The organism is Actinomadura madurae (assembly GCF_900115095.1).
GTDB classification, from domain to species: Bacteria; Actinomycetota; Actinomycetes; order Streptosporangiales; family Streptosporangiaceae; genus Spirillospora; species Spirillospora madurae.
In genome coordinates this window covers 280,694-329,337 of the sequence record NZ_FOVH01000012.1, presented here as the reverse complement: position 1 = coordinate 329,337, position 48,644 = coordinate 280,694, and the positions used below count along the sequence as shown (strand labels likewise).

Sequence of the window (48,644 nt, the reverse complement as noted above, 5' to 3'; positions counted from 1 at the left end):
CGCGACCAGTCCAGCTCACCGCGCGCACCCAGCTCGTCCAGCACCAACCGGTGCAGCTTGGCCCACACCCGTGCCGCCGTCCACTCGGTGAAGCGCCGGTGCGCGGTAGGACCCGACGGCCCGAACACCGGCGGCAACTGCTGCCACGTACAACCTGTGGTGGCCACGAAGATGATCGCCGCCAGCACCTCACGATCCCCGTACCGGCGCCGGCCACCGCCCTGCGGCCGCGTCGGAGCGGGCGGCACCACCCGCTGGAACAGCTCCCACAACTCCTCTGGCACCAGCCGCTCGACCATTTCCACGACCGCAGGCTACCGCCACCAAACCAAATGAGATGATGTCTTAGGGCAGGTCGATCGCGCCGCCGTGTCCTCCTGGCCGTGAGCAACTCGGGAACGTCCGCGTCTGTGAGAAGTGGCCTCAGTAGGAAGCATCCGGCGGACGCAGTCGCGGGGCGACCGGGAGGGTGCTTGTCAGTTGTTCAGGAGGTGCCAGGCGGTCAGGGCGAGACGGGCGCGTGTCAGGCCGGTCGGGGCGGTCAGGTCGGCGGCCAGGGTTCTGCCGATCTGGTCGAGGCGGCGGGCGACGCTGCTGTGGTGCCGGTGCAGGACGTCGGCGGCGCGGCGCAGCGAACCGGTGGTGCAGTAGGCGTCCAGGGTCTCCAAGTCTTCGGCGGACAGGCGGGCGATGGCGGCGACGTCGCAGTTGTCGCGCAAGGCGTCCGGAGGGATCTCGGCGAGCAGCGCCATCGCGCCCAGCTCATCGTGGTGGACGACGGGGCGCAGGGGCGCCGTGAAGCGGAGCGCGGTACGGGCCTGTTGCCAGGAGCGGTCGGGGCTCTCGCCGGCGCCGATGCCCGCTCGCACGTCCGGCGGGAACCGGGACGGGTCGATGGTGGCGGCCATGATGACGCCCACGCCGTCGAGCGGCGCCGACTTGACCGGACAGGACGGGCACACCAGGCCGGCGACCTGGTCGAGGGGCAGCGCCGACCGCACGGCGGCGACATGGAGCGGCGAGGGGGCGGCGAATCCCAGCAGGCGCAGCGCGCGAGCCCTGGCCGCCTGGTCGCCGCCGCTGATCGCCAGTTCGACGAGTGCGGGGTCGGCCATGGTGGTGTGGGCGGGCCCGTACCGTTCGAGGACGGCCGCGGCGGCGATGGCGAGCCGGTCCAGCAGGACCTCGTCCAGCGGGACGGGCGGGCCGGGACGCTCCAGCCACACCGTGCCGATCTCCTCCTCATCGAGGACGATGGGCGCCGAGCTGGACGCGTGCGGCGGCGGGCCGGGCACCGGCGTGCCGTCGGACGCGGCACGGACGACCTGTCCCGTCCCGTGGATCCGGATGCCGGCCGCGCACTCGGCCAGGCCCGCCGAGGCCCGCGCGAGCGCCGGGAGATCCACCCGCCGCCGCATCAAGGTGTCGTAGAAGGCGACGACGCGGATCGCGCCCTCGGCGTGCGAGTCCAGTCCCGACAGCCGGACGGCCAGAGCCTCCATGCCCGAAGGATAAGGCCACGGTCGTCGCGCGATCCGGGCCGAACGCGCGACGGACGGCGGATGCTCACGACGCCCGCCGTCATGAGGATGGACGTCATGGATCCCGAACTCGACGCGTTCCTTCCGTTCATCCCGAAGGCCGACCTGACCGATCCGGTCGCCGCGCGCAAGCGGCTCGCCGAACTTGCCGCCGCGGCGCCGAGCGAGGTCACCGCGGCGGCGGCCCCGGGCACCGAGGGCATGGAGGTCGAGGACCTCACGGTGCCCGCCGACCCGGACGTCCCTGTGCGCATCTACCGCCCGAGCCGCGCTCACGGCGCCATCGTCTGGCTGCGCGGCGGCGGCTGGATCGTCGGCGACCTGGACACCGAGCACCCGACCGCCGCCCGGCTCGCCGGAGCGTCCGGGGCGATGGTGATCTCGGTGGACTACCGCCAGGCCCCCGAACACCGGTTCCCGGCCGCGCTGGACGACGCCTACGCGGTGCTGGAGTGGACCGCCGAGAACGCGTCCGGCCTCGGCACCGCCCCGGACCGCATCGCGGTCGGCGGGCACAGCGCCGGCGCGGGCCTCGCGGCCGGAGCGGCGTTGAGGGCGCGCGACGAGCAGGGGCCGTCGATCCGCTTCCAACTGCTCAACCAGCCCGCGCTGGACGACCGGCAGGAGACGTGGTCGCAGCGCAACTTCACGGACACCCCCTGGCAGGACCGCGACAGCCTCACCACGGTGTGGCGGCACTACCTGGGCGACGCTCCCGCGCCCCCGTACGCCGCCCCCGCCCGCGCCGGCGACCTGTCAGGCCTGCCACCGGCGTACGTGTCCGCCGCGGAGTTCGACCCGCTCCGCGACGAGGACATCGGCTACGCGCTGCGCCTGCTCCAGGCGGGCGTCACGGTCGAACTGCACCAGTGGCCCGGGACGTTCCACGGCTCGCACGCGATCCTGTCCGCCGACGTGTCGCAGCGGCAGATCGCCGAACTCGGCGCCGTCCTGCGCCGCGCCCTGGCCGAGTGAGGACGGCGCGCCCGCACCCCCTCGGCGCCGAGGCCGCGTGACCTGGCACCGGTCCCGTCGGGCGTGACAGGTGAGCGGGCGGCGTCTGCCGGGACCGTGGTCCAGGGAGGCGGTGGCCGGTGCTGATGGTCTACCGTGAGCGCCTGGCTTCGGGTGATCACCAGCCTCGCCAGAGCATGCGGACCGCAGGAAGAAGGGCCATGAAACACACCCTGCTGTGGGCTGCGCCCTTGGGGGTTCTGCTGTTCGCGCTCGCAGAGTGGGCTCTGCTGGCCAACCCTGGAGGACGGCTCGTCGGGCTGGTCTTGCTCTCCATACTGCTGGGGTTCATCGGCGTGTTCGCGCTGGCGCCGGTCACCCTCGCGGCCGGCGCCGTGGCCGACCGGTGGGGCATCACGGCGGCGGTGGTCCTGGTCGGGGCGTGCCTGTCGGTGGGAGTTCTGGCGATCATCGGCTCGATCGAGCGCGCCAAGCCCGGATACGTCTGGAAGTACGGCGAGCCGACCAGCGTCGCCATCCCCTACGAGAGGACCTGCACGCTGTCCGGCTATACATGTGGGGGCCATTGGACGTCGAACGGAAAGACGGTTCACGGCGGGGTCACCATGTCCCGTGCCGAGTACCGCTCCCTCCGCCAGTCGTCGGGGACGGCCCCGGACAACGCGCACCACTTCGACGCGCGCGTCCTGGGGAACCGCGCCAGCACCGCCGGGCTGCATGTGCGACCCGCCAGTTCCGTGACGCTGGGCAGGGTCCCCGAATGGACGGGCTGGACGGCGGGCGCAGTCGGGCTCGGCACCGTCCTGTTCTCGATCGTCCTCCCCCGACGCACGTCCAGAACGCCTCCCGAAGCACAATAGGCGGCCGACAGGGGCAGGTTCGCCTTTTAGTGTGCGGGGTAAGGGGAATTCTTAGCGTCAGAGGGAATACAGCCTGGGAAGCACGAAGATGTCCCAATAGGGCGGGACTACGCCCTGCAAGGGCCCTTTGCGTCCCACGTCGCGCCAGCCGAGATGGCGGTAGAAGCCCTGTGTGGCGAGGGCTGTCGGCTGCACCGACAGGATGGCCCGCTCCTCTTCCCGACCCGCCAGCAGATGCCGGACGACGCGTTCACCGAGCCCTCGGCCGCGCCAGCGAGGTAGCAGCGCAAGGCTGATGAGTGCGAAGGTGCGTCCTTGCCATTCGGCGGTGAGATCTTCGGGTAGTGGCTCGGTGAAGTCAGTCCACCAGCCGTGGTCAATGGGCAGCCGGTGACCGAAGGCGTAGCCGACCAGGCCGCCACCATGCTCGGCCAGGACAAGGCCAAAGGTCGGATCGGCCATCAGCCGCCGCAGATAGTCGGCATTCTCGTCGGACATCCGCGGCACCCAGGCGAAGGGAGGCTGCGAGAAGACCGCATCGTGGATTTCGCAGATCGAGGAGAAGTACTTCTCCGCGAGCTTCGCGGCGCCGCCGCGGATGTCCACGTCAGCGGTCATCGGCCTGCCTCGTCTCAAGTTCCGCGGCCCGTAAGCGCAGTTCCGCCGCCTGGTCGTCGCCGAGTTGCTCGTAGATCACCGCCGCCGTGCGCCAGCGGGCGGCGGCGCCGGTGGTGTCGTCCAGCGCGAGCAGCGCCTCCCCATGCGAGACCGCTGCCATCGCCATACTGCGCCGGTCGCCGAACCGCTCGAAAGTCTCGACCGCTCGCCGCACGCGCGGTTCCGCGTCCAGCGCGCGTCCCAGTGGGAGCATGGCCGAGACCAGCGATAACGTCCCCCACGCCTCGCTCCACTCGTCGCCCAGCTCGGCGAAGACGGACAGGGCGTGCTCGCAGAGTGCGACGGCCTCGTGCCGGTCACCGGTCTCGGCGGCGCGGCGGCCGAGGCTGAGCAGCGCCATTCCTTCGCCGCGCCGCACTCCGTTCTCCTGGAACACGCGCAACGCCTGTCGGAAGTGGTCGACCGCCGCCTCGACCTCCTGGCGTTCCTCGTGGATCAGGCCGACGCCTCGGGATGCGAAGCCTTCGAGCCAGGCGTCGCCGAGTTCGCGGCTCAGCTCGACGGTTCGCCGGTAGTCGGCCAGCGCATCGTCATACCGGCCGCCTCGCCAGCCCGCGTCCCCCAGGCAGAAGAGATTGCTGGCCTCGCCGAGAGCGTCGCCCAATTCCTGGGCCGCCCGCAACCCCAGCCTGTGGACGTCCTCCCAGTCGGACCAGTACGAGCCGAGCTCGAAGAAACCGTCGGTGACGACGGGCAGTTTCCAGGCGATGTCGTACTGCCCGAGGTCGACGGCGAGGCGCAGGGCGGCGAGCACATTAGGCCGCTCCTGCTCGAACCATTGCGCTGCCTTTTGCGCTTCGCCGAAGTCGGGAACTTCGATGCCCTCGGCGGGGACGAGTGGCACCGAGTGGGAGTAGGGCAGGATGAGCACCCGTCCGGCATCGGCCGCCAGCAGATACCAGGAGAGCATCCGCCGGACCGCCCGCGTCCGGTCCCGCTGAGAATCTTCGGCGGCGGCTCGTTCACGGGCGTAGGCGCGCAGCAGGTCATGGAGATGGAAGCGGTCGTTGGACGTCTCCCGCAGCAGGTGGGCGGCGGTGAGGCCACGCAGCAGGCGGCCGGTCACGGCTCGCTCGCCGCCCATGAGGGCCGCCGCGGCGCCCATGCCGATGTCGGGTCCGGTGTGCAGGCCGAGGTGCCGGAACGCCCGGCGCTGGGGCTCGTCCAGGGCGTTGTAAGACCAGGAGAACGCCGCGCGGACGTCGCTCAGTTCATCCTCGGCGGCCGCCAGAGCGTCGAGGCGGAGGCGTTCGTCCTCCAACTCGCCGACCAGCCCGGCCATGGACAGCTCCGGCCGCCCGGCCGCGTGCTCGGCGACCACGCGCAGCGCCAGGGGAAGGTACCCGCTGAGCTCGGCGACGCGCAGCGCCGCCTGCGGGTCGGCCGCGACGCGGTCAGCCCCGATCACGGTCGCGAGCAGGGCGACGGACTCCTCGGGCGACAGGACGTCCAAGGTCACGCGCGCGGCTCCCTCCCTGGCCACCAGCCCCGCGAGTGTACTTCGACTGGTGATCAACGCGAAGCATCCGCGCGACGCGGGAAGCAGCGGCCTGATGTCGGAGGACGAGGCGGCATTGTCGACGACCACGAGCACGCGCCTGCCGTCAAGGAGTGTCCTGTAGACGGACGCCCGCTGATCGGTCCCGTCAGGGATCGCCTCCGGCGGCGCGCCGAGCGCCCGCAGGAACCCGTCGAGGGCCTCGCCCGCCGACAGCGGACGGCCGGGACCGTACCCGCGCATGTCGACGTAGAGATCGCCGTCAGGGAACCGTGACCTGGACCGGTGGGCCCAGTGCAGGGCGAGCGCGGTCTTTCCGACGCCCGGTGCGCCGGACACGGCCGACACCACGGCGGCGGGTGCGCCATCGCCCGCCGTGGTGCCCGCGACCAGGCCGTCCAATGCCTGGAGGCTCGGCTCCCTGTTGATGAAACCGGACACGTCGAGGGGCAGCTGTCGTGGCGGGGGCAGATCGCGGCCTCCGCCGACACGGATGTCACCCTGCACCGAGTGCGCCTGGATGACGGTGCCGGCGTCCCCGTCGAACTCGTTCGACGGGGACCGGTTCCCTTCGGGCATCAGCCGGACAACGGCAGGAACCGTCCGTCGTATCGGGCGGCGAACTCCCGGTACGGAACGGCTCTGCTCACCGCGAGGTCCCGCCAGTAGTTCGCCTGGACGATCTTCGCGGGATCATCGACGATCTCCGCCGCCGCGAACGCCCCGTCCTCCTCATAGTGCATGGTGACGAGGCGGCAGGAGTCGAAGAGCCAGTAGTCGTAGTGGGGCAGCCCTTCCGGCCACTCGCCCTGGCGGACCGGAATGATCCGCACATCCTCCCCGGCCGGGACGGTGTGCTCGTACGACCAGGCGCACTCGAACCGGACGTAGTCGGAAAGCGGTTCCTCGACGACGTGGACCCGGTGCATGCGTTTCCCGGCTTTGTCCGCCGGTCGTACGCTGCCCTCGATCCAGTCGGCGATACCCGGGAATTCCCCACGCTCCTGCCCTGCGAGAAAGAGACCGAACTCCTCCTTCTCATAGGAGACGTCATAACTCTGCAGGGACTCCAGCCGATAAGCCGTGTACTCGAAGTCACTGAAGAGGCTGTTGAATTCCTTGTCGGCGAGTGAGTGGAAGACTCGTCCCACCTACCGCTCCTCCCTCGCCGCGTGCAGCCGCTCGATGGCACCCTCAATGACGTCCGGCGAGATCCGGACAGCGCTCTCACCTGGCAGGACGTTGGCCAGCTCGGCGAAGGTGCCGTCGTCCACTGCGTGCCCCTGGACGACGTGCTCCCCGTTCTCCGCCAGGTAGACCGACGGACATCCGTTTCCGCCGGAGCCTTGATCCTTGTAAAGCATGACCAGTTTCATGGTCCGCCTTCCTCAATAGGGCCCTCTCCACAGGGCGACATTGCCAGGCTACTAAACCTTCCGAGTCTTGACCGAGAATCCGGATAACGGCAGACCCCAACGCAATTTCCTGGTGCCAGAAAAGCCACTAAGACATACTTATTCGACAAAGTACACACATAGAATGATCCAGGATCATCGCCCCGAAAGATCCGTCTGTGTCGCCGGCTACTTTCACCCATCGGCGCCTGATGGACGGCGATGAGGTGAGTGGTGTGGCGCCGCTACGGACGACCTTGATGCAGCCGTGCGCCGGCCAGCCACCACCGCCGGGGAGCCAGCTGAGCCACTTGACGATCACCTTGCCCGGTGCCGCGCGCTCATAGCGGCGCTCACTCTTGCGGGACGCACGGAACTGCCCGGAAGCGCCCACCGCACCGAGCGTGACTGGAACGAGCCGGTCAGCGCTCCGAGAGCCTCTTGACCTGCTCGATCAGGCCGGCGAACTGCGCAACCGACAAGGTGAGGTGTCCCCCATCCGGATCCTTGCTGTCCCGCACCCCGATCCCGACCCCTGGCGCAAGTCGTCCCAGCTCAACGCAGTGCTCATCGTCCGCTCCGCCACTGTGGGTGCTCTTGCGCCACTGCATGATCATTCGTAGCTCTCCAAGTACCGCTTGATGATCTCGTGCGAGTCCTCCAGGGAGGCCGCCTTCGCGCCGATGCGATCGAACTTAACCGACAATTCGCGAACCTCGCCAGGCGTTTCGATCAAGCGGCCACCGTTCTGGGCGCCCGAATAGGCGATGTCGCGGCTCTCCAGGCTGAGAATCTGGAGCGAGCCGTCAACACCAAGGTGAGCACCCGACTTGAACGGGACGATACGTAGGCTGACCTGCGGAAGGGCAGCCATGGCTAGCAAGTGGTTCAACTGCGCCTTGTGCACCTCCGGGCTTCCGACCTCACGCGCCAACACGCTCTCATCGATCGTCGCCCACAACTCGACCTCAGTCCCCCGCTCGAAGAAGGACCTCTTTCGAGCAACGCGCCTCTCCATCGCGGCCTCGAAGTCCTTCGGTGTACCGGACTGGACGTAGGCCCAGGTGTATTCGTCGGTCTGGAGGGCAAGCGGGATGACCTGGCCGTGGTAGGCCTTGATCAGGGTCGCCTCCTGCTCATATTTGACGAGCTGCTTTCCCCAGTTAGGATCGTGGGCCATTCGGGCAAACCAGAGCAGAAGCTGAAATAGCAATCCTGTCCCGAAGTGTCGGTCCAGCGCTCGAACGTGGTCGTCTTGCAGGCGCCGCCGCCCCGCCTCGAAGTTGGATACAGTGCCCCGCGTTACTCCCATGATCTCCCCGCACTGGGTCAGCGATAGTCCCGTCTTCTCTCGCCAAAACCGCAGGTAGAAGGCCAGGAAGTACCACATCGAAACCTTCGGATCGAGGGGTTCGCGAACGATCGGCATTGCGTCCTCCCTGTATTCATCTTCGATGGCTACAGGCGAAACGTAGAACAGTTCGGTGATCCTTGTCACAGGAATTCGGAATCTTGGGCAGGGACGGGACGATGGCGATGACGGCGACCGCAGAGCCGATCATGCCCCTTATGGGCACACCTTCCGCAGTGGGGCTAGCGCGCAGTTTCGCGGACACACAAATCCGCAAATGGGACTACTCGCACATTCTCGACGGCGCGCTTCTCATCGTCTCGGAACTCGTCACCAACGCGGCCCGCCAGACGCCGGACAAGGAGATCCGTCTCCAGCTCAGCCGGGACGCCCACGGGGTCATCATCGCCGTCTGGGACGCCGACCACGAGTTGCCCAAAGCCAAGCCGATGACCGAACTCACCCTCGAAGACCTCGACCTGTCCGAAGAGGCGTTCGACGAGAACGGCGGCTGGGGCCTGCACATCGTCCAGGCCCTGTCCGCCGAATGCGGTGTCACCTCCGACCCGGCCGGCGGCAAGTGGGTGTGGTCGCGCATGCACCCGTAGCGGTGCCCCTCGCCGGGAGGTAGTACGAGCATGACCATTGACGATCAAAGGGCCACGGCGGGGCGGCGTCCGTTCCTGGCCGCTCTCGATGAGGCAGTGCGCAGGCGCGGCGGGATGTCGTGCGGCATCGTCCAGCGCAGCGGCACGCCCGTCCTGTACGTGATCAACACCGAGTCGCCCAGCAGATTCACGGAGGTCGGCGCCGACTACATCAGCGGCGCCTGGGTGTTCACCTGGGCCGACACCGGCGCCACGATCAGCACGGCCGAGACCCCGACCACCGCGGCCGACACGATCGCCCGAGCGGTCGGAGCTCATCCGTGACCACGACCGCCGAGGTCCACACCTACGGCGACCCCGGCACCTAGACCCCTCCGGGCGGACGGCGTTCCAAGCGTGGCACATGGCCGTCCGTCCAGAGGTTCCACTGCGGTTCACCAGCCGCAACGTCACAACGAAGGAGAAGATGATGGGCGACCGCGACAAGGGAAACAGCGACGAGAAGACCACCACCGACGGGAGCAAGCCGCAGGGCGGATCCCGTGGGAACGGAGACAAGACCAACGGCAACCCCAGCGACGGGAAGCGTCAGTGACCGACTGGCACGAGATCATCGGCTCGGTGCCCCGGCGTTCGTTCTCACCCGACGTGGTGTGGGCGGACCTGGAGCCCGGCCCCTGGGTGCGCATCGACCGCACGACCGAGCCCGCCAAGTGGGACGAGGTCGTAGCGCTCGACCAGCCCCTTGTGACCCAATTCGAGGACGGCCGGACCGAGGGTGAAGGGCTGGCCAGCTCGTCGCTGTCCATGCCGACGATGGTGGTCGAGTTCCTGGACCAGCTCGACCCCTTCGACGACCATCGCGTCCTGGACATCGGCACGGGCGCGGGGTGGACGGCCGCCCTCCTGTCCGCTCGCGTCGGTACGCACAACGTCACCACAGTGGAGGTCGACCCGGGGCTCTCGGCCAAGGCCGCCGAACGGCTCAAGGCGGCAGGCTACGAACCTCGCATCATCGTCGGCGACGGCGCGGACGGATGGCCCGAAGGCGCCCCCTACGACCGAATCCACGCGACATGCGCGGTGCCATGTGTGCCCCATGTCTGGGTGAAGCAGACGCGCCCCGGCGGCGTGATCGTGACCCCGTTCTCAGCGGGGTACGGCTGCGGCGCCGTCCTACGCCTCGATGTGCTCGGCGACGGCACGGCCGTGGGCAGATTCAGCGGATCAGCCGATTACATGATGATGCGCGCCCAACGCCCTGCCTACGGATCGGCCCGAACATGGACGCAAGCCGTCCAAAGGGACGTCCGGGTGAGCCGTACCCAACTGGACCCCCGCTCGCTCCCCTACGGCCCGGTGAGCATCGACCTCACCATCGCGGCCCTGGTCCCGGGCGTGATCTCGAAGTTCTACACCGATGCCAACGGCGCAACGCTCTGGATCCTGGACCGAGAAACTTACGAGGGCGCCTGGGCCTCGGTCGACTACGAACCAGGCCTACCCGACTACGAGGTCCAACAGGCAGGCGACCGCTCCCTTTGGGACGAGACCGAAGCCGCCTACCTGCAATGGCTCAAGTGGGGCCGCCCGGACATCACCCGCTTCGGCATAACCGTCACACCCGACAAGCAAACAATCTGGCTGGACACCCCAGCCACCCGGCCCCCGCGTTGACTTGCGGCGTGTTGCCCTTACGCGCGCCCTCAAAAGGGCAACACGCCGCAACTGAACGGTTCGCGATCAACGATTTGGATACGAGTTGGACGCCGTTTGCGTATGGAGGGAGTTGTGGATCTCCGAGGGGCGTAGGAACTCAGCGTGAGATCCCCCCGAGAGGTGCCCGAAAACCTGAAGAAACGGCCGTTCCGGACCGCGGAAGCTCAGAGTATCGGAGTGACCGCCAAAGAACTTCGTTCCTCGCAATATCGGCGCATATTCTACGATGTGTACGTAGAGTCTGATCTTCCGGACAGCCCCGGGCTCCGCTGTGAAGCGGCGAGGTTACTTCTTCCGTCCGCTGCGGTGTTCTGCGGTGTGACGGCCGCACGGCTCTACGGCGTCCCTGTGCCTGACCGAGACACGCGCATCCACGCCGCCGTACCGTCCGCCAGCCCAACTGTCCCTCGAATCAAGGACCTGCGGGTGCACAGCTACACCATTCTGCCAAAGCATCTTCGCCTGTGGGACGGCTGGCAGGTGGTCGGTCCGGAACGGCTCTTCCTCGAACTCGCGGCGACAATGCCGCGGATGGATTTGATCGTCGCCGGCGACCATATGCTGCGGCACGGGCTTACCACGCGAACACGGCTCAACAGCTTCCTCAACAAGGACTGCTACAGGCGTCGCGGGGTCAGACGGGCCAAGTCCGCAATGCCGCACCTTGACGAGAAGAGCGACTCGCCACCAGAGACGAGGCTGCGGATGCTCATAGTGGACGCGGGCCTCCCTCGTCCCATCGCCAACCGGGACGTCGTCACCGAGCGCGGCGTTTGGCTCGCCCGGCCGGACCTCTCGTACCCGGCTCTACAGATAGCCATTCAGTACGAGGGCGCTCACCACCAGCAGGACTACAAGCAGTACAGCTACGACATCGAACGTGACGGCCGTCTGATCGAGCATGGCTGGATCGTCATCCGCGTCAACAAGGACGGCCTGTTCGGTAATCCGAGGACCGTCCTCAATCGCATCCGAAAGGCCATCGCCGACCGCTCCCCCGCCTGACCCCGTTGACTTGCGGCGTGTTGCCCTTATGGGGACGCACATAAGGGCAACACGCCGCAAGTCAACGAATCAGAAGAGGCCGTCCTGCTCACCGGCTTTTGGGCGCTTCTTCCCCTTCTTGTCATGCAGGCCGGCGGCCACCTCGGCCGCATACCGCTCGTGGTTCAGCTCAAGCAGCCGATCCATCAACTCCCGCTGCACGGCCGGCCCCACGGTGTACCGGGTCTCCCGTCCGACCGGGTGATGCCCATGATCGAGTTGCGGGACCAGGTCATCCCACCCATACGCCCGGCACACCGCCTCATCGATCGCCTTGTGGATCTCCCGCAGCTCAAGGATGTCCCCGTCGCTGCACTCCGGGTCATGGACGACGTTGTACGTCTGCGTCAGCCCGGCCTGCCGCGCCAACATGACATCCCGCCGGAACCTATCAAGCCGGTCCCCCAACCTCCGCATCTCCTGCGTCATCTCTGGCAGGGGCAGCGTCTCGAACACATCGGAGGGAGAGTAATTGATGTCCGTCTTCATCGTCGAACTGCGACTCACTGTCCACCAATAGTGCGGGGAGCTGCTCAGCAAAGCCAACATTGCAGTATCGTCCGTCGCAAATACTCCGAGTTTATGAGCAAAGACTTGGCCAGTTGGCACCATAACTGGCATGACGGTCTTGCTAACCAGCGTAATTACGATGGTGTGCCGCAACATTCTGAGAGCATTAACCATGGCAGGGCGCTTGTCGGCATATTGCCAATAACGCTGCGGCAGAGGCTTCCGAAGGGCGTACCTTCCATCCTCTCCAAGGCGCTGACGCCCCGGTCGAACCAAACTGTCCACGATTGCAAATGGGGCAGGATACCTTTTGGCCTGCTCTTCCGGCCAGTCGCGAAAATTAATCACCCACCGGGACGCAGAAAGATCGGGCCTACTATTCAGATTCTCTCCGTTGAGGTACGGAAATAGAACTTCCTTATTCCTCGGATCTCTAACAATCAACTCCTGCGCCTCTTCTGGACTCAACATAAATCCCGTACCCAGCACATAAGATCCGATGAACGCGATGCTCCGACTGCCAACTAGTCGATGGGCAGGACCACTGACACGGGATTGCGGCTCAAGGGAGGATGTAATACCCGAGACTCTGACACCATCCGAGAGTCGATCGACTTCGGATGCAAGAAATGCTTTACTCGTCCAGATTGCACAATACTCAAGAACGGCACTCTTGGAGGGCCAAGGACTCGACCGGACCGCCTGTCGTATTGTCACGCCAATTCTCAGCAAGTGATCGAGCGAAACTTCTCTTGTGTCCCCCTGCGCGAGGGTGTTCGTCGCGATAAGGCCAGTCTGGCCACTTGAAGTCAACAACTCGTGAGAACGCAGAACAAAGTAGGCCACCAGATCGGCACTGCCTCGAACTCCATGGCCGATAATATTGACGAGGTTCTCCCGATAGGCTGAGCCTAGCGAACCACTGACCTTCTTTCCGCCTAGGAATGGAGGATTGCCGATGATGGCGTCGAAGCCGCCCTTCTCAAAGACCTCCGGGATCACCAGGGGCCAGTGGATGGGCTCGCGGTCGAAGCCTCCGGCCGGTTGGTCCGTGCGCAGCCACATGTTTAGCTGGTCACGGGAGGCAAGCTCTGCTGCCTCGTCGCCGGACATGACCTTGAGCGCCTGGGTGACAGCCAGCTTGGAGGCGGTGTCCAGGCCAGCCGCTCCCCTGCTGGCGTTCGCCAACGCCGCGCCGGTGGTGAGGTCGGCGAGGAGGCGGGCGCGTTCGGTGTCCTTCTCGACCTCGGCGAGCATGGCGCGCTTGGTGGCGAGCTTGTCCAGGTCGGTGCCTTCGATCTCGACCAGTTGACGGCGCTTGTCGGCGACGCGGCCGACCAGTTCTCGGATGCCCGTGGTCAGGTTGAAGAGGGCGCCGTCGTCCTCGTGTAGCTTCCGGCCGGCCTTGGCGTCCATGTGCATGACTTCGAGCTGGTCGAGTGACGTGATCCCGAGCAGCGAGTCGCCGACGATGAGGCGGTCGTCCAGGAACGTGAAGGGCTTGTGCGGGTCCATGGAGACGAGCCACAGGGAGAGCTTGGCCATTTCGACGGCCATCTCGTTGATGTCCGCGCCGTAAAGGCAGTGCTCGATGATCTGACGGCTGGCGTCGATGATGACGGGGTCCGCTTCGGCGTCGGCGGCCGTGGTGGTCGACTTGCCCTTGTAGTCGCGGACGCGCTCATCGCCCTCGCGGACCCATGCCTCCACGAGCTTGTCAGCGAGGTAACGGCAGGCGGCCACCAGGAACGCGGCCGAGCCCATGGCAATGTCGGCGACCTTGAGCGACAGGATCTCGTCCGAGGTCTTGAGCTTCCACTCGTTCTTGTCCGCCGTCTGAAGGGGGCCGGGCGAGTAGACGAGCGGCTCCAAAGCACCTTCCACTACCTGCCTCGCGAGGAAGCTGGGCGTGTAGTGGGTGCCGGTGTTCTTCCGTAGCGCTGACTCCGTGACGTACAGGGCGTCCGTCAGGATGACCACGGGCAGGTCGCGGAGGTCTGTGCGGATGAGGTTGTAGAACGGCAGAAGGCGTTCGGTCAGCGGGTAGTCGCCTCCCGTGACGGCCAGCAGCTTGCGCTGGGCGTCCTGCTTCTCGGCGTCCGAGAGGGGCGCGAATCGCTTTTCCAGGGCCTTGGCGGAGCCGATCCGGGAGTCCTTGTACTCGGTGGCGAGCTTGGCGGCAAGCGACGGGACGTCCGGGCTGTCGGCGGCGAAATCCTCCAGGGTGCGGAGGGCGACCTCTTCTTCGAGCCCGGCCTTTCCGATGAGACCAACGTAGGTTTCGTCCGCGTAGAAGCCCTCGAAGGACAGCAGGCCCTCGTAGACGTATCCGATCTGCTCCACGTCCAGGGCGGCGAAGGAAAGCCTCCGGCGTTCACGGCTCTTCCCGGTGCCGATCTGGACGTACTGCACCGCTCGGAGCATGTGCAGGACGGTCCGGTCGTCGATGGTGTGGGGCAGCCACGCGTACGTCTCCGGGTTGAAGATGGAGCCGTCGTGGGCGTGCATCTTCATCTCGGGGTGGTCGACGCCGTAGTACACCGCGTTGAACAGGGCGAGGAGGCGGTGCCAGCCGGTGTAGGTGTGTTCGAGGTCCTCTTCGCTGCCGTCCAGGGCACGTTGTTCAAGTTCCGAGCAGAGGCGGCCGGCGGAGTAGGCCGTCAGGTACAGCTCCTTGTCGGCGGGGAGGAGCCCTCTTTCTTCGGCGAAGAGGAGGAACACGACGCGCATCATGACGGCGACGGCGCCCCGATAGACCTCGTGGGCGGTGACGTCCCCGATGCCGCGTCCGCCCTGGGCGACGTCGGCGGTGTGGGCGCGTCCGATGGCGGCGACCAGCAGTTCCACGGCCTGGCGGACCTGGACGCCGAGGGCCTCGGTGATGTCCTCCTGGTTGTCCTTGCTGACGTCGAGGAGGTGGACGAGCGTCTCGTCGTCCGGGACGGAGAAGAAGCGGGCCCGGTTCAGGATCGACAGGAAGGCGCGGACGACGTCGCGTTCGGCGGCCTCGTGCCAGTTGACCGCGTCGAAGACGGCGGTGGTGGTGACGCCGCCGCGCGGGGCCCAGACGAGGGCCCACCAGCGTCCGTCGGTGGCGAGCCCGAGCTGGACGTCGTGGTGGCGGCAGAGCTGGGCGAGGCGGTCGACGGGGGTCGCGGCCCAGTCCGAGTCCTTGATCCGCTGGGTGGGGCGGTCGTCGCTGATGAGGCCGAGGAGCCGGACGTTCTTCGCGTCCGTCCCGGGGGTCGTGCCCGGTTCGAGGAGGGCGAACGACGGGGTGACCTCGGTGTCGTGCTCGGGGACGTCCATGGACAGGGCGTCCAGGCCGGTGAAGTGCACCGCGTCGTCCCAGCCGAGGAGTCCGGTCAGGACGTAGTCGATCCACGGGCGGCCGGGGAGGGCGGCGTGCTCCTGGCGGAGGCGTTCGCGGGTGCCCTTGTCGAGCGCGTCGAGGGTGGGCCAGACGCGGCGGAGGACGGGGACGCTGAGGAACGGCCCGGACACGTCGATCAGGCTGAGCCAGTCGGCGTGGTTGAAGTCGTCCCTGTGCTTGGGGAACCGTGCCATTGTCAGATCGCCTCTCGCTTCGGGACGACGAACACCACCGCGACGGGGAAGGAGTGCGGTTCGGGACTCGCGTAGCGGGCCTCGATCTGCTGGAGTTCGAGGGCCTTCTCGTCCTCTAGGCGTTGCAGGCGGTCCTCCCAGGATTTGCGGTCGTTCTGGTACTGGCGGATCTCGTCGCGGCTGCGCGTCTCGATCACCGAGAACAGGGTGTCCTCCTCGTCGCCCTTGGCGAGCTGGCCGCGGAGCGTGGCGGCGAACTGGTCGATGTTCGCGGTGATGCGGCGAGACTCGGCCTCGCGGCGCTGGTCGAGGCGCCGTTTCAAGGACTCCTGGCGGGTGTTCTTCCGCCACTCGATGGCGGATTCGAGGCCGGGCCGCAGCGACTCGAACCGTTCGGCGAGCCGGTTCTGGATGCGCGGGGTCGCGGCCGTGCCGGCGGTGAGGGCGCGGTCGAGGACGCCGCCGAGGCGGGTCAGGTTCTCCAGGCGGCGGAACCGCCCCCCATCGGGGGCCCAGCCGCCCGCGTACAGGACCTCTTCGTGCAGGCGGACGCCGTCCGCGCCGACGAGGACGAAGCGGGAGAACGCGGCGACGAGCGTCGCCTCCAGCTCCGGGTCGTCGCTGGTGACGGCGGTGACCCGGTTCAGGTCGATGCGGTCGTTGGACACGGCGGCGCGCAGCAGCCGGGTCGACATCGCGACGAGCGGGTGCCCGAGGTGGGCGAGGACGACGTCGTCGCGGTCCTTCGCGATCCGCTGGTCGAACGTGACGGGGAGCTGGCGGGGCGGCTGGCCGTCCTTCGGCAGCTTCTCCAGCAGGCCGGCGGACGCGCGCTCCCACGAGCCGGTGAGAACGGGAACGTCGTAGACGCCGTCGTCGGGGTCGACGGCCTTCTGGAGCGGCTGCTGCCGGGCGAGTTCGAGGGCGGTGTCGACGACGCGCTTGATGCCGGGCGGGGTGATGCGCAGCTCGCGGACCGTCTCGTCCAGGTTCTCGCGGAGCTTGCGGACCTGGCCGCCGACGTCGGACTCGGACGGGACGTTGTCCTTCTTCGTGGCCCTCGCCGTCTCGGCGTCCACGTCGACTCGCTCTCCGAGGAGGCGGCGCTGGACGGCGTCGGCGAGGACGGCGTTGACGGAGCCGAGGTCCTCCTGCATCTGCGCGACCTTCACGGCGACGCGGGACAGGAACTCCAGGTCGGCCTCGTAGGAGTCGACGGCCTTGTCCCATCCGGTGCCGACGAAATGGCGGATCTCGGGTACCTCGGTCTGGCCGTACCGGTCGATGCGGCCGATGCGCTGTTCCAGCTTGTTCGGATTGAACGGGATGTCGTAGTTGACGAGCCGGTGGCAGTGGTTCTGCAGGTCGATGCCCTCGCTGGCGGCGTCGGTGGCGAGCAGGATGCGGACGGGATGCTCGTCCGGCGCCTTCTGGAAGGCGAGCCGTAGCCTCTCCCGCTCGTGGGCGTTCATGGAGCCGTCGAGTTCGGCCACGCGGTCACCGCCGAAGCCCTGGGCGCGGAGCAGGTCGCGGAGCCAGTCCTTGGTGTCGCGGTACTCGGTGAAGACGATGACGCGCTCGTTCGTCCAGTCGCGGTCGGGGCGGCAGACGGACGTCAGGTAGTCGATGAGTTTGAGGGCCTTCGCGTCAGGCTGCGCCTCATGCGCCGCCGCCCAGTCGTACATGCGCTGGAGGAGGGCCAGCTCCTCGTCGCGGGACTCCACGAGCGGTGTGGTGAGGGTCAGGGCGTCGGACTCGGCCTCGTCCAGGGACTCGTCGTCGAGTGTGGCGACGTCGTCGAAGAAGCCCTCCAGCCATTCGTCCTCGGGCGGGAGGATGTGGCGTCCCTTCGACTTCAGCGTCTCCATGTAGGCGGCGACGGTGTGCGCGAACGCGGCGGGGCTGGAGAACAGGCGCTTCTTCAGCAGCAGGGTCACCAGGTCGGCGGCGCGGCGCCCGCGGGTCTTGTTGAGGCGCCGGCGGCGGATCTGCGCGAACTCCCGCAGCAGCTTGTGGATCTCGCGCTCGTCGTCCGGGTAGACGACGGGGATCTCGCGGGCGTCGCGCGCCTTGAACCGCGGGTTGCCGTTGTCGATGATCTGGCGCTTGAGGCGGCGGACGACCGTGTCCTTGACGGCGGAGTCCTCGGCCGGGACGCCGCGGGCGAAGCGCTGGTCGTCCAGGATCTCCAGGAGCGCGGTGAAGCTCGCCTGGTAGCCGTTGTGCGGGGTCGCGGACAGGAACAGGCGGTGGGTGAAGTGCTGCGCCAGCCTCCGGATGAGCTTCGTCTGTTGGGAGTCGACCGCGTAGATCTGTTTGGGCGCGGCCGGGGCGACGTGGTGCGCCTCGTCCAGGATGAGGAGGTCGAACGTGCGCGGGTAGGTCGGGCCGTCGGCGGGGAGGACCTCGTCGAGGAGGCGCTGCGCCTTGGCGCCGCGCAGCCACGGGAGCGACACGATCGCATGCGGGTACACCTCGAACGGGTTCGCGGCGCTGCCGTGCGTCCGGCGGACCCTGGCACATTCCTCGGAGTCGATGACGGTGAAGTCGAGGCCGAACTTCTCGGCCATCTCGTCCCGCCACTTCACCGTCAGGCCGGCCGGGCAGACAATGAGGATCTTGCGTCCGCGCTGGCGGAGGAGGAGTTCCTGCGCGACCAGGCCCGCCTCGATCGTCTTGCCGAGGCCGACGTCGTCGGCGAGGAGAAGGTTGACGCGGGGGGCGTCGAGGGCGCGGGCGACGGGTTCGAGCTGGTAGTCCTCGATGGCGACGCCGGAGCGGAACGGCGCCTGGAGCGTCTTGACGTCGGCGGACGCGACGGCGCCCCATCGGACCGCGTCGAGGAAGGCCGCGAGACGGTCGGGTGAGTCGAACTTGCCCTGGCCCACCTCGGGAAGGGAACCGGACGGGAGGGTGCGGCGGCCCGGCTCGACCTCCCAGATGACGGAGAGCGTGTCGCCGTAGCGGCCGTCTTCGACGGACTGCAGGGTGACGAGCGTGCTCTCCTGCTGCTCGTCCACGGTGCTCACGACCCAGCGCTGGCCACGCACCTGCACAAGGGCACCGGGAACGGGACGCTCATCGGTCACTGTCGCCGCCAACAGTTCTCCTCATCGAGATTGTCCGCCGGTTTGAGCTGCGCACACTTCGTAGCACAGAGTTCGCGGGGAACGCCGCCCGGCGACCCGATCCGGCCGGGAGGGTCAACCGACCCTACGATATCCCTCGATATCCCATCAACGGATAGGTTGTCCGTGTACTTCATACACGATTGACCGGAGTCGGTCAGAGTCACGTCCACTACGACGGGCAGTCCTTCGATCTGCGGCCCTCCACCGGAGAGATGTTCTGCTCGGCGCACGGTGGGGACGCGATCCACCACGACAGGGACTGCAGGCACATCACCGACAGTCCAGTCAATGTCCTGGCGGCGCTGTCTCCCGGGCGGGGCGGGATGCGGTGTTCAGCGGGTTGAGGGAGGTGGTGGGGTCTTCGTGTTTGGTGGGTAGAGGTGGACGGTCACGTGCAGGGGGGCGAGTGTCGTTGTGATTAGGGGGCGGACGGTCGTCCAGGCGAGGCCGCCGTGGCCGCAGCCCAGGGGTGGGATGGCCACGCTGGTGATGTGTCGCTCGTCCAGGAGGCAGGCCAGGGCCTCCAGGCCGGTTCCTATGTCTTCGAGGCGCGATTTGCTTCGCCAGTGTCGTTTGGTGGGGAAGTTGAGGATCCAGCGGTCGTCCACTGGGACGCAGAGGATCTCTCCCGGGTGCAGGCGGCCTTCGGCGCACGCTTTGGCGTAGGCGGTGAAGTTGTCGGGGTAGGCGCGTTTGAACTGGAGCGCGAGGCCCTTTCCCATGACGCCCGCCGTGTTGACGGGGTTGACGAGCGCCTGCGCGTCGTCCCGCAGGAGGTCTCCCGTCCTCTCGACGATCAACGGATCCCCCGATCGAGTGGTGTCCACGCTGACGGAGCGTAGCGATGGCCTCCGACATCGCATGATCGGGTCAAGATCGGTAACGTGCCGGGATGGTTGAAGTGAGTCCTCGACATGTGCTGTGCGTGCTCGGGTCCGGGCTGGACCTTTCGGAGGTCGAGCGGGTCGCGTCCGGGTTCGGCGGGTTCGTGCTCGACCGCGAGTACTCCGAGTCCGAACCCGATCCTCGGATGCCGGAGGCGTTCGAGGCGTGCATGGCCGCGGCCTCGTTCGACGACGCGGACTGGGCGGCCGTGGAGTCCCACGACACCGTCGCGTACTTGCTGTCCATGCCGATGATGCGAGAAATGGCGGCCGACACCTCGCGGCGGCTGCTGGCGGCAACGGCCGCGCTGCTGGAGTCGGGTGCCACCGCCGTGAAGAACGAGAGCAGCGGCATCGCGCACGGCCGGGAGCGCTGGCTCGCGCTGGCCGAACGAGCGTCCGGCGCCGAGGCGGAGGATCTGGCCGACGCGCTCATCACCGCCTGGGTGAAGCGGCCGATCTCCGATGGGAAGGTGCTCTACAGCTGTGGCATGCACCTTCTGGGCGCGCCGGACGTGGAGATCGAGGCCGAGGCGTCGCAGCTGACCAGGGATGAGCTGGCCGATCTGGTCGTGCATCTGGACACGCTGGCGATCTACCTGCTCACCGACCCGCGCGCGGAGGAGATCGAGGACGGCGCCGGTTTCCGGCTGACCGAGGACTCTCCGCGCTGGGTCCTCCGCACCGGCGCGTGCGACCGCTATGACGAGGACGACTTCTTCTACAACCCCTACGGCTACGTCCGGCTGACCCGGCACGGCTAGACATGGGCTACTGGATGTGGCTGAGCAGGTACGACGGTGCCGAGGTCGCGGCCGTGCTCGACCATCCGCATGGTTTGGACGCGGGGCTGAAGCGGCTGCGGGACGTCTGGGAAGACCTGCCGAACGATGCCGGATACGACCCGTCCGGTTCCCTGTGCAAGATTGAGGAGGTGGACACGCACCGGACGTGGGAGGCCCTCCACGTCCTGCTTACCGGCCTCTCTGACGAGCGCCTGGAGCACGACCTTGGAGACCCTCCCGCCGCCGACGTAGTACTGGGCGGGCTCGTCATGGGTGAAGGGACGATCTATAGGGTGCCGCGCCTCCTGCGCCCCGACCAGGTGCGCGCCGTTGACGGCTTCCTGCGCGAACTCGATCGCGACGCCTTGATTCGTGAGCGTTACGCGTTCCTGAAAGAAGTGCGGCCCTATTCATTCGAGGGCTGGGGATGGCCGCCGAGCGAGGACATGGTGGAACATGGCGTCCTCGCGACGGTCTTCTCCACCGTCCGCGATTTCTACGCCCGCGCGGCCGCCGATGGCAATGCCGTCATCAAAGAGATCGGTTGATGCCTAGCTTCGCGGCGATGGCGTAGTCGACTTCGACGTTGCGATACGTGACGTTCTTCTCCACCCTGTCGGGGAGGTTGGTGCGGCGGCTTCCGGACGCGGCGTCGGCCTCTTCGGTGAACTCGACCGAGTTCTCGGGGGCGGTCTCGAAGCGGAGTTCGTCGGCTTTCACCTTGGCTGTGAAGAGGATGTCCGCCGTGCGGCGGAGCTCGTCGTCGGGGAACTCGTCACGGGCCATGATCACCCCTTGCTCGAACGGGACCGCTCGGAGATCACTCGGAGCAATGCCCGTCCCAGGTCGCGCACGGAATCCTCGGTCTCGTGGAAGGCGTTGCGAACAGCCGTTTCCTCCTGCTCGCTGACTGGGTTCGCCTCTGTGTCCCTCTTGCCTTCTGATTCGTCCTCCTGGTCAGGGCCGTCACCGGTGACGTCCTCGACCGCCTCGCCCGCCTTGCCGCTGACGTTCTCGACCGCCTCGCCCGCCTTGCCGCTGACGTCCTCAGCCGCCTCGCCTGCCTTGTCGGTGACGTCCTTGCCGGTGGCCTCCGCCGCCCGGCCCGCTCCCTCGGCGGCCTCACCCGCACCCTTGCCGACGTCGCTGACACCCTCGCCCGCGCCCTTGCCAACCTCCTCGGCCGCACGCCCGGCGCCTTGGCCGACGTCGCTGACGCCCTCCCCTACTCCCTCAGCGGCACGTCCGGTGCCTTTGCCGACGTCCTCGACCGCGCCGCCCGCACCCTTGCCGACCTCGCCGACGCCCTCACCAGCGCCCTTGCCCACCTCCTCGGCCGCGCGCCCGGTGCCCTTGCCGACGTCCTGGACGGCGCCACCGGCGCCCTCGCCGACGCTCTCGACCGCGCCGCCCGCACCCTTGCCGACGTCCCGGACCGCACCTCCGGCACCCTCACCGACGCTCTCCACCGCACCCCCAGCGCCTTCGCCGACGCTCTCGACGGCTTCGCCGGCGCCGCGACCGACGTCCTCGACCGCTCCCTTGGCACCCTTGCCGACCTCGCCCACCGCGGTCCCGGTGCCGGCGCCGATGTTGCGGGCGGCCGACTCCACGCCGCGTCCGATGTGCTGGAGGATCTCCGGGTTTCGGTCGAGGGTGGTCAGGACGCGGTCGACGATGAGGGCCACGTTGTCGAGCCGCACTTCGAGCTGGGCCTGCGCCTCGACGCCCTTGATCTCCAGCTTGACCCTGCCGAGGAACACGTCCGCACCCACGTTCAGCTTGAGCAGATCGAGCACTTCGGCGACGAGCGAGACGTGCGCGTCCAGGTTCTCGACTTCGAGGGAGATCTCGTCCACCTTGACGAGCGGTACGTCCAGGTAGACGTCCGGCCCTTCACTCGGATGCGGCCGTTTGCCCGGCGTCAAGGTCCTGCCGGTCAGGCCGTTCGACTCGGCGCCGGATCCGTTCCGGTCGCGGTCACGCTCCGGCCTGTCGGACGTGCGGTCGTCGCCCATCGTTCCCCCCGATGCTCCGTCTGCCCCGCCCCATGACTTCCCGGATCCGCGGGTGAACATGCGGCGCCACCAGCGGAGACGTCAGACCTTGGCGCTCTCGGCCTTCTCCTTCTCCGCCTCCTCGGCCTTCGCGGAGCGGTCCTCGCCGTCCTCGCGAGCCTCGCCGCCCTTGTCTTCTTCCTGGTCCTCGCCGGCCTGACCGCGCTCGCCCTCCTCGGGCTCCTGGCCTTCCTCGCGCTCCTGGCCTTCCTCGCGCGCCTTGGCCTCCTCTTCCTCCTTGAGGGCATCCTCGTGGGTCTTGACCACCTCGCCGTCGCGGATCTCGCCGCGCCAGCCCTCGACCTCCTCCTGCTTCAGCAGCGTCTGCGTCATCATGTGGCGCTTGATGTGCTTGAAATCGAGGCGGAGCCGGCGGCCCTGGGCGCGCCAGAGGTTCGCGGTCTTCTCGAAGAAGCCGTCCGGGTGGTACTCGGCCACCAGCAGGATCCGCGTCATGGTGGGCGCGAGCTCGTGGAACGTCACGGCACCGTCGACATAGCCCTTGGGGCCCTTGGACCTCCAGACGATCCGCTCGTCGGGCACCTGTTCCATGATCGTCGATTCCCAGGTGCGGTGGGACAGGAAGATCTGCGCCCGCCAGTTGAGCTTCTCGTCGGACTCCTGCTCGACGCTCTCCACCTTCTTGGTGAAGCTCGGATAGTCGGCGAACTGCGTCCACTGGTCGTAGGCGACGCGCCGCGGCAGCCCCACATCGAACTGCTCGATGATGTTGGTGACCTTCAGCTTGCCGCCGCCACCGCCCTTGCCTCCGCCGCCCTTGCCACTCACGGCCTCCTTCACCTTCTCCTTCGCGCCGGCCGCGCCCGCGCTGAGGCCCGCCTTGACCGGTGACTCGCCTTCGGCGAGTTTCTTCACACCGGCGGCCGCCGCCTTCTTCCCGGCTCCCCCGCCTTCCGCGGCGTCGTTCAACCGCTCGGTCAGACCCGCGATCCTGCCGCCGGCCTGCTCCAGCGTCCGCACCATGAGCGCCTGGACGAACTCCCGGCCGACCTTCTTGAGCTCCTCGACCGGAAGGTCCTGGGCCGCCTTGCCGCCGTTGCCTCCGTTGCCCGTTTCCGTCATGATCAGCACTTCGCTCTCTAGGCCGTTGTCCCCGACTCCCGGGACATAGCCCGACAGACTGCAACAAAACGACGGAAACGTCACTGACCAGCAAAAACGAAAGATCTACCGGCCGTATACCCGGCCCGTTCAGATCTCGAGGGCGCCCCGGGGGTGTCCGCGCTCCCGGCCGCACGGGGTCAGGGCCACGACGCCATGTCCCTGGACGTCCGTCTCCGGCCCCAGTGCGGACGGGTCGACCGAGGCGCGGGCGGCGACGGTCGTCGCGTGAGCGTCGTCGGGAATGCCAAGGTCCTTCTTGACCTGGAGATAGCGGGCCAGGAAGGCGTCACTGTCGTTGATGTCGACGCCGTCGAAGGCATCGTCGGGGAAGGCGTCGATGTGCGGGAGGACATAACCGTCCTCGGCGGGGTGGGAACCGATCTGGTCTTCCGGCTCCTCGATGTCGTAGTAGCGGACGATCTCGCCCTTCTCTGCGACACACCAGGCGGTCCAGCTGTCTCCGCAGCTCGCGCCGTACCAGTGAGCCGTACCGAAACGGAGGCTCAGCTCACGGCAGTGGCTCTGAACGGCGGCGGCATCGACTTCCTCGTCGTGATAGTCGAAGGGGTCCCCGAACAAAAGCGTCCAGCCATCCACCCGCGGGGTCACGTACACCCGGCGGCACGAGCGGTGCTCACCGGAGAAGGCGTGGTGGTCGTGGTTCCACGCGGAAGCGCCCAGCCGCATCGTGACGGGCTCGGGATCGGAGAGGCCGAACGCGTCCAGGACGGCAGGCTGATCAACGGTGGGGACGGCGTACCAGGTGCCGCACAAATGCATCGGCTCAGGCGTCTCGGTCGCGAGCTTCACCCGGATCAGACGCCGGATGAGCGCCCGGTCGCGGTCGCCCAGGGCGGCAGGACCACCGACCGCGACAAGGGCCTCCAACGCACGCCGCCGAAGCCGCCCAGACGAGCGCCGCGCGTCACGCAAGGACGAAAGCGCCCCAGGCCCGATCTCCTGAAGCGCCCAAACGACCCGCCGCCGCACATCCTCATCGGGGTCGTCCAGAAGAGCGATCAGGTCAGGCACGTACGGCAGGGCGGCCGCCCCCTTGAGCTGGAGCACATAGGCCGTGTTATCCCGCACTTTCGGGCTCGGATGCCCCAAACCCGGGACGAACACAGAAAGATCGTCGATCTCAAGCCCGGAATGCGCCCACCCACAACGCCGCGCCACCTCGGCGGAGGAGGCCGTGGCCATGGCCTCGATCAGCGGATCGAGCGCGGGAAGACCGATGCGGCGCAGTACCACCGCACTGGTCACCCAGTCGACCGGCGACCCCTCGTCGCACAGAACGTCCAACACAGGCCGCACAGCCACCTCACCGAGGGCAACGAGAGCATCCCCCGCGGGCTTCTTCTCGCCTCCGGCCAACTGCTCAACCAGCTCCGCAATCTTCACGCCCAAGAGGATTGCACACCCCGCCGACACACCGCCCGCTACCGATGAGGCCCGCCGCCGTACCAGTCGGGGTCTCTGGTCGACTGTTTCCTGGAAGCCGACCAAAGACCCCTGCTGTCAGGCGGTCAACTGTCGAAGCATCTCGGCCGAATCGTGCAGGTTCGTCATCTGCACGAATCGACCGTTACCGACCTTGTAAATGGCGTACTCGACGATCTCGAACGAGGCGCCGGAAGGAGGAACACCGAGCCACTCCTTCGCTGGAGTGCCGGTGTTGATCGCGCGTACGGCGATCCCGTCACGGTCGAACAGCAGCTCCTTGATCTCCCAGTGAATGTCCGGAACGGCTTCGACGATCCCCTTCAGGACCGCGACGACGTCGTCCCGGGTGCCAGGCTCGCCATTCAGCATGACCTGGTCATCGATGAACTCGTCCATGCCGTCGAACTCATGGGCGTTGAGCGCCGCCGCATAGCGCATGTACCAGCTGCGCAGATCCTTCTCGGTCATCGGATCGCCCCTTCTTCTGTACCGCTCTGTCACGGAGCGTCTCCGACCTCCGCAGATTTCGGCACCGATCAGTGCCGAATGGGACTGTAGCACTTCTGCACCGATCGGTGCAGAAGGTAGGGTGGTGCGATGCAGAAGGCACAGCTGGGGCGTCCGCGAGCGTTCGATGCCGAGGCGGCGCTCGAGAAGGCGATGGTGGTCTTCTGGGGGCAGGGCTACGAGGGTGCCAGCCTCGCCGACCTGACCGAGGCCATGGGTATCTCCCGCAAGAGCATGTACGCGGCCTTCGGCAACAAGGAGCAGCTCTTCCGAAAGGTGTTGCAGCGCTACACGGAAGGTCCCGGCGCCTACGTCGTCCAGGCGTTGCGAGCACCCACCGCCCGCGAGGTGGCCGCGGTGTTCCTCGCCGGCTCGGTCCGGGCCAACACCCGGCCCGGATGCCCCACTGGGTGCCTGGGTGTGCAGGGCGCGCTGGCCGTCGGCGAGACCGGGCAGGTCGCGCGCGACATCCTGACCGAGTGGCGCGCCCAGGGCCAGGTGCACCTGCGCGACCGATTCCAGCGGGCCGTCGCGGAGGGCGACCTGCCCGCCGACGCCGACCCGGAACAGATCGCTCGCTACGTCATGACGATCGCGAACGGCATAGCCGTACAGGCGGCGGGTGGCGCGGCATGCGAGGATCTCCAGCGCGTGGCCGACGCCGCTCTGCGGAACTGGCCGCCGGCCTGACGACCGATGCTCGGGCAGGGCATCGAACCGGTAGCCGCCCGCTACCGATGCGGCCCGCTGAACAGCCCCGCCCACCCGCGGGGGCCGGGGCCTATGAGTCGTCAGTCGAGGAGGTCTTCGGCCTTGTCGATGACGGCGGCGCGCTTCACCCAGCGTTCGAGCTGGTCAGTGTCGGTGCAGCCGGTGACACGCTCGCGGAGATCGTCCGAAACCACCAGGCCCCGCGCTTCCAGCATGAGCAGGAGCGCCTTGGCCTCGCCCTTCGCTTCACCCTGTGCCACGCCCTCGGCACGGCCCTCGGCACGGCCCTCGGCACGGTGGGACTTGCCCCAGTCGGCGTTCTCCCTCTTTCCTCCGGTTTTGCTGCCGACTTTGTCGAGTGCGGCGAGCGCACCGCACACGACCGCTTCGACGTCCGGTCCGTTGGCATGGCCCGGTGAGCTCAGGACCGCCAGTTCAGGAAGCGCGCCCGCCATTATGAGCGTTTCGGAATGAGATGTCATGCGGTTTCGAAGACAGAACCGACAATGTTCGAAGCGAGATGCGACTATTTGCTGACATGTAGGGTGCCGTGGGCGCCGGTTTCGGCGTGGCGCATGTCGTGGTCTACGAAGGGGTAGTGGCCGGGGGCGGGGATGACGGCTTCTGCGAAGCCGCCTTGGCCGGGGGCCAGGTCGAGGATTTGGGCACCGCCCGGGTCTCCCTTGCGCAGAAGGTAGGCGCCTTCCTTGTAGACGGTGTCGAACTGGGCTCCGACGATGTGGAATGCCGTGTTCGAGGACGGGCCCGCGTCCACTACCCAGACGCGGACGCGGTCGCCTGCTCGGGCGGTGAGGGGGGCGTGGTCGTAGCCGGCGGCGGTGCCGTTGAACATCCAGGCATCGGGGCGGCCGTCGCGCATCTTGGCGACTTGGGCGGAAGAGCCGGGAGCGCCCAGGTAGAGCTCGCCCTGGACGAGGACGTACTCGCGGTCGGCGCGGGGCAGGTCGGGTGGGTCGATGATGACCGCGCCGTACATGCCGTTGCCCATGTGCTGGAGCATCGGCATCGTCGAGCAGTGGTAGAGCCAGGCGCCCGCGTGTTCGGCGCGGAAGCGGTAGGTGAGGCGCTCTCCTGGCTGGATGGTCCGCATAGGGACGTCCGGGGCGAGGGATCCGGCGTGGAAGTCGATGCCGTGTCCCATGGTCCCGTCGTTGACGAACGTGATGGTGAAAACGTCGCCTACCTTGCCGTGCAGTACCGGGCCTGGGACGGTTCCGCCGAACGTCCACATGCGCTGGCGCACGCCTGGGGCGACCTCCAGTTCCTGTTCTGTGGCGTGCAGGTCGAGGCGGTGTTCCTTGGCGCCTGGGGCGGGCTTGAGCGTGGCGTCGTGGGGGCGCCAGGTCGGGGACATCGGGGTCGTCAGGTCCAAGGGGCCCGACGACATCTGGTGGTTTGCATGCGTCGTCCGGATCTGCATGGTCATGCCTGCGGCACGGTGGCCGGCCACTGTGCACCAGCCGTCGATCGTCCCCTTCACCGAAGGGACCGTCAGCGTCGCTGACCGTCCTTGATCGAGCATCGGGGTCGCCTGGCCGGACGCTAGCCGCAGGTCGTGCTGCATCGTGTCCTTGTTGGTGACGCGCAGGACGAGACGGGTGCCTGGGGCGGCCTCGATCGTCCCGGGGCGGATGCGCATGTCGGCGAGTGTGACGTCCACGACTCGTGTGCCCGATGCCGTGACGGTCTGGGCGGGGCGTTCGCCGCCGGCCGTGACCCCCACCGCCAGCGCGGTAAGGAGGATTCCGGCGGTGATGGCCGCGACGGTCGGTGAGGGACGGTGAGAGCGCAGGATCGTCGCGGCTGCCAGTAGGACGAAGGCGGCCAGCGCGGCGAGGACGATCGTCCAAGCCGCGCGGTTCAGCCACCAGGGCACGGGGGCCGCCAGCAGCGGCACGGCGAGATTGATCGCTGCCGTTCGGAGCTTCCAAGCGCGTTCGATCAGGGATGCGTTGGCCTTCAGCGCCGCCGGGCCGCCGCCCAGGACGACCGGGAGCAGGAAGGTCAGGGCGCCCAGGAGCGTCTGCCCGATGAAGCCGACGAGAACGAGCGGGAGCAGGTCGGACAGGCTCTGCCGGGACGCGTCCACGACCAGCGTGACCGCGAACCAAGCGGTCCCGGCGGCGAGCACCCACGAGGCGGGGGTGTGGGGATGGCGCCGGCGAACCGTCTGGACGAAGGGGACGAGCGCCAGCGCGGCGGCGCCCGCGTAGAGGAAGAGCCCGGCGGCGGCGAGCCATCGGAGTTCGGCGAGCAGGCCGCCGGCGGCGCATCCGAGTCCGGGTACGGCGAGGCGCAGGGACCAGCGTGCGATCCGGCCCGTCCCGTCCGCCACGCGGGTTCGCAGGACGGTCGGCCACAGCGTGAACAGCGTGCCGAGGACCGCCAGCCCGACCCAGCCGAGGATGTTGACCTGCGCGTGCGCGGCGCGCATCGGCTCATGCCATCCGGACGGGGCGCGGCCGGACGCCATCAGCCCGCCCAGCGTCCCGCCGGTGACCAGCGCGGCGCCGGCCCACAGGTACCAGGTGACGACGTGCGCGAACCGTCCGCCGAGGGCGTTCCGGCCGCGCAGCGCCACCACGACGGTGTGTGCGGCGATCACGGCCACGACCGCCCCAGCGCCGCCGACAGCCACCCACGGGAACCCTTCGGAGACGCCGCAGAGAACCGCGATGATGCCCGCGTTCAGCACCGCCAGCCGCGTCATGGGCCACCAGTCCGGGGGCGGCGGTAGGCGCAGGAGCGCGGCGGCGAAGTGTTCCGTCCAGGTCACGATGGCGTTGGTGACCGCGCCCAGCAGGAACAGGTGAAGGAGCAGCCACTGCGGCGCGGGCAGTTCGCGATGGACGAGGGCGGCGGCCACGGTCAGCGCCAGCCAGGCCAGCACCACCCCGTTGGCCACGGCGTGCCACACCGACCGCGAACGGCGCGGGGCCGGGGGCGGGCCCACTGCCGGGCGCACTCCGATGGACGTCATGACGGTTCCCCTCGCGGCAGGTGGGACGCGGCCACGGCGCAGCCGCCGAAGAGCAGGAGCGACACCTCTCCCAGGACGCCGCCGAGGGTCCGCAGGCCGGTGACGGCGGAGACGTCTCCGGCGACGCGGACCAGCAGGGACGCGTGCAGCAGCACGAGAGGCGCGTACAGGACGGGGTGGTACGGCAGCCGCACCCGCAGGACCGCGGGCAGGATCACGGGCGCGTGCCCGAAGACCATCGACATCACGAAGCCGAGGAAGACGGCGTGCAGGGCGGCGTCGTACAGGCCGCCCGACGGCCGTCCGGCGGCGAGCCAGATCGTCCCGGCGACGGCGAGCCACAGGTATCCGGCGAGCAGGCAGGCGGCGGCGTAGCGGGGCAGGCCCGTCGAGCGGACGGTCCGGCGCGCGATGTCGTGCACGGCGAGCCAGCCCGCCAGCACGGCCATCCCCAGGCCGGTGAGCCGCCAGCCCGCGTCCGGCCACAGGGCGGAGGCGGCGGCGCCCGCGCCGATGAGCGCGGCGGCTCCGAGAAGGCCGTCGGACGCGCGGCGCCCGAGGAAGGCGACGCGGGCGAGTTCGAGGCGCTCCCCCGCGATCGTGAGGACGAGGAAGGCGGCGAGCCACGGGACGATCTCCGCGACCGTCCGGCCGCCGATCCACAGCAGACCGCCGGTGTACCAGGCGACGGCGCCGGACGCCTGGACCGCCAGGTCGCGTCCTGTCCGGCGGCCGAGGACGGCGATGTAGACCGCGACGAGCCAGCCGCCCGCTGCGGTGAGGAGCAGCCGCCCGGGGACGGTGAGACCGGCGGCGGTGGTCAGGGCCCCGACGCCCGCGAGCGCCGGGGAGATGTAGGCCCACGGACGTCCGAGGGCGACGGCCCGTTCGAGCGAGATCAGCGTGCCGAGGAAGCCGAGCGCCATCAGCGGGCCGTGCTGCTGCGCGAAGGACGTGCGCGGGATCGGGACGCCGGCGTCCAGCAGGCCCAGCGCCCCCCACAGCCCGGCGATGAGGGAGAGCAGCGCGCCGGCGAGCAGCGGGAACCGGCGCGCCGCCGGGCGGGGTGCGGCCCGGGGGCGGCCGGCTACCCCGACGATCCGATCCTCCATGCCATCGATTATAAATACAAGTACTGTTGTAAAAAATGCCCGGCACCGAGGAGTGCTAATGACCACATCGACCGCGAGCCCGCAGCAGGAGACCGTGCGGGCGATCCTCGACCACCACGAGCGCCTCGGCCGGACGATGGCCGACCACGCGCTCACCGTCTCCCGCGCCGTCGACCAGCTCGCCGCCCCCTACGAGCGGCGTGACCAGCTCGTCGCGTTCTGCCTGGAGGAGGTCCTCCCCCATGCCGAGGCCGAGGAGGGGACCCTCTACGAGGCGGCGGAGGATCTGCCCGGCGCCCGGCTACTGCTTCGTTCGATGCTCCGCGAGCACACCGTCCTGCGCGAGAGGGTCGCCGAACTGGGGGCGGCGCGGACGCCCGGAGAGGCGGTCAGCGTGGCGGCCGCGGTGAACGCCCTGTTCCAGTCCCACCTGGAGAAGGAGAACGATCTGCTCCTGCCCGCCCTGGTGGACGCGGGCGTCGATCTCGGCGCGCTCCTCGCCGGAATGCACGAGATCCTCGGCGGCGGCCAGGAGCCCGCCGGCGGCCATCACTGCACCTGCGGGGGCCATGACGACCCCGGCACGCCGGGCGCCACGGCCGAGGTCACCGAGGACGGCGAACTGGACGTCCGGACGCTCGTCCCGGCACAGCGCCATCAGCAGATCTTCGCCGCGTTCGGGGCGCTCGCGCCGGGGACGGCGTTCGTCCTGGTCAACGACCACGACCCGAAGCCGCTCTACTACCAGTTCGCCGCCGAGCACCCGGGCGGGTTCACCTGGGACTACGAGGAGTCCGGCCCGGAGGTCTGGCGCGTCCGCGTCGGCCGCCCCTGACGGGACCGGAACGCACCTGGCGGTCGCGGCGCGGGCGACCGCCAGGTGTTTTTCACAATCCGGTTTGCGGAAACCCTACGACGGGTCGTAGGCGAGGTTGGGGGCCAGCCAGCGCTCGACCTCGGCCACGGGGAGGTCGCAGCGGCGGGCGTAGTCCTCGATCTGGTCCTTGCCCACGCGACCGACCGTGAAGTACCGGGACTCCGGGTGGGCGAAGATCAGACCGCTGACGCTGGCGGCCGGGGACATCGCGTACGACTCGGTGAGCTTCACGCCGATGCGGCCGGCGTCGAGCAGGTCGAACAGCGTCCGCTTCAGGCTGTGGTCGGGGCTCGCCGGGTAGCCGAGCGCCGGGCGGATGCCGCGGAAGCGCTCGGCGTGCAGGTCCTCCAGGAGGGGGTCGGCGTCCGGCTCGAACCAGGCGCGGCGGGCCTCCAGGTGGACGTACTCGGCGAACGCCTCGGCGAGCCGGTCCGCGAGCGCCTTCACCATGATCGACTTGTAGTCGTCGTTCTCCTCCTCGTACTTCGCGGCGAGGTCCTCGGCGCCGAGGATCGTCACGGCGAAGCCGCCGAGGTGGTCGCCGGACGGGGCGACGTAGTCGGCGAGGCAGCGGTTCGGGCGGCCCTCCGGCTTGGACGTCTGCTGGCGCAGCATCGGGAACCGCGGCCCGTCGTCCAGAAGGATGTCGTCGCCCTCGGAGTGGGCGGGCCAGAAGCCGTAGGCGCCGCTGGCCTCGAACGAGCCGTCCGCGATGATCTGGTCGAGCAGCGCGTTGCCGTCGTCGAACAGCTCGCGGGCGACGGGCTGGTCGAGGATCGCCGGGTACTTGCCCTTCAGCTCCCAGGCCAGGAAGAAGAACTGCCAGTCGATCATCTCGCGGATCGCGGTCAGCTCGGGCCGGACGATCCGGACGCCGGTGAAGTCCGGGACCGGGACGTCGCCGAAGTCGACCCGCTCCTTGTTCGCCCGCGCCCGCTCGATGGTGAGGAGGGGGCGCCGCTGCTTGTTCTCGTGCTGCACGCGGAGCCGCGCCTGCTCCTCGCGGTTCGCGGCGTCCAGCGCGGAGGCGCGGTCCTCGTCGAGCAGGTCGGAGACGACGCCGACGACGCGGGAGGCGTCCAGGACGTGCACGGTAGTCGCGTCGTAGGCGGGCGCGATCTTCACGGCGGTGTGCTGGCGGGACGTGGTGGCGCCGCCGATCAGCAGCGGCAGCCGCATCCCGCGCCGCTCCATCTCGGCGGCGACCGAGACCATCTCGTCCAGCGACGGGGTGATCAGCCCGGACAGCCCGATCGCGTCGGCGTTCTCGGCGATCGCGGTGTCGAGGATCTTCGCGGCGGGCACCATCACGCCGAGGTCGATCACGTCGTAGTTGTTGCAGCCGAGGACGACGCCGACGATGTTCTTGCCGATGTCGTGCACGTCGCCCTTGACCGTCGCGAGGACGACCTTGCCCTGGCCGCGCTCGGTGTGGACGCGGCCGGCCCGCAGCGCCTCCTCCTTCTCCTTCTCCATGAAGGGCTCCAGGTAGGCGACCGACCGCTTCATCGCGCGGGCGCTCTTCACCACCTGCGGGAGGAACATCTTGCCGGAGCCGAACAGGTCGCCGACGACCTTCATGCCGTCCATCAGCGGGCCCTCGATCACGTCGAGGGGGCGGGCGGCCTTCCGCCGGGCCTCCTCGGTGTCCTCCTCGATGAAGTCGACGATGCCGTGGACGAGGGCGTGCGACAGCCGCTGCTCGACCGGCGCGTCCCGCCAGGACAGGTCGACCTCGCGCTTGGTGGCCTCGCCCTTGACGTTCTCCGCGAACGACACGAGCCGGTCGGTCGCGTCGGGGCGGCGGTCGAACAGCACGTCCTCGACCAGTTCGAGCAGGTCGGCCGGGATGTCCTCGTAGACGGCGAGCTGCCCGGCGTTGACGATGCCCATGTCGAGCCCGGCGCGGACGGCGTGGAACAGGAACGCCGAGTGCATCGCCTCGCGGACGACCTCGTTGCCCCGGAACGAGAAGGAGAGGTTGGAGATGCCGCCGCTGGTCCGGGCGCCCGGGCAGCGCTCCTTGATCAGGGGCAGCGCGTCGATGAACGCCTTCGCGTACCCGTTGTGCTCGGAGATGCCGGTCGCGACGGCGAGGACGTTCGGGTCGAACACGATGTCCTCGGCGGGGAACCCGGCCTTCCGCGTGAGCAGGTCGTAGGCGCGGCCGCAGATCTCCACCTTGCGCTCGGTGGTGTCGGCCTGGCCGGTCTCGTCGAAGGCCATGACGACGACGCCGGCGCCGAAGTCGCGGATGCGGCGGGCCTGCTCCAGGAAGGGGCCCTCGCCCTCCTTGAGGCTGATCGAGTTGACGACGCCCTTGCCCTGGACGGTCTTCAGCCCCGCCTCCAGGACGCTCCACCGCGAGCTGTCGACCATGATCGGGATGCGGGCCACCTCGGGCTCGGTCGCGATCAGGTTGAGGAACGTCGTCATCTCCCGCTCGCTGTCGAGCAGGTCGGCGTCCATGTTGACGTCGAGGAGGTTCGCGCCGCCGCGGACCTGCTCCAGCGCCACGTCCACCGCGGCCTGGTGGTCGCCCGCCTCGATCAGCTTGCGGAACCGCTTGGAGCCGGTGACGTTCGTCCGCTCGCCGATCATGATGAAGCCGGTGTCGGCGCCGATCTCGAACGGCTCCAGGCCGCTGAACCGGCTGGCCTTCGCGGGCCGAGCGACCTCGCGGGGCGCCGCCCCGCGGACCGCCTCGGCGATCTTGGCGATGTGCGCGGGGCCGGTCCCACAGCAGCCGCCGACCGCGTTGACCATGCCGGACGCCGCGAACTCGCCGAGCTTGGCGCCCGTCTCGTCCGGCGTCTCGTCGTAGCCGCCGAACGCGTTCGGCAGCCCGGCGTTCGGGTGGGAGGCGGTGTAGGTGCCGGCGATCCGCGCGAGCTCCTCCACGTGGGGGCGGATCTGGTCGGCGCCCAGCGAGCAGTTCACGCCGGCGACGAGCGGCTCGGCGTGCTCGATCGACCGCCAGAACGCCTCGACGGTCTGGCCGGACAGCGTCCGGCCGGACAGGTCGACGATCGTCACCGAGATCCACAGCGGCAGGTGCGGGGCGACCTCGCGGGCGGCGGCGATCGCGGCCTTCGCGTTCAGCGTGTCGAAGATCGTCTCGATCAGCAGCAGGTCGACGCCGCCCTCGGCGAGGCCGGCGATCTGCTCGGCGTAGGTGTCCTTGACCCGGTCGAACGTGACGGCGCGGTAGGCCGGGTCCTCGACCCGCGGGGACAGCGACAGCGTGACGTTCAGCGGGCCGACCGATCCCGCGACGAACCGGTCGCCGTACTCGTCGGCGGCCTGCCGGGCGATCTCGGCGCCGCGCACGTTCATCTCGCGGACGAGGCCCTCCAGGCCGTAGTCGGCCTGGCCGATGCTCGTCGCGGTGAACGTGTTGGTGGTGGTGATGTCGGCGCCGGCGTCGAGGTACTGCCGGTGGACGTCCAGGATCACGTCCGGGCGGGTCAGGTTGAGCAGGTCGGGGTCGCCGGTGACGTCCTTCGGATGGTCACCGGCGATGCGGTCACCGCGGTAGTCCTCCGGGGTCAGGCCCGCGCCCTGGAGCATCGTGCCCCAGGCGCCGTCCAGCACCGCGATCCGCTGCTCAAGAAGCTCACGCAGGTCGTTCTGCCGGTCGTTCATTGTTTCCGAGCACCTCCCAGGTCATATGGGAGGCGCCCTTGCGGAATCGGATCACTGGGGGCCGAGCGTGGCGGGCTCTCGCCCGTTGCAGCGCCTCTCGGCCACATGTCGAGGTTACCGTCCGATGGCCCGATGTGTCAGGCGCGCCCCAGGATGCGGGCAGGATGAGGTGATGCGCGCACGACCGATCTCGCCGTCGCTCGTGGTCACGGAACTGTCGGAGCGGATCGCCGCCCTCCCGCGGGATTCCTGGTCGCGGGTCGCGATCGACGGTGCCCCGCCCGCGGCGCCCGCCGACCTCGCGGACGCGCTCGTCTCCCCCCTGCGCGCCCTGGGACGGGACGTCGTGCGGGTCTCGGCGGGCGGATTCCTGCGTCCGGCCTCGCTGCGCTACGAGTTCGGGCGGGACGACCCGGACGCGTTCTACGACGAGTGGCTCGACACGGGCGGGCTCGTCCGGGAGGTGCTCGGGCCGCTGGAGCCGTCCGGCAGCGGGAAGGTCCTGCCGAGCCTGTGGGACGCCGACCTCGACCGCGCGACGCGGGCCCGCCACATCACCGTCCAGCCCGGCGGGGTCCTCCTGCTGGACGGCTCGCTGCTGCTCGGGCGGGGGCTCCCCTTCGAGCTGACCGTCCACCTGACCTTGTCGCGCGGCGCGCTGGCCCGCGGCACTCCGGACGCCGGCTCCTGGACGCTCCCCGCCTACGCGCGCTACGAGGCCGAGGCCGACCCGGTCCGGAGCGCCGACGTCGTGCTCAAGATGGACGACCCCGCGCACCCGGCGCTGGTCACCGACGCTTAGGGGCGCCATTCCTCCTGGTAGGCGGGATGGGTCGCGTAGGGAAGGGCGAGAAGGCGCAGGACCTTCTCGCGGACGGACTGGGCGGCCTCCAGCTCGGGCGTCCGATGCCCCTGCCCGAGAATCCAGGACTGCTTCTCGTACTCGTCGAGGATCTGGCGCCTCGCCGCGACCTCGGCGAGCGTGCGGAACGGGTCGTGCCGGGCGATGTGCTCGGCGTACGCCCCGTTCTCCGCCGTCGCGACGTAGGCGGGCTCGCCGGTGTCGGCGTCGCCGGTTCCGGCGTCGCCGGTTCCGGGGTCGGTGCTGACCGTTCCGGAGGGTGTCGCCAGCCAGGGGGCGCCGGAGCAGGCGCGGGCCGTCTGCTCGTCCCTGTCCAGCCGGGCGCGGAGGAACTCCACCAGATCCATAGGGCCATCCTGCCCGGGTCACGGGCGGGATGGCCCTGGGAGATCCATCAGGCGGCACAGTTGCCGGTGACCGGCTTGCCCGCGAAACGGTCGGCGAGGAACGCCATCGCGTCCGGCTCGCTCCAGAGCATGCCGGTGGCGTGCTCGGCGAGCGTGTAGGTCTTCCACGTGACGTTGGCGCCCTTGGCGCACCACGTCTTGTGGAGGGTGTCGGCCTGCGCGAACGGGATGATCTCGTCGTAGACGGCCTGCGTCTGGAGGACGGGCGCGCTCGGCGCGGTGCTGCCGAGCTTGTTGGCGTCGAGGCGCGCCTGCCACTCGGGCCTGGTCAGGGGATCGCTGGTCGTGTAGTCGCTGATGTGCTTGAACGCGGTCTCCACGACCGTGAGGGGCCCGTCGACGCTGACCAGGCACATGTCCTTGGCCTTCTCCAGCAGCTCGCGGCCGTTGCCGTTCAGGTACTTCTCCAGGTCGAGTTCGGAGTAGGCGGCGTCGTAGCCGACCGCCGCCATGAACATGAGCGCGATGAACGGGGAGCCGTCCAGGCTTCTGGCCACGGCTCCCAGGTCCGCCGGGACACCGCCGGCGAACGTGCCCTTGATCGCGAGCTCCGGCGCGTAGGTCGCGGCCAGTTCCGCCGCCCAGCCCGAGGACGTCCCGCCCTGCGAGTAGCCCCAGAGCCCGACCGGACTGCCGCCGAGGCCCGCTTCCGGGAGGCGCTGCGCGGCCCGCGCCACGTTCAGCAGCGCCTTGCCCTGGGATCGGCCGACCTCGTAGGTGTGCCGGCCGGGCGTCCCCAGGCCCTCCATGTCGGTGACGGCGACGGCCCAGCCCCGGCTGAGCGCGTCGGCGATGAACAGCTCCTCGTAGTCCAGACCCCGCGTGAGCGTGTAGGACGGGGCGCACGCGTCGCCGAGCCCGCGGGTCCCGACGGCGTAGGAGAGGAGCGGGCGCCTGCCCTGGCCCGTCCAGGCCCTGGCCGGGACGAGGACCATGCCGGACACGGCGGTCGGGCGGCCGTCGGCGGTCTCCGACCGGTACAGCACCTGCCAGGACTTCACGCCCTCGTACGGCGCGTGGCCGAACGGGTCCACGGTGAACACCGCGGGGCGCGAGCGGATGACGTCTCCGGGGGCGCCGTCCGGGAGCGGGGACGGCGGCGTGTAGAACGGGTCCTCTGCGGGGGTCGGGGGATCCGGCGGCGCCGCGGTGGCCGGGCCCTGGAGCGCGGCGGCCGTCATGGCGATCCCGATGCAGGACGCCACCGCGGCGCGCGCGAGCCGGCGGACGGTGATGGACATGGCGGGTAACCCTTCGTCGTCGCCCCTGCCGTCGGCGTGACGGCCACCCGACCGTAACGTAATTAGACACTTACTCCAATGAGTATGAGCGTGCATCGCCGGGCCCGGATTGTCACCGTCCTGACAAAGACGCCCTGACTCACCTGTTCAGCGGCGTCGCCGCAGTACGTCCTTTCCAGGCGCCGCCCTGACCGGCCCGGTGCCTGCGGGCGGAGTCAAGGGTCATGGCGGCGTACATCAGGGCCACAAGCGGCAGCGCCGGGGCCCGCAGCGGCGACAGGCCGTAGAAGCGGAGCATGGGCTCGTAGGTGAGCGCCATGAGCGACCAGCCGAGCGCCCCGGCCGCGAGGACCGCACCGTTCCCGGCGGCCAGGCCGGCGATCGCCGCGGCGGGCGGGACCGCGTACAGCAGGACCAGGCCGAGGACGGTCCCGGCGAGCAGCGGCGGCGAGTAGCGGAGCTGGTGGTAGGCGCTGCGGGCGATCATCGCCCAGAGGTCGCCGAGGCGGGGGTAGGGGCGGCGGCTGACCACGTCGCGGGCGAGGTCGAGGCGGCAGCGCCCGCCGGCGCGCTTGACCAGGCGCCCCATCGCCACGTCGTCGATCAGCGCGTCGTGGATCGCCGCGAGCCCGCCGGCGGCGGCGAGGGCGGCGCGGCGGACGAGCATGCAGCCGCCCGCCGCCGCGGCCGTGCGCGTCCCGTCCCGGGTCACGCGGCGGAACGGGTAGAGCTGGGCGAAGAAGTACACGAACGCGGGGACGATCACGCGTTCCCAGCGGGTGCGGGTGTTCAGCGTCGCCATCAGGGAGACGAGATCGCGCCGCTCTGCCACGGCCGCGCGGACGAGCTTCATCACCGTGCCGGGCCGGTAGGCGATGTCCGCGTCGGTGAAGAGGAGGTAGCCGGGCTCCCCCGCCGCGCCGACGCCCTCCGACATCGCCCACACCTTGCCCGCCCATCCCGGCGGGCGTTCGCCGGCGGCCACCACCCGCAGCCGGGGATTCCCTTCCGCCACCCGGACGGCCGTCTCCGCGGTGCCGTCGCTGCTGCCGTCGTCGACCAGAACCACGCGGAAGCGTCCCGGATACTCCTGGGCCAGCAGGGTCGGCAGAGTCACCGGCAGGACGGCCGCCTCGTCGCGGGCCGGGACCACGGCCACGACGTCGGGCCAGGCGTCCGGGTCCGCCGCGTCCGGGAGGCCGGGGCCGGTCCTCCAGAAGCCGCCGTGGCCGAACGCCAGATACAGCCAGCCCGCCAGCGCCGCCACGGCCAGAACACCCACGACCACCACGTCCCGCAGCCTCGCATCGCACCGGCGCGGCCGTCCAACACCATGAACCGGCCGGCGGGGCGGGGGCGCGCTAAAGTCGCGCGGGTGGACGAGGTCCTCTGGAAGGCCGCCGCCAAGCTGCGCGGATCCGTCGACGCGGCACGGTACAAGGACTTCGTCCTCGGGCTCGTCTTCCTCAAGTACGCCTCCGACAAGCACATGTCCGACAAGCACTCATCGGACAGGGCCCTGCCGGTGCCGGCCGGGGCGCGGTGGGCGGACCTCGCCGCGGCGTCCGGGCCCGGCACGCTCGGCGAGCGGATCGACGCCGCGATGGACACGATCATGCGGGCCGATCCGTCCCTGGACGGCGTGCTGCCGAAGATCTTCGCCGGGGTCGACCAGCGGCGCCTCGGTGACCTGGTCGAGCTGATCGGGCAGGTGGAGTTCGGCGGGCGGTCCGCGCGGGACGTGCTCGGCGAGGTCTACGAGTACTTCCTGGAGCGGTTCGCGCGGGCCGAAGGGAAACGCGGCGGCGAGTTCTACACGCCCTCAAGCGTGGTCAAGCTGCTGGTGGAGATCCTGGAGCCGTTCAAGGGACGGGTGTACGACCCCTGCTGCGGTTCCGGCGGGATGTTCGTGCAGGCGGAGAGGTTCGTCCTCAGCCATCGGGGGCGGCTGGACGACATCGCCGTCTACGGGCAGGAGGCGAACGAGCGGACGTGGCGGCTGGCCAGGATGAACCTCGCCGTGCACGAGCTCGGGGGCGACATCCGCCTCGCCGACACGTTCGTCGAGGACGCGCACCCCGGGATTGAGGCCGACCACGTGCTGGCCAACCCGCCGTTCAACATGTCGGACTGGTACCGCGACGCGGGCGATCCGCGCTGGCGGTACGGCGTCCCGCCGGCCGGGAACGCCAATTTCGCCTGGTTGCAGCACATCCTCGCCAAGCTCGGCCCGCACGGCCGCGCCGGCGTCGTGATGGCGAACGGCTCGATGTCGTCCCGGCAGTCCGGCGAGGGCGAGATCCGCGCGGCGATCGTGGAGGCGGACCTCGTGTCGTGCGTCGTCGCGCTCCCCGACCGCCTCTTCCGCAGCACCCAGATCCCCGCGTGCCTATGGTTCCTCGACCGGAACAAGGACACGCCGGGCCGGGTGCTCTTCATCGCCGCCCGCGACATGGGCACGATGGTCGACCGCACGGAGAGGGTTCTCACCGGCGACGACATCGCCCGGATCGCCGGCGCCTACCGGTCCTGGCGCGCCCACGACCATTCGGACGTCCCGGGATTCTGCCGTTCGGCGGACGTGGACGAGATCAGATCCCATGACCATGTCCTCACACCCGGCCGCTACGTGGGCACCGCCGAACCCGACCCCGGCGACGAGCCCGCGGCCGACAGGGTCGAGCGCCTCACCAAGGAGCTCCTCACCCATTTCGAGGAGTCGGCGCGGCTCGACCAGATCGTCCGGGCGGAACTCGGGCGCCTGGATGGCTGACGGGCAGGTTCCGCTGAGCGACCTCGTCACGTTCTCCAACGGCCGCTCGCACCCGGCGGAGGGCTCCGCCTACCGGACGTACGGCGCCAACGGCGTCATCGGCTCGTCCGGCGGCCACAACGCGGAACCCGGCTCCACGATCGTCGGACGCGTCGGGTCGTACTGCGGAGCCGTCCATTACAGCCCCGGCCGCTGCTGGGTCACCGACAACGCCATCATCGCCACGGCCAGGGACGGGGTGAATCCCCGGTACGTCTACTACCTGCTCAAGCGGCTCGGCCTGAACAGGTACCGCATCGGATCCGGGCAGCCGCTCCTCACCCACGGCATCCTGAACCGGCTCACGACCCGGCGCCCGACCCGGGCGGAGCAGGACAGGGCGGCGTCGGTCCTCGGAGCCCTGGACGACAAGATCGCCGTGAACGGACGCATCGCCGCCTGCGCCGACGCGCTCCTGCGCGCCCGGTACGAGGAGACGGCGGCGACCTCCCTCGTCCCGATCGGCGGGCTCGGGCGGCTGGTCCGCGCGAACGCGCCGCTCGATCTGATCGGCGGGGACGAGAACTACATCGGCCTGGAGCACATGCCGAAACGACATATGTGGCTTTCGACATGGGCCGACGCGTCCGGGATAGCCAGCGCGAAACGGCGGTTCGCGGCCGGGGACATCCTCTTCGGCAAGCTCCGCCCGTACTTCCACAAGGTCGGGCTCGCCTTCGTGGACGGCGTCGCGTCGACCGACATCCTCGTCGTCCGCCCGGAGGACCCCGCCCACCGGGGCTGGCTGCTCGCGGCCCTGGCGAGCGACGAGGTCGTGGCGCACGCGTCCGCCGTCGGCGACGGGACGAGGATGCCGCGCACCGGCTGGCCCGACCTCGCCGCCTACAAGGTCCCCTGGCCCGGAGACGACCGGGCCCGGAGGTTCGGCGAGCTCGCGGCCACGCTGGCGCGCCGGGTGGAGGCGGCCGCGGCCGAGACGACGGCGCTGGCGAGCCTCCGCGACGCCCTCCTCCCCCAGCTCGTCCCCTGACGGCGCGCGGGCCTGATCGGCGTCGGCGCACGCCACGGCGGCCCACGGGTCGCAAGCCCGGGTAATGCGTTGCGGCAGGACGACGCGATCTTTACCGTGGGCCCTCGACAGCGTGTAGCTCAGCAGGAGAGCGCCGGGCTTTCATCCCGGAGGGCGCGGGGGCGGAACCCGCCACGCTGGCGTGAACGAGGACGCGCGGGTGAACCCCGGCTACGCCGCCGGGCAGATGGCCAAGGCGCTCGTGACGGCGCTGGCCCACGAGGACGACGCGACGCGGCGGCGCGCCGAGGAGCGCCTCGGCCGCTGGGAGCGCGTCGTCTCGGGAACGAAGGACGGCTCGCTGGACATCGGGTCCAGAACGCCGGTCGCCGGGCATCCGGCGTGGGTGACGCCCGAGGTCGTCCGGGGCGGGTTCGCGACCGGGGACGCCGCCGCCGGCGGGCCGCTGCTCGACCACGAGCTGGAGGCGGCGCGGCGCGCCGGGGTGCCCGCCGCACGGCAGGCCCTCTTCGCGTACCACCTGACCGACGCCGGGCTGGACGAGCTGTGCGAGCTGCTCGACACCGGGCGGTACGAGGTGGCCTTGCCGGAGGAGGCCGCGCTGCTCGTGGTGGCGTGGCTGCTGCGGGCCGGCGACCGGGCGGCGGCGCTGGACGTCCTGGACGCCATCGGGCCGTTCGCCGGCCGGCTGCGGTTCCTCCCGAGGCCCGCGCGGAACCCCGGCGATCCGTCGCTGGTCCGGCGGGAGACGGCCGGGCGGGTGCGCGAGCGGCTCGCGGACCGGCGGCCGAACCGGGCGGTGGCCACGATGAACGAGGCGCTGTCGGTGTGGAATCCGTTCGCGGACGAGCTGCTGGCGCACTGGCTGGAGACCGTCCGGGACGGGCGGGTCCTCGCCGCCGAGCCCGACGGGTGGCGGGCGCGGGGCGTCGCGCTGCTCGACCGGTACGCGGAGCTGGCGGCACGGCACACGCTGTGCGGGAAGCACCGAGACCCCAGGGCGAACCTGGCCATCCTTCGCGTGTCACTCAAGCAGGTGCTGGAAGGGCAGCCTCCCTCCGGACTGCTGCAGCACGCCGTGGACTCGATGGTCGCGAAGCGCGGCGTGCCGGATGAGGCGGAGCATGCCGCGCTGCGGGAGCAGCAGGCTGCCGAGGCCGCGCGTCCGACGCATCACGCGCTGGCCCAGGCCGTGGCGGGACGGCTCGAAGCAGTGCCGCAGGACGGCGGGGTGCCGTCGATCGACCCGTTCGTCGCGCCCGTCACCTCCGGCGGACGGACCGCCGAAGTGCCCGAGCGGCTCCGCCGCGTGGCCGAGAACGCGCTGGAGGCGCCGGTCAGCACGCTCGTCGAGCGCGGGATCGTCCCGTCGGCGGAGGTGCTCGCGCGCCTAGTCCCGCAGCTGGTCGCGGCGGCGTCGGCGCGGTCCTACCCCGATGACGCGCTGAGAGGGCTGATGGCGGCCGTCCACAAGGCGTTCCGCAACCGCCGTTCACTGCTGCTGCTCGACCTGGCGCACCAGGTGCGGCAGGACGAGCTTCCGTGGGTCGCGGCCGTGGCCGGGTACCGGCGCACGACCGGCGCCGCGCAGGCGAACGCGCACGCCGTGCTGGTCCAGCTCGGCGAGCTGGCGCTGCGGTCCTTCCCGGGGACCATCGTCCCGAATCCGATGATCGGGGAGCTGGGCACGCTGGCCGACCGCGCCGGTGTGCGCGTGCCGTTCGTGGAGGAACTGGCCGCCGACATCTTCATGGGCAGGTTCTCGCCGAAGTTCCTCCAGGCGGCACAGCTCGCGGGCGAGATCATGGAGGGGACCCTCTACGCGCGCTACTACGGGATCGACTACGCGTCCGTCCGGCGGCTCCGGGACGGCTTCGGCGACCTCTGCGCGGAGCGCGCCGGGGACCTTCCGGCGTCGTCGTGGGTCGTGGCCAACGGGATGGTGATCGAGCAGGCGCAGATCCTCACCACGCACAACCTGGCGGCGCTCGTCCACCCGGTCGGGATCCAGCCGGCGGGCGGATGGGACGATCTCGCGCGCCGCGCGTTCGGCGTCGTGTGCCGCCTGGTGCGGCGGGTGCAGGGGAACCCGTATCCGCTGAGGACCGTCAAGGACGCCGCCTACGCGTGGCGGCAGGCCGTCTTCTTCCTCGCGCTGTGCGGGCTGAAGGAGCAGATCGCCGCCATCGCCTGGATGCAGGGCGAACTCGACCGGCAGCCGTCCCATGGCGTCCGGCGCCTCGACCCCGTGCTGGCGGGTCTCCGGCACGTCCTGACCGGCGGCGCCCTCGACGCCGGGCCGTCGCCGCACGGTCGCCGGTTCCTCGGGTGGTCCGCGGGCGGTCACTGGATGTTCTGAGGGAACCTCCCGGGCGGTCCCGGCCATCTCACCCGGAAGAATGCGCGATCACGCGGCCCCCCGCGTGACGCCGAGGACGGGATGGGGCCGATGGACGTCGACAGGAAGACCGCGCTGCGGTGGGGCGGCGGTCTGCTCGCGGCCGTGCTGGTTCTCGTCCTCATCGGGGTGAAGGCCTGCGGTGGGTCCGGCGCCGACGCGCTGCCGGACGGGGAGAGGCGACCGTCGCCGGTCGCGTTCAGCGAGAGGCCGCTGTGGGACGAGCGGAAGCTCGGCATGGAACGCGTCGCCGGGGTCGGGCTGCTCGGCGATATCGCCCTCGTCGCCGGGGACGTGCCGTCCGGCGGTGCCCGGCTCGCCGCCGTCGATCCGCGGAGCGGTGACCCGCGCTGGACGGTCGACGGCGGCTACCCGCTCCGGGGCGGTGAAGGCGCCGTCGCCCATTCGGGACCCGGCTACAAGGCGGAACTTCTGCGGGGCGTGACAGGGAAGCCCGTCGTGTACGGCCAGGGGAACGACTGGACGGCCCTCGTCCAGTACACGAAGGGCCTTGAGAGGCGCGAGACCGAGGTCGGGGTCGCCGCGCTCTCCGGGAAGGACGGCTCGGTCCGCTGGAAGCACGCGCTGATCCGGCCGCGTGCGGGCGAGAAGGGAGAGGACGACCGCGACAAGAAGGTGCGGCTCCTCTCCGCGGACACGCGGGTCGTGCTCGCGAGTGTCGAGGAACGAGACGGCGTCGACCCGAAGACGATCGCGCTCGACCCGGCCACCGGCCGCGAGCTGTGGCAGAACGCGGACGGCTGGGCGTTCCGGATCTCCGGGCCGGTGGTCCTCGGAGAGACGCTCGGCTCCAAGCCGCCGATGGATTTCGACGAACGGCGCAAGGGCGCCGGCGTCTACGCGCTGGACGTGCGGACCGGCCGGAAGCTCTGGGACCTGGAAGGGAAGTTCGAGACGTCCCACCTTGAGGCCGCCGCGGGGAGGACGGCCGCCGTCCATGTGAGCGAGAGGCTCCCGGGACGGACCTACCCCGACGACCACGCGGTCCTGGTCGACGTCGCCACCGGCCGCGTCACGAAGATCTCGGTCAAGACGGAGGACGGCGACACGACCGATGACCTGTACGGCTGCGCCGACGACGGCGCCACGCTCATCGCCTGCTCGGGACTGTACGGCCGGCTCGTGACGGTCCGCACGGACGGTGACGGCGAGCCCGTCGCCACCGCGAAACGGCCGTTCGGCGAGGAGACGATGGCCCACGTCGTGAAGATCTGGAAGGACAGGATCTTCGTCAGGGGCTCGGGCAGGGAGGGGACGCCCGACCGGTACGCCGTCGTCGACCGGGCCGCGAACCCGCTGGGCGCCGCGCCGCCCGGAGAGGTCGCCGCCGTGTCGGAGCGGGCCGCGGCGTTCCGCGTCGAGCGGGCCGGGTCGTCCTCGTCCACGCCGGCCGGCATCGTGATGCGCGCCGCGGCCGCCGGCGGCCGGCCGTCCGAACCGAGCGCGCCGCCCGAGCCGGCGCTCTCCCCGCCCCGGATCGACGCGGCGCCGCTGTGGACGGCCGCCACCGGACGCACCCCGCCGGGGCCGCCGTTCAAGGACACCGGGCTGAGCTCGCTGACCGGCACCGAACTCGCCGGTGACGCGCTCGTCTACGCGGGCCGGGACCGCGAGGACGACCACCTGTCGCGGCAGGTCGTCGCCGACGCGCGAACCGGCGCGGTGCGCTGGTCGATCAGGGAGGGCGGGCGGCTCGGCGACGGGCTCAAGGCGGATTTCGTCAGCGTGCCGCACATCGTCGGCAAGGACGGGGACCGGCTGTCGCTCGTGGAGTACGAGGCGGCCGGGAACGAGTACGGCATCGCGGCGCTCTCCCTGAAGGACGGCCGCGTCCGCTGGACGAAGCGGGTCCTGACCGGCGACGGCTACGTGCTGCTCGAAGAGGCCGACGACGAGACGTTCACGGTCCACGTCTCATCCGGCGGACGGGACGAGCTGGCCGTCTTCGCGACCGGATCCCGGCGCGAGCTCTGGCGCAAGCGCGGGCTGGAGGCCGAGAGCGCCGGCGCGGGCCTGGTCCTGGCCGCCAAGACCGAGCGGGGCGAGGACTGGACGCGCAAGCATCTCGACGTCATCGCCTACGGGGCGACGGACGGGAAGCGGCGCTGGAACCTCGCCGGGCGCTACGCCGACCCCGAGCTCCTCCACGACGGCGGCGGCCGGACGGTCGTCGTCGGGACGGCCGAGGGCGGGGTCGTTCTCGACCGGGCCACCGGCCGCGAGCTGGGCAGGACGGGGGCGCCGCTCGTCCGCTGCGACGGCGACACCGACGAGCTGATCGTCTGCCAGGCGGGCGACGGCGACGGCATCGATCCGGGCGGACGGGCGATGACGATCCGGACCGCGGGCGGCACGACGACGATCCGCGACCTGCTGGAGACCGGGAACCTCACCCGCCACGGCGCGATCGGGAACTGGTTCTTCTCCGTCCGGCCGCCCACCCGCACGGGCGAACAGGCCCAGTACCTGGCGCTGGACGGCGAGGGCCGGCGGCTCGCCGCGAACCTCCCCGGCAGGCCCGCGGACCTCGGCGACGGATACGCCGTCCTGATGCCGTACACGACCGTGCAAGGGGTGGGGACCGGGGCAGAGCAGACCTTCGCCGTCCACCGGTTCCAGGGGTGATCCTGCGGTCCGTGTCGGATCTTGCACGAGAGGTGAGAGTTCGCAGGACAGGGCAGGGTCCTTGCATGCGCGCAAGCGTTGGTGACTGGTTCGCCTGGCCTGCGTCAGAGTGTGTGTTGTTTCACTTCCACGTCCGAATTCGACCAGGCCGAAGAGCACATGTTCGCTTACAGCCCGACACGGAGACGTGAAGCCAACGCCGCCATGAATGCATCGAACGCGTGGTCCGGGGTGCCCGTGCTGGTCCCCGCGCCCGCTCCTTCCCTGGAAGTCGGAATCCCGTCCGCCCTGAACAACGGCAAGTCGTCCGGGCGCCTGATCGGCGAGATCGACCTCGCCGCCACGCCGCCCGCCGTCCGGCTCGCCCGGTCCTACGTCCGCGAGCTCGTCGGCCAGCACTTCGGCGCCGACCGGTCCGAGCTCGGCGACCTCGAACTGCTGACCAGCGAGGCCGTGACCAACTCGGTCCTGCACGCGCGGCCGCGCAAGGACGGGACGATCACCCTGTCGGTCCTGCACGTCGACCGGTACGTCCGCGTCGAGGTCACCGACGGCGGGGCCTCGCCGGGGCGGCCGCGGCCGGCCGAGGACCCGCTGCCGGCGCACGGGCGCGGGCTCGTCCTGATGAAGGCGCTCGCCACCGACTTCGGCACCTGCCGGGGCAAGAACGGGGCCTCCACCTTCTGGTTCGGGGTGGGCGTCCGGGAGGGCTGGCGGCTGCCGTGACGCCCGGGTCGACGCTGAGCACGGCCCGCCGGGCCGGGGAGACCCCTCCCGGGGAGGGGACGGGGTTCAGCACGTCGACCGCGGGCGTCGCCCGCATGTGCAACTACTTCCTCGGCGGCAAGGACAACTACGCCGCCGACCGCGACTCCGCCGAACGGGTGCTGCGCAGGTGCCCGATCGTGCTGCGGCTAGTCCAGGCGAACAGGGGCTTCCTGGACCGCGCCGCCACGCTGCTCGCCGGGACGGCCGGGCTGCGCCAGTTCGTCGACATCGGCTGCGGGCTGCCCGCGGACGACAACCTCGGCGACATCGTCCGGCGGACCGATCCGTCCTGCCGCGTCGCCTACGTCGACAACGACCCGATGGTGCTGGCGCACGCGCGGGCCCTGCTCGCCGTCGACGCGAACACCGGCGCCTTCGCCGGAGACGTCCGGGACCCGGAGGCACTGCTCGCCGCCGAGGGGCTGCGGAAGCTGATCGACTTCGGCGAGCCCGCCGCGGTGTTCCTCCTCGGCGTGCTGGACTTCCTGCCCGACGAGGCCGGCCCGCGCGGGATCGTGGACGCGCTGGCCGCAGGGCTGGCCCCCGGCAGCCACGTGGTCGTCACCCACGCCGAGCGGGCGGCGGAGCTCGCGCCGATCGCCGGGCCACGGCCCGGCGTCGACACACCGTTCCACCCGCGCGCGGAGGACGAGATCGCGGACATCTGCCGGAGCCTGAAGATGATCGAGCCCTACCCGGCCCGGCTGCCGCAGCCGCGGGCCGCCGGCAACGCCACCGGGCCGCTGCCGCTCTTCGGCTGCATCGGCCGCGTGCCGGGGTGACGGGCGGCCATGACGGTGCTCATCGCCAAAGGTGACAGGACGGGCACATCTGCGGATCGCCCGTTCCACGCGCCCGGCGCTTCGCTACGATCGGAGCGTCAGCAAGTGCCACATCTAGGGCGAGCGATGACAGCGGACGGCGAGCCGAGGTCTCTCTCGGACATCACCAAGGACATGGGGCTCAACATGTCCGACGTGGCGGCCTTCTCCGGGCTCGACGAGAGCACCATCTTCCGGCTGTGGGACAACGAGGAATGGCTCGACCGGGTCAGCGGCCGGTCGTTGCAGAGCCTCATGTCGTCCGTCCCCGGAATCGCCGAGTACTCGATGGCGCACGCCGTCCGGAAGAGGCGGGACGGGCTGGTCGCCGACCTGCAGAACGCGGGGCTCGCCGTCGATCTGGCCGCCCTGGAGAACTCGGCGGTCGCGAAGCAGCACCTCCTGAACGCCCTAGAGGCCGCCGTGCACGTCATGCGCGGCCAGGCGACGCAGAAGACGTCGTCGTTCATCGCCCGATTCTGGGGGCGCGAGCAGGACACCGCGCTGGAGGCGCTGTACTCACCCGAGAACGGCCACGGTCTCCTGGTCGACCCGCAGAAGCTGCTCGACTCGACCGTCGAGCTGGCCCCGCGCCTGAACCGCAAGACCTACTCGTTCCACTCGATCCTCGCGCTGAACATCCTGACCCACCAGGTCAGCAAGGTGACCGGG

42 protein-coding genes and 1 tRNA gene (1 of these 43 cut by a window edge) are annotated in these 48,644 nt (G+C 69.8%); 20 read left to right on the top strand and 23 right to left on the bottom strand.

What is annotated here, in order from left to right:
- Both BM339_RS31055 and BM339_RS31050 read right to left on the bottom strand, forming a co-directional pair.
- On the bottom strand, window positions 1-305 hold a 305-nt coding region (locus tag BM339_RS31055), incomplete at its 3' end, for an IS5/IS1182 family transposase (RefSeq protein ID WP_075023178.1).
- Window positions 306-476: 171 nt separating this feature from the next.
- Window positions 477-1,502 (bottom strand): helix-turn-helix domain-containing protein, encoded by a 1,026-nt coding sequence (locus tag BM339_RS31050; RefSeq protein ID WP_075023149.1) that lies wholly within the window; start codon window positions 1,500-1,502, stop codon window positions 477-479.
- A 60-nt stretch (window positions 1,503-1,562) separates the two neighbouring features.
- Between BM339_RS31050 and BM339_RS31045 the strand changes: the two genes are divergently transcribed.
- Entirely contained in the window at window positions 1,563-2,516 is a 954-nt protein-coding gene (locus tag BM339_RS31045) for an alpha/beta hydrolase (RefSeq protein WP_075023148.1), read from the top strand.
- Between the two features lie 200 nt (window positions 2,517-2,716).
- A complete protein-coding gene (locus tag BM339_RS31040) occupies window positions 2,717-3,376 on the top strand; it encodes a hypothetical protein (protein ID WP_075023147.1) in 660 nt (219 codons plus the stop codon).
- A gap of 57 nt (window positions 3,377-3,433) precedes the next feature.
- Here BM339_RS31040 and BM339_RS31035 read toward each other — a convergent pair whose 3' ends face one another.
- The 6 genes from BM339_RS31035 to BM339_RS31010 all read right to left on the bottom strand — a co-directional run bounded on the left by BM339_RS31035 (window position 3,434) and on the right by BM339_RS31010 (window position 8,444).
- Window positions 3,434-3,994, bottom strand: a complete 561-nt coding sequence (locus BM339_RS31035) for a GNAT family N-acetyltransferase (protein ID WP_021593171.1) — start codon at window positions 3,992-3,994, stop codon at window positions 3,434-3,436.
- The gene (locus tag BM339_RS31030) at window positions 3,984-6,131 is read right to left on the bottom strand and encodes an ATP-binding protein (RefSeq protein WP_075023146.1); all 2,148 of its coding nucleotides are present in this window, start codon (window positions 6,129-6,131) and stop codon (window positions 3,984-3,986) included. Before BM339_RS31030 ends, BM339_RS31035 begins: the two co-directional genes overlap by 11 nt.
- Window positions 6,131-6,703, bottom strand: coding sequence for a DUF6879 family protein (locus tag BM339_RS31025; RefSeq protein ID WP_075023145.1), 573 nt, complete (start codon window positions 6,701-6,703; stop codon window positions 6,131-6,133). The genes BM339_RS31030 and BM339_RS31025 overlap by 1 nt, the downstream gene beginning before the upstream one ends.
- Window positions 6,704-6,928 carry a hypothetical protein gene (locus BM339_RS31020; protein WP_075023144.1) on the bottom strand — a complete coding sequence of 75 codons (225 nt, stop codon included), beginning with the start codon at window positions 6,926-6,928 and terminating at the stop codon, window positions 6,704-6,706.
- 440 nt (window positions 6,929-7,368) lie between these two features.
- Entirely contained in the window at window positions 7,369-7,563 is a 195-nt protein-coding gene (locus tag BM339_RS31015; RefSeq protein WP_075023143.1) for a DUF397 domain-containing protein, read from the bottom strand.
- On the bottom strand, window positions 7,560-8,444 hold the full coding sequence (locus BM339_RS31010) for a helix-turn-helix domain-containing protein (protein WP_111829974.1): 885 nt from the start codon (window positions 8,442-8,444) through the stop codon (window positions 7,560-7,562). The genes BM339_RS31015 and BM339_RS31010 overlap by 4 nt, the downstream gene beginning before the upstream one ends.
- 32 nt (window positions 8,445-8,476) lie before the next feature.
- Between BM339_RS31010 and BM339_RS31005 the strand changes: the two genes are divergently transcribed.
- The 5 genes from BM339_RS31005 (at window position 8,477) to BM339_RS30990 (ending at window position 11,629) form a co-directional block, all read left to right on the top strand.
- Window positions 8,477-8,905, top strand: coding sequence for an ATP-binding protein (locus tag BM339_RS31005; protein ID WP_143118671.1), 429 nt, complete (start codon window positions 8,477-8,479; stop codon window positions 8,903-8,905).
- Window positions 8,906-8,935: 30 nt separating this feature from the next.
- On the top strand, window positions 8,936-9,229 hold the full coding sequence (locus BM339_RS31000; RefSeq protein WP_143118670.1) for a hypothetical protein: 294 nt from the start codon (window positions 8,936-8,938) through the stop codon (window positions 9,227-9,229).
- Between the two features lie 145 nt (window positions 9,230-9,374).
- Entirely contained in the window at window positions 9,375-9,500 is a 126-nt protein-coding gene (locus tag BM339_RS51820) for a hypothetical protein (RefSeq protein ID WP_256255524.1), read from the top strand.
- Window positions 9,497-10,582: a methyltransferase domain-containing protein gene (locus tag BM339_RS30995; protein WP_075023140.1), complete on the top strand. Its 1,086-nt coding sequence runs from the start codon at window positions 9,497-9,499 to the stop codon at window positions 10,580-10,582. The genes BM339_RS51820 and BM339_RS30995 overlap by 4 nt, the downstream gene beginning before the upstream one ends.
- Window positions 10,583-11,050: 468 nt before the next feature.
- Window positions 11,051-11,629 (top strand): endonuclease domain-containing protein, encoded by a 579-nt coding sequence (locus BM339_RS30990; protein WP_075023139.1) that lies wholly within the window; start codon window positions 11,051-11,053, stop codon window positions 11,627-11,629.
- A gap of 69 nt (window positions 11,630-11,698) precedes the next feature.
- Here BM339_RS30990 and BM339_RS30985 read toward each other — a convergent pair whose 3' ends face one another.
- From BM339_RS30985 to BM339_RS30975, 3 genes are all read right to left on the bottom strand, one after another.
- The gene (locus tag BM339_RS30985) at window positions 11,699-15,745 is read right to left on the bottom strand and encodes an Eco57I restriction-modification methylase domain-containing protein (RefSeq protein WP_075023138.1); all 4,047 of its coding nucleotides are present in this window, start codon (window positions 15,743-15,745) and stop codon (window positions 11,699-11,701) included.
- Window positions 15,746-15,747: 2 nt separating this feature from the next.
- Window positions 15,748-18,846, bottom strand: coding sequence for a DISARM system SNF2-like helicase DrmD (drmD, locus tag BM339_RS30980; RefSeq protein ID WP_075023137.1), 3,099 nt, complete (start codon window positions 18,844-18,846; stop codon window positions 15,748-15,750).
- Window positions 18,847-19,208: 362 nt separating this feature from the next.
- Window positions 19,209-19,703: a macro domain-containing protein gene (locus BM339_RS30975; protein WP_218163807.1), complete on the bottom strand. Its 495-nt coding sequence runs from the start codon at window positions 19,701-19,703 to the stop codon at window positions 19,209-19,211.
- A 65-nt stretch (window positions 19,704-19,768) separates the two neighbouring features.
- Here BM339_RS30975 and BM339_RS30970 point away from each other — a divergent pair, with 65 nt between their 5' ends.
- Together BM339_RS30970 and BM339_RS30965 are read left to right on the top strand one after the other, a co-directional pair.
- Window positions 19,769-20,524: a hypothetical protein gene (locus BM339_RS30970; protein WP_143118669.1), complete on the top strand. Its 756-nt coding sequence runs from the start codon at window positions 19,769-19,771 to the stop codon at window positions 20,522-20,524.
- A gap of 2 nt (window positions 20,525-20,526) precedes the next feature.
- Window positions 20,527-21,093, top strand: coding sequence for a DUF1877 family protein (locus tag BM339_RS30965; protein ID WP_075023134.1), 567 nt, complete (start codon window positions 20,527-20,529; stop codon window positions 21,091-21,093).
- On the opposite strand, the gene BM339_RS30960 is transcribed toward BM339_RS30965, so the two are convergent.
- The 5 genes from BM339_RS30960 to BM339_RS30940 all read right to left on the bottom strand — a co-directional run bounded on the left by BM339_RS30960 (window position 21,077) and on the right by BM339_RS30940 (window position 25,641).
- Window positions 21,077-21,331, bottom strand: a complete 255-nt coding sequence (locus tag BM339_RS30960; protein WP_075023177.1) for a hypothetical protein — start codon at window positions 21,329-21,331, stop codon at window positions 21,077-21,079. The genes BM339_RS30965 and BM339_RS30960 overlap by 17 nt on opposite strands.
- A gap of 2 nt (window positions 21,332-21,333) precedes the next feature.
- Entirely contained in the window at window positions 21,334-22,563 is a 1,230-nt protein-coding gene (locus tag BM339_RS50195; RefSeq protein ID WP_075023133.1) for a putative sodium/potassium/calcium exchanger, read from the bottom strand.
- Window positions 22,564-22,644: 81 nt separating this feature from the next.
- Window positions 22,645-23,769: an SRPBCC family protein gene (locus BM339_RS30950; protein ID WP_256255522.1), complete on the bottom strand. Its 1,125-nt coding sequence runs from the start codon at window positions 23,767-23,769 to the stop codon at window positions 22,645-22,647.
- Between the two features lie 45 nt (window positions 23,770-23,814).
- Window positions 23,815-25,131 (bottom strand): HEAT repeat domain-containing protein, encoded by a 1,317-nt coding sequence (locus tag BM339_RS30945; RefSeq protein WP_143118668.1) that lies wholly within the window; start codon window positions 25,129-25,131, stop codon window positions 23,815-23,817.
- Between the two features lie 117 nt (window positions 25,132-25,248).
- Window positions 25,249-25,641 carry an ester cyclase gene (locus tag BM339_RS30940; RefSeq protein ID WP_021593148.1) on the bottom strand — a complete coding sequence of 131 codons (393 nt, stop codon included), beginning with the start codon at window positions 25,639-25,641 and terminating at the stop codon, window positions 25,249-25,251.
- Between the two features lie 129 nt (window positions 25,642-25,770).
- On the opposite strand from BM339_RS30940, the gene BM339_RS30935 reads away from it, so the two are divergent.
- Complete coding sequence (locus BM339_RS30935; RefSeq protein ID WP_075023130.1) at window positions 25,771-26,370, top strand: TetR/AcrR family transcriptional regulator; 600 nt, start codon at window positions 25,771-25,773, stop codon at window positions 26,368-26,370.
- Window positions 26,371-26,471: 101 nt separating this feature from the next.
- Here the strand turns inward: BM339_RS30935 and BM339_RS30930 are convergent, their stop codons facing one another.
- The 3 genes from BM339_RS30930 to BM339_RS30920 form a co-directional block, all read right to left on the bottom strand.
- Window positions 26,472-26,846 (bottom strand): hypothetical protein, encoded by a 375-nt coding sequence (locus BM339_RS30930; protein ID WP_075023129.1) that lies wholly within the window; start codon window positions 26,844-26,846, stop codon window positions 26,472-26,474.
- 71 nt (window positions 26,847-26,917) lie between these two features.
- Window positions 26,918-29,392, bottom strand: a complete 2,475-nt coding sequence (locus BM339_RS30925; RefSeq protein ID WP_075023128.1) for a multicopper oxidase domain-containing protein — start codon at window positions 29,390-29,392, stop codon at window positions 26,918-26,920.
- Window positions 29,389-30,504: a hypothetical protein gene (locus tag BM339_RS30920; protein WP_075023127.1), complete on the bottom strand. Its 1,116-nt coding sequence runs from the start codon at window positions 30,502-30,504 to the stop codon at window positions 29,389-29,391. The genes BM339_RS30925 and BM339_RS30920 overlap by 4 nt, the downstream gene beginning before the upstream one ends.
- Before the next feature lie 58 nt (window positions 30,505-30,562).
- Between BM339_RS30920 and BM339_RS30915 the strand changes: the two genes are divergently transcribed.
- Window positions 30,563-31,339 carry a DUF2249 domain-containing protein gene (locus BM339_RS30915; RefSeq protein ID WP_075023126.1) on the top strand — a complete coding sequence of 259 codons (777 nt, stop codon included), beginning with the start codon at window positions 30,563-30,565 and terminating at the stop codon, window positions 31,337-31,339.
- 75 nt (window positions 31,340-31,414) lie between these two features.
- Here BM339_RS30915 and metH read toward each other — a convergent pair whose 3' ends face one another.
- Window positions 31,415-35,026, bottom strand: coding sequence for a methionine synthase (metH, locus tag BM339_RS30910; RefSeq protein ID WP_075023125.1), 3,612 nt, complete (start codon window positions 35,024-35,026; stop codon window positions 31,415-31,417).
- Between the two features lie 172 nt (window positions 35,027-35,198).
- Here metH and BM339_RS30905 point away from each other — a divergent pair, with 172 nt between their 5' ends.
- On the top strand, window positions 35,199-35,828 hold the full coding sequence (locus BM339_RS30905; protein WP_075023124.1) for a nucleoside/nucleotide kinase family protein: 630 nt from the start codon (window positions 35,199-35,201) through the stop codon (window positions 35,826-35,828).
- Here BM339_RS30905 and BM339_RS30900 read toward each other — a convergent pair.
- The 3 genes from BM339_RS30900 to BM339_RS30890 all read right to left on the bottom strand — a co-directional run bounded on the left by BM339_RS30900 (window position 35,825) and on the right by BM339_RS30890 (window position 38,827).
- Entirely contained in the window at window positions 35,825-36,235 is a 411-nt protein-coding gene (locus tag BM339_RS30900) for a DUF6221 family protein (protein ID WP_075023123.1), read from the bottom strand. The two genes, BM339_RS30905 and BM339_RS30900, sit on opposite strands and share 4 nt — an antisense overlap.
- A 47-nt stretch (window positions 36,236-36,282) precedes the next feature.
- Window positions 36,283-37,536, bottom strand: coding sequence for a lipase family protein (locus BM339_RS30895; protein WP_075023122.1), 1,254 nt, complete (start codon window positions 37,534-37,536; stop codon window positions 36,283-36,285).
- A gap of 139 nt (window positions 37,537-37,675) precedes the next feature.
- Window positions 37,676-38,827 carry a glycosyltransferase gene (locus BM339_RS30890; RefSeq protein ID WP_083598153.1) on the bottom strand — a complete coding sequence of 384 codons (1,152 nt, stop codon included), beginning with the start codon at window positions 38,825-38,827 and terminating at the stop codon, window positions 37,676-37,678.
- An 84-nt stretch (window positions 38,828-38,911) separates the two neighbouring features.
- Here BM339_RS30890 and BM339_RS30885 point away from each other — a divergent pair, with 84 nt between their 5' ends.
- From BM339_RS30885 to BM339_RS50190, 8 genes are all read left to right on the top strand, one after another.
- Window positions 38,912-40,309, top strand: a complete 1,398-nt coding sequence (locus tag BM339_RS30885) for a class I SAM-dependent DNA methyltransferase (protein ID WP_337959935.1) — start codon at window positions 38,912-38,914, stop codon at window positions 40,307-40,309.
- Window positions 40,302-41,339, top strand: coding sequence for a restriction endonuclease subunit S (locus BM339_RS30880; protein WP_021593136.1), 1,038 nt, complete (start codon window positions 40,302-40,304; stop codon window positions 41,337-41,339). Before BM339_RS30885 ends, BM339_RS30880 begins: the two co-directional genes overlap by 8 nt.
- Window positions 41,340-41,447: 108 nt before the next feature.
- A tRNA-Glu gene (locus tag BM339_RS30875) sits at window positions 41,448-41,519 on the top strand.
- A gap of 1 nt (window position 41,520) precedes the next feature.
- Window positions 41,521-43,698 carry a transcriptional regulator gene (locus BM339_RS30870; RefSeq protein WP_256255520.1) on the top strand — a complete coding sequence of 726 codons (2,178 nt, stop codon included), beginning with the start codon at window positions 41,521-41,523 and terminating at the stop codon, window positions 43,696-43,698.
- Window positions 43,699-43,788: 90 nt separating this feature from the next.
- On the top strand, window positions 43,789-46,383 hold the full coding sequence (locus tag BM339_RS30865; RefSeq protein WP_177287824.1) for an outer membrane protein assembly factor BamB family protein: 2,595 nt from the start codon (window positions 43,789-43,791) through the stop codon (window positions 46,381-46,383).
- A gap of 204 nt (window positions 46,384-46,587) precedes the next feature.
- Window positions 46,588-47,109, top strand: a complete 522-nt coding sequence (locus BM339_RS30860; protein ID WP_161791016.1) for an ATP-binding protein — start codon at window positions 46,588-46,590, stop codon at window positions 47,107-47,109.
- Complete coding sequence (locus BM339_RS30855) at window positions 47,106-47,933, top strand: SAM-dependent methyltransferase (protein WP_083598152.1); 828 nt, start codon at window positions 47,106-47,108, stop codon at window positions 47,931-47,933. The genes BM339_RS30860 and BM339_RS30855 overlap by 4 nt, the downstream gene beginning before the upstream one ends.
- Window positions 47,934-48,059: 126 nt before the next feature.
- Window positions 48,060-48,644, top strand: partial view of a hypothetical protein gene (locus tag BM339_RS50190; RefSeq protein WP_024935167.1) — the 5' portion only. Its footprint extends 462 nt past the window's final position; 585 of the gene's 1,047 nt are visible here — the first part of the coding sequence; the start codon lies at window positions 48,060-48,062; its stop codon lies beyond the right edge, outside the window.

What these genes read in the sequence shown, in the direction of transcription:
- BM339_RS30920 (WP_075023127.1), bottom strand. Translation starts at nt 30,504, where the DNA reads ATGGAGGATCGGATCGTCGGGGTAGCCGGCCGCCCCCGGGCCGCACCC.
- BM339_RS31050 (WP_075023149.1), bottom strand. Translation starts at nt 1,502, where the DNA reads ATGGAGGCTCTGGCCGTCCGGCTGTCGGGACTGGACTCGCACGCCGAG.
- BM339_RS30900 (WP_075023123.1), bottom strand. Translation starts at nt 36,235, where the DNA reads ATGGATCTGGTGGAGTTCCTCCGCGCCCGGCTGGACAGGGACGAGCAG.
- BM339_RS31020 (WP_075023144.1), bottom strand. Translation starts at nt 6,928, where the DNA reads ATGAAACTGGTCATGCTTTACAAGGATCAAGGCTCCGGCGGAAACGGA.
- BM339_RS30940 (WP_021593148.1), bottom strand. Translation starts at nt 25,641, where the DNA reads ATGACCGAGAAGGATCTGCGCAGCTGGTACATGCGCTATGCGGCGGCG.
- BM339_RS30880 (WP_021593136.1), top strand. Translation starts at nt 40,302, where the DNA reads ATGGCTGACGGGCAGGTTCCGCTGAGCGACCTCGTCACGTTCTCCAAC.
- BM339_RS30905 (WP_075023124.1), top strand. Translation starts at nt 35,199, where the DNA reads ATGCGCGCACGACCGATCTCGCCGTCGCTCGTGGTCACGGAACTGTCG.
- BM339_RS30970 (WP_143118669.1), top strand. Translation starts at nt 19,769, where the DNA reads ATGGTTGAAGTGAGTCCTCGACATGTGCTGTGCGTGCTCGGGTCCGGG.
- BM339_RS30985 (WP_075023138.1), bottom strand. Translation starts at nt 15,745, where the DNA reads ATGGCACGGTTCCCCAAGCACAGGGACGACTTCAACCACGCCGACTGG.
- BM339_RS31000 (WP_143118670.1), top strand. Translation starts at nt 8,936, where the DNA reads ATGACCATTGACGATCAAAGGGCCACGGCGGGGCGGCGTCCGTTCCTG.
- BM339_RS50195 (WP_075023133.1), bottom strand. Translation starts at nt 22,563, where the DNA reads ATGGGCGACGACCGCACGTCCGACAGGCCGGAGCGTGACCGCGACCGG.
- metH (WP_075023125.1), bottom strand. Translation starts at nt 35,026, where the DNA reads ATGAACGACCGGCAGAACGACCTGCGTGAGCTTCTTGAGCAGCGGATC.
- BM339_RS31040 (WP_075023147.1), top strand. Translation starts at nt 2,717, where the DNA reads ATGAAACACACCCTGCTGTGGGCTGCGCCCTTGGGGGTTCTGCTGTTC.
- BM339_RS30865 (WP_177287824.1), top strand. Translation starts at nt 43,789, where the DNA reads ATGGACGTCGACAGGAAGACCGCGCTGCGGTGGGGCGGCGGTCTGCTC.
- BM339_RS31005 (WP_143118671.1), top strand. Translation starts at nt 8,477, where the DNA reads ATGGCGATGACGGCGACCGCAGAGCCGATCATGCCCCTTATGGGCACA.
- BM339_RS30965 (WP_075023134.1), top strand. Translation starts at nt 20,527, where the DNA reads ATGGGCTACTGGATGTGGCTGAGCAGGTACGACGGTGCCGAGGTCGCG.
- BM339_RS30915 (WP_075023126.1), top strand. Translation starts at nt 30,563, where the DNA reads ATGACCACATCGACCGCGAGCCCGCAGCAGGAGACCGTGCGGGCGATC.
- BM339_RS30960 (WP_075023177.1), bottom strand. Translation starts at nt 21,331, where the DNA reads ATGGCCCGTGACGAGTTCCCCGACGACGAGCTCCGCCGCACGGCGGAC.
- BM339_RS51820 (WP_256255524.1), top strand. Translation starts at nt 9,375, where the DNA reads ATGGGCGACCGCGACAAGGGAAACAGCGACGAGAAGACCACCACCGAC.
- BM339_RS31030 (WP_075023146.1), bottom strand. Translation starts at nt 6,131, where the DNA reads ATGCCCGAAGGGAACCGGTCCCCGTCGAACGAGTTCGACGGGGACGCC.
- BM339_RS30935 (WP_075023130.1), top strand. Translation starts at nt 25,771, where the DNA reads ATGCAGAAGGCACAGCTGGGGCGTCCGCGAGCGTTCGATGCCGAGGCG.
- BM339_RS30930 (WP_075023129.1), bottom strand. Translation starts at nt 26,846, where the DNA reads ATGGCGGGCGCGCTTCCTGAACTGGCGGTCCTGAGCTCACCGGGCCAT.
- BM339_RS31045 (WP_075023148.1), top strand. Translation starts at nt 1,563, where the DNA reads ATGCTCACGACGCCCGCCGTCATGAGGATGGACGTCATGGATCCCGAA.
- BM339_RS30860 (WP_161791016.1), top strand. Translation starts at nt 46,588, where the DNA reads ATGAATGCATCGAACGCGTGGTCCGGGGTGCCCGTGCTGGTCCCCGCG.
- BM339_RS31015 (WP_075023143.1), bottom strand. Translation starts at nt 7,563, where the DNA reads ATGATCATGCAGTGGCGCAAGAGCACCCACAGTGGCGGAGCGGACGAT.
- BM339_RS30925 (WP_075023128.1), bottom strand. Translation starts at nt 29,392, where the DNA reads ATGACGTCCATCGGAGTGCGCCCGGCAGTGGGCCCGCCCCCGGCCCCG.
- BM339_RS30895 (WP_075023122.1), bottom strand. Translation starts at nt 37,536, where the DNA reads ATGTCCATCACCGTCCGCCGGCTCGCGCGCGCCGCGGTGGCGTCCTGC.
- BM339_RS31035 (WP_021593171.1), bottom strand. Translation starts at nt 3,994, where the DNA reads ATGACCGCTGACGTGGACATCCGCGGCGGCGCCGCGAAGCTCGCGGAG.